We start from the raw sequence: 57,671 nt of genomic DNA, 5'->3' as shown, positions 1-57,671 counted from the left end.
TGGCCAAGCAGGGCCAGCGGCCGGTGCGACAGCGCGTGGAGGCGCGCCTCGTTGGCCTCGCCCATGGCGATGGGCGGCATGGGTTCGCCGCTGACCTCGGCGCGCAACGCGTTACCCAGCGCCGAGCGGATATCGGCCAGGCAGCGCGCCAGCGCCGCGGGCGCCTGGCGCTCGTCCCATTCGGCCTGCAGCCACACCGCCTGGGCGATGGCGCTGTCCAGCTTGCCGCGCAGGGCGATGCGGGGATGGTTTTTGGGCACCAGGGTGTTGGCGTCCAGATGGGTCAGCGCCTCGGTCTTGCGCGCCACCGGCTGGCGGCATAGCAGGCAGCGGCATTCCTGCCGCTGCGCGCTGTCGCCGGTCAGCGCGTGCACCGCGCGGCGCTCGCCGTCGGCGCCGGCGTCGAAGACGCTGCCCTGCGGGTCCAGGTAACGGACGACGATGGCGCGGCTTTTCAGCAACTCCTCGGCCGACGGCGTCAACCTGGCGTCGCGCGGCAGATGGATTTCGGTATGCCGAGCCAGCGAGTAGCGGGAGCGCAGCCAGTCTTCGGTGATGAAGTTGCCCATGGCGGCCTCAGCAACTTTGCCAGTTGGCCGGGTAGGCCACGTACAAGAAACGAACCCGGCTCGGGGTGCCGAACTCGATGCTGGAACCCTTGGGAATGAACACCACGTCGCCGGCCTTGGCCACCGTGGTCTGCTCGTCGCGGCGGATGTGAAGTTCGCCTTCCAGCACCAGATCCACCTCGTCGTAATTGAGCGTCCACGGGAAGAAGGCCTGTTCCCACTGCATGAAACCGGCGGCCATCGAACTGCCGTCGGCGGCGGTGATCACATCGGCGATGCCTACCTGTTGTCCGGGGCCGGCGCCGTCGAATATGCCCATGCGCACATCCTGAGCGCGGACGCATTTGATGGCGGGCTCTCGTTCGGTCGCGCCCTGGAGCTCGGCGGCGGCCTTGCGCACCAGTTGTTCCACCAACTCGGGCGCCACCGAGCCCGGCGGCAGCCGCGACAAGACCTGGGCGCGGATTTCGGCCAGCGCCTCGGTCTCGCTGCTTGGCGCTGCCGGAGTTTCGGCGGCGGGCGCGGGGCCTGCGGCCGTCGCGGCGTTGTCGCCCTCGGTCAGGGCCAGGCCCAGGCGTTCCGCCACCACCCGCGCTTCCGGGGTGACGATGTGTTCGCGCGGGCTGACACAAAGCGCGTGTTCTCCGGCGGCATGGGCCGCGCGCACGGTTTCGGCACTGATCAGCTTTTTCATCTTGCTACTCGCCTCATGCTGTTTGCCGCGACGAGGCGGCGGATTCGGAATTCAGCCCCAGCCGGGCCTTGAGTTCGGCCACGCTGTCCGGCCGCAGGCCGCACACGCGCAGGATGTCGCCGCCAAAGCCGCGTTCGCGCAGCATGGCCTCCACCGCGTCGGGCCTGGCGTCGGGCAGGTCGGTCTTGCTGATCACCACCGCCACGCGCTGGTGGCCATGCACGTCCAATAGGCCCGGCGGCAGCCGGCATTCCAGATCGTTGGCGGGGTGAACGTAGATCAGCAGCTCGCACTCGGCGGTGCTGTTGATCAGCGCGTGGAACAGCCGCGGATGGCTGAAAAATTCGCCCGGGGTGTCGATGCAGCCTTGCGCGTCGTATTCCAGCGCCTGGGTTTTGCGCACCGCGCCGCCGCCGCCCAGGGCGTGGAACAGAGTGGATTTGCCGGCCTCGACCGGTCCCAGCAGCGCATATCGGATAGGAACTTGCATGGGGCGGCCCTCAGGAGCGCGTTAGCTGGCACACGGCATAGCCCAGCAGTCGTTGCAGGCCGGCTATGGTTTGGTGCAGCGCTTCCTCCACCGCGCCGCTGCTGCCGGTGATCACCAGCGCGCCGGAAAAGCGGTCCAGGAAGCCGATTTCAATGGCGGCGGCCTTGCAGGCCAGGTCGCCGGCTATCATCGCGGTCTCGCCGGGCGTCAGCGTCATGATGCCGATGGCCTCGGCCTGAGCCACGCCGATCTTGCGCGACAGCTCTTCGGTGGGATGGGAGATCAGATGCGCCAGCGTCACCTGCTTGCCGGGCACGAACTCCTGAATGATGCGTTCCTTTTCCATAACGTCACCATGGTTTTTCGGATTGAGACGATGCTAGTCCAGACTGCTCGGCGGCCTGTATCAAAAATCGGAAAATCTGCTGGAGCGGATCAGGGAAGATTGGATGCGCGTCCGTGTCGCGGCCGGAACTTGTCAAAACCGAAGCGGCGCTGCTATGATCGCGAAACTTTCGAAACGAAACATAAGATGACCAAGCGAAACACTCAGCAACGCCGTCACGCCATCGCCGCCCTGGTGCAGGAGCGCGGCGAGGTCAGCGTGGACGAGCTGACCAAGCGCTTTTCCACCTCCGAAGTGACCATACGCAAGGACTTGGCCCTGCTGGAAACCGGCGGGTTGCTGCTGCGCCGCTACGGCGGAGCGGTGTCCTTGCCGTCGGAGATGGTGGTCGAGGAAGACGCGGAACAGGTTTCAAAACGAAAGATCGCCATCGCCCGCGCCGCCGCCGAACGCCTCCGCGACCACAACCGCGTGATCATAGACAGCGGCACCACCACCAGCGCGATGATTCCGCTGCTGGGCAATAAGCGCGGCCTGGTGGTGATGACCAATTCCCTTAACGTGGCCGGCGCGCTGCGCGAGCTGGAGAACGAGCCCACGCTGCTGATGACCGGCGGTACCTGGGACCCGCATTCCGAATCCTTCCAGGGCCAGGTGGCGGAACAGGTGCTGCGTTCCTATGATTTTGATCAGCTGTTCATCGGCGCCGACGGCATCGATCTCGAGCGGGGCACCACCACCTTCAACGAACTGGTGGGACTGTCGCGCGTGATGGCCGAAGTGGCGCGCGAAGTCATTGTGATGGTGGAGTCGGAAAAGATAGGCCGGCGCATCCCCAATCTGGAATTGCCGTGGGAGCGCATTCATACCCTGGTGACCGACGACGCCTTGTCGATGGAGGCCAGAACCCAAATTCAGGCGAAGGGCATTGCGCTGATCTGCGCGTCCTCGCCCGTTGATAGTCCAAGGAGAAAGTAATGTGCGGCATTGTCGGCGCCATCGCGGCGCGTAATGTGGTTCCGGTGTTGGTGGAGGGCCTGAAGCGGCTGGAATATCGCGGCTACGACTCCGCCGGCGTGGCGGTCTTGGCCGGCGACGTTATCCGTCGCGTGCGCCGCGTCGGCCGCGTTGCGGAGATGGAAAACGCCGCCGCGGAAGAAAGCCTGCAAGGCTTGCTCGGCATCGGCCACACCCGCTGGGCCACCCACGGCGGCGTCACCGAACCCAACGCCCACCCGCACGTATCCTTCGGCAAGATCGCCGTGGTGCACAACGGCATTATCGAAAACCACGAAGAGCAGCGCGAACGCCTGAAAGGCCTGGGCTACGCCTTCGAATCGCAGACCGACACCGAAGTCATCGCCCACCTGGTGCATCACTACTACCAGGCCGGCGACAGCCTGTTCGATGCCGTCAAGCGCGCCAGCCGCGAGCTGACCGGCGCTTACGCCATCGGCGTGATCGCGGTGGACCGCCCGGATGAACTGGTGTGCGCGCGCATGGGCTGCCCGCTGCTGGTGGGCCTGGGCGACGGCGAGAACTTCATTGCCTCCGACGTTTCCGCCATCGTGTCCGCCACCCGCCGCGTGATCTTCCTGGAAGAGGGCGACATCGGCCGGCTGACCCGCGACGGCGTGGAGCTGCTGGACAAAGACGACCAGCCGGCGCAACGCCCGGTGCATGTGTCCGACGTGTCGCTGGCCTCTCTGGAGCTGGGTCCGTACAGCCACTTCATGCAGAAGGAAATCCACGAGCAGCCCAAGGCGCTGTCCGACACCATAGACGCGGTGCAGGACTACGGCTTCAATCCCGAGCTGTTCGGCGAGCGCGCCGGCGAAGTGCTGCCGCAACTGGAAGGTGTCAAGATCCTGGCCTGCGGCACCAGCTATTACGCCGGCCTGACCGCCAAATACTGGATCGAGACCATAGCCGGCGTGCAGTGCGACGTGGAAATCGCCAGTGAATACCGCTACCGCAGCGCCTGGGCCAACCCCAACTACCTGGTGACCACCATCTCCCAATCCGGCGAGACGCTGGACACCATGGAAGCGCTGAAATACGCCAAGGAACTGGGCCACCGCTACGCGCTGTCGATCTGCAATGTGCGCGAATCCGCGATCCCGCGCGCCAGCGAACTGGTGTTCTTCACCCGCGCCGGCGCGGAGATTGGCGTGGCCTCCACCAAGGCCTTCACCACCCAATTGGTAGGCCTGTTCGCCTTGGCCGTGACCCTGGGCAAGATGCGCGGCAAAGTCAGCGCGGCTGACGAGGCGCGCTACCTGGACGAACTGCGCCACCTGCCGGGCAGCGTGCAGCACGCGCTGAACCTGGAGCCGCAGATCAAGGCCTGGTCGGACAAGTTCGCCGCCAAGGACAACGCGCTGTTCCTGGGCCGCGGCCTGCATTTCCCCATCGCGCTGGAAGGCGCGCTCAAGCTGAAGGAAATCTCCTACATCCACGCCGAAGCCTACCCGGCCGGCGAGCTCAAGCACGGTCCGCTGGCGCTGGTGGACGAAGACATGCCGGTGGTGGTGATCGCCCCCAACGACGCGCTGCTGGAAAAGGTGAAATCCAATATGCAGGAAGTGCGCGCGCGCGGCGGCGAGCTGTTTGTGTTCGCGGACCTGGACAGCCATTTCAGCGAATCCGACGGCGTGCACGTGATCCGCACCCCGCGCCATGTCGGCGTGCTCAGCCCGGTGGTGCATGCCATCCCGGTGCAGATGCTGGCCTACCACGTGGCGCTGGCGCGCGGTACCGATGTCGACAAGCCGCGTAATCTGGCCAAGAGCGTGACGGTGGAGTGAGGCGGGGTTTGGCCTACGGACGACATCGAATAAAGTCCGTTGGAGTCTGACAAGAGAGAAGGGGCCGTTGGCCCCTTCTTTGTTGTTATGTCATATCAACTCTTTAAATGCCTGCATTTCGGCTAAAGCCGACCCGCGTTGTTCAGAAAAACGAGGGCTGCTTCCGCCTTGAAAGCAGCCATTGACGTATCTAACAAACAAGGGGCGGGAGGCCGCGAGCTAGCAGGGTGATGCGTGTATTACGGCCATCCAATAAATAAAACCTGCCTTGAGGCAGGTTTTATTTTTAAAATATAAAAAGCCCCATTAAGGGGCTTTGTCATTTAGACGCTGTAATGCTTAGAGCGGCTGAATCGCGGACGCTGCCGGACCTTTTTGGCCCATTGCGCGGGTGAAGCTTACTTTTTGACCTTCACGCAGGGACTTGAAGCCATCTGCGCGAATTTCGGAGAAGTGAGCGAACAGGTCGTCGCCGCCATTGTCCGGGGTGATAAAGCCAAAGCCTTTTGCGTCATTGAAAAATTTAACGGTACCGGTTTCCATAATGCACTCCATGTGTCAGTTAAGGACAATAAAATTATCGTATGGCATGATAATCAAGGAATAAATAAGGAAACAATGAAGACCCACTTTGATGGGCAACGAGGTATCGATAGTATGACGCTTGAAGATCGTGCCCGGACTTTGTACAGGAAAGTCGCTTGGAGGTCAACGGTAATTTTTAAAATTCCCCGCAAGACAGCCGAAAAAACACCAAGAAGAGCGGCTCACACAACACTTCGTGAAGAACCTGAGCCGAGGCGCGCCGACGCAGGCGGTAGCAGTAGTACGGCGAGGAGGCGCAACGCAGGGCCTGGGGTTCTAAATTGGCGGTGTCTGATTGTGGAGACTGTGCAGGTTGGCACCTGTTCAAAGTCTGTTTCGTGTTAGCGGGATGGATAGGAAGGGGCGTTAGAAGCCAGCTAAAAAAGCGCATGTACCTCTCGTAGATCCCACTTTTTCGCTAGTTTTCGCCTTGTCTCGCTCTTTCCCGAAGGAATAAAGCCCGTCACGACGAAGACATGATGGTTTGTCACTAGCAGCGTTAAACAAAGAGGCCCGGTAGGGCCTCTTTTCGTTTGAGATTGCTTGGTTTGATGATGTGCAAGGGAAGGATCGTAGGGGTTGAATCGCTCCTCCTTTCCTACGCAAAACGGCCACCGCTATAAGAGGTGGCCGTTGTTCTTGAGGCAAGGTTTGGTGCCGTGCTCAGACTCCAGCGCCAGAAGCCCCCGCTTTAGCGCGCAAGGCCTCGTACAGTTGCGCTGGCCCCAGCAAGGTATCCTTCAGCCCATCGCGCACCCGTTCTGAATCTAGCGCCTGGGTGCTCATCAATGTATGCGCTTCCAGCGCGTCCATGATGGCGTTGAGCAGCGCCTGGGACAGGTCTGGGGAGTTGGCGAATTGTTCCTTGCTGTTGTTGACCGCCTGCTGGACGAGGATGTCGTTCTCCAGCAGCTTGCCCTTGAGCACGCCGTTGACGTAGACCAGTTGGTCGTCGTCGGTCAGCTCGCCCTCGAACAGGCCGTTCACTTTCCGGATGATTTCTTCCAGCAGCGCCTTTTGTTTGTCCTGCACCGCGCCGCTACCCGCGCCATCCATCGGCGGTAGCTTGGGCGCCTCGCCGTGATTCAGGTTCAGCGCTTGCCGGCCGAGGTTTCTCAGCGTGTGGTGGGTCAATACCACTTTGGACAGGTCCACCGTATCGCGCTCGCGGCCAAAGTCGAGCAGTGGTATCAGCCGCTTGTAGAACAGGAAGCGCTTCTCGATGTCAGTGTTGCCGTAGTCGAAAATTTGCGACAGGAAGGCATACAGGCGGTTGAACGCGCCCATGTCGTTCTTGAACAGTACCAACGCGGCCATCGTGTCCTTGGCCGCCTGGATGGCTTGCTCATCCTTTTGGCTCTCTGCCAGCGCCTTGTCGGTCTGGGCGGCTTTGTAGCGCTTCAACAGCCGGTCGGCAACCGGCGCGATGGCCGCGTTGAGCTGCGCTTGGGTGCCTGCCGGCTCCATCTCCACCTTGGCGACGCGCTCCACCTCGAAGTCGTCATAATGGCCGGCGGCATCCAGCTTGGCGCGCAAGTCGTAGACGATGTGAGGGTCGGTGGTGGCTTCCAACTCGGCGGTTTCGTAATAGGTCTTGAACGCGGCCAGGATGTCGGGGGCATCGTTGACGAAATCGAGGACATAGGTGGTGTCCTTGCCGGGATGGGCCCGGTTCAGGCGCGACAGCGTCTGCACCGCCTGGATGCCGCCCAGCATCTTGTCCACGTACATTCCGCACAGCAGGGGCTGGTCGAAACCGGTCTGGAACTTGTTGGCGACCAAGAGCAGGTGATAGTTAGTTTCGGTGAACGCTTCGCGGATGTCGCGGCCTTTCAGGCCGGGGTTGAGGTCCTGGCTGGTCTCGCTGACCGGGGCCGGGAAGGACTCCGGATCATCTATCTCGCCGGAGAACGCCACCAGCACCCCGAGCGGATAATTCTGCTTCTCGATATAGGCGCGGATGGCCTTTTGCCAGCGCACCGCTTCCTTGCGGCTGGCCACCACCACCATGGCCTTGGCCTTGCCTTCCAGCAAGGGCTGCACATTCTCTCGGTAGTGCTCGACCACCACCTTGACCTTCTGGGAGATGTTGTAAGGGTGCAGGCGTACCCACTGCATGATGCCCTTCATCGCCTCGCTCTTTTCCACCTGCTGTTCGTCGTACTCCTGGCCATTGTTGGCCAGCCGGAACGCCAGCTTGTACGGGGTGTAATTCTTCAGCACGTCGAGGATGAAGCCTTCCTCAATGGCTTGGCGCATCGAGTAGACATGGAAGGCCTGCGGCTTGCCGTCGCCGCCGGAGCGGCCGAACAGCTCCAGGGTCTTTTGCTTGGGCGTGGCGGTGAACGCGACATAGGTCAGGCCGTCGCTGCCGGCGCGCGCGGCCATTTGCACCGCCAGCAGGTCTTCGGTGCCGATTTCGCCGCCGTCCTGCAACTCGGCCAGTTCCTCCGCCGACAGCAGCTGCTTGAGCTTGGCGGCGGCTTCGCCGGTCTGCGAGCTGTGCGCCTCATCGGCAATCACCGCGAAGCGCTTGCCCTCAGTGGCGGACAACTCCTGCACCGCCTTCAGCGCGAAGGGGAAGGTCTGGATGGTGCAGACGATAATCTTCTTGCCGTTGTTCAAGGCCTGCGACAGCTGCGCGCTCTTGCTGCCGTTCTCGTTGGTAATGCTCTCCACCACCCCGGTGGTGCGCTCGAAGTCGAAGATCGCTTCTTGCAGTTGAGCGTCCAGCACCGTGCGGTCGGACACTACCAGCACGCTGTCGAACAGCTTGGTGTGGCTGGCGTCGTGCAGGTCGGCCAAAAAGTGCGCGGTCCAGGCAATCGAGTTGGTCTTGCCCGAGCCGGCAGAGTGCTGAATCAGGTAACGCTGGCCGGCGCCGTTGGCCAACACGTCGGCCACCAGTTGGCGGGTGGCGTCAAGCTGGTGATAGCGCGGGAAGATGACGCTGGCGAGCCGCTTCTTGTCGTCGCGCTTGCCAATCAGGTAGCGGCCCAGGATCTCCAGCCAGCTATCGCGCGCCAATACTTCTTCCCACAGATAGGCCGTGGCGTAGCCGTCCGGATTAACCGGGTTGCCGGCCGCGCCGTGGTTGCCGCGGTTGAACGGCAGGAAGCGGGTGGCGGTGCCGGCCAGCCGGGTGGTCATCATCACTTCGGATTGGCTCGCCGCGAAATGCACCAGCGCGCCACCGGGGAAGGCCAGCAGCGGCTCGACTTGGCCGCCCTTGGGGGCCGGGTCGCGATCGAAGCGGTACTGGTCCACCGCATCGCCGACGCTCTGGGTGAAGTCGGATTTCAGCTCCAGCGTCGCCACCGCGATGCCATTGACGAACAGCACCAGGTCGATGGCCTCATGAGCGTTGTTGAGCGAGTGATGCACCTGGCGCACCACGCGCAGCCGGTTGGCGGCGTAATGCTGCTGAATCACCGGGTTGATGGCCAGCGCCGGCTTGAACTGTACCAGGGTTAACGGCTTGCTCAGGCCCAGCATCTCCACGCCGCGGCGCAGCACCTCCAGCGTGCCGCGCTCGTTCAGGCTCTTGCGCACCCGCTCGGCCAACCGTTTGCCCAGCTCAGCGCCGTGGGTTTTGGCGAGGCGCTGGTAGCTGTCGGGCTGGGTTTCCTCGACCCAGGCCAATAGGTCGGGCAGGTACAGGGCGTTGTGCCTGTCATAGTGGGCGGCATCGCCATCGGCGTACAGCCAGCCATGGGCGGCCAAGTGTTCGCAGATGGCGGTTTCGAAGTGAACTTCTCGATGCAGTTCCATACTAGACCTCTGAACAGCCAGTCACTGGCAGGCTTCCGGGCAGATTGTCCTGCCAGGCCGCGTAGGTAATCGAAGTGCCCTTGAGGCGCCAGGTATTCCGGCCATTGTCTGTGCGGCCGAGCACCGTGGCAGAGGCCGCGCTGGGACTCTTGAAGTTGGTGTCCTTGGCGAAGATGAAATGCGAGCCATCCTCAGACAGTTTCAGCGCGCCTGTGCTGCACAGTTCTTCGCGCAGTTGCTGATAAGTGTGTGGTTGCCCCGTCCATGCGAGCTTTGCTTGAGAGTTGGCGAGAACGGTGAATGAGTCGCCGTTTTCCTCGGCCATGGCAGCAAGGCCATGTCGAGCACTTTCCAGCTCGAACATCGCAGTATTACCAACGACTCCCAGCTCGGCCAACATGGCTTCCGCAAGGTCGGCCTTGCTCTTACGGTCTTGCAAGCGCCAATGCGTTTCGAGCGTCTTCAGCATCGTTTCCTGCCGCTCCTGCATTATCTCGACTGTCCAATCCAAGTGTTGGAGTACCTGGGTGGTGAGAGCAAAACTGCTGGTGCCGCCCTTGGTAAAGTAGCTCGACTTCTTCCACGCAAAGTCGCGGTTGCTGGCCGAACTGTTCTTCTTACGGCTCAACAGAGCCAAGTTGCCGAGGCGATGGACCCAATGCTGGTGAGCTGCCGTATCCGGTACCCATGTTAACCACTGACTGTTAGGCGCCGGTTGCTGTGGCATCACATGCTCGACAGTGACCACCTCATGCTGGTAGCTGGCGCTGCCGTCGGACATCAGATGGTCTAGCCGGAGCAACAGTAAGGCGAGCGCGCGAGACGAGTGCGTCTCGTACAGCGGGCCGCTCAGGGCCGCATAGGTCTGGTGCTGCTCTTCTGGGGAGAGTTGCAGTGGCGACGAGGAGGCAGACAGGTCGCTGCCTGCTTCGATCGCCCTGGTCAGCGCGGAGAAGCGCTCAATGCGCTCATTGACGCCGGCCTTGCGTGCCAATATCGAATAGCCCAACCGCTCTAGGTCTCGGAAGAAGCTTAGTACCGCCTCGGGCTGCTGCCGGAAACGCACAAAGAAGGTCAAGGCGGGCGGCACCCAGTCCTTGAATTCCAGTCGGTTCAGCCAGCGCAAATGCTCATTGACCTGCTCCGCGTGCCGCTGGCTGGCGTAGTCCGCATCGCGCAGTTCGCTAAAGGCTTGCGCCATGGGCAGCAGAATTTCGTCGACGAACTGCTGAGGCTTCTGCGCAGGCGTCACATTCTCCTTGAATTCCTTCAGCAGTGTGCCCTGGGGTTTGGCCTTGCGGAAGACCATGCGAATGTGACTGAATAAATCGCCGAACTCATCCCGCCCCAGGTCTTCCTCCTCGTCCTCCCACTTTTGTGTGTACGCATCGCGCAGCGCGGGTTCGATGCCGCCAATGATTTCGGCTTTGAGAATGTCGGTTGCGCTCAGGTCCAGACCGCGGCTATTGAGCACGCCGAAGATGCGATAGGCTGAATCAAGGTCCGGCGTCGCTACCGTCACCAGATAGCAGCGGGTGATGACGAATTGCACCAGCCGCACCAGCTCGGCCTGTGGCAGCTTGGCCAACCTGTCTATGAACACCTGCGCGTTGGAACGCAGGCGTGCCTGCGCATCTGGCAGCGACGTAATGAGCTGGACCAGAGTCTGCAGGCCATCCTCGTGCTGCACGTTCTGGCGGAAAAATTCACGGTCGCGGTCTCGCAGCGAAAGGCGGTAGCGCGCTTGCGTCCCTTTTACAACACTGCCCTTTTCGTAGATGCAGCTGGTAATGTCCTTCTGCACTTCGACATCACCGACCGTGGTTCGAATAGCCGACAGCAACAGAGTCAGCGTTGTGAGGCGCTGCTGGCCATCCACCACCGTTGCTTCCGGCGAGGCCTCGCCCTTGATGAGCACGATGCTGCCGAGGAAATAGGGGGCCGCCTCGCTGAGTTGGGCAGGTGCGGCGGCCAGCGCGCCCAGCAGGTCATCCAGCAGCTCCTGAGCCTGTTCGCGCCCCCAAGCATAGGGGCGCTGATAGCCGGGAATCGTGAAGACGTAGTCGTCGCTGAAGATTTTGGCGAGCGACTGTTCCTTTGCGGTGAGGGTGTGGCTCATCTGTTTTTCCTGGTTGTCTTGTTTTTTATGCCTGACGGACGTCGATTTGGCCTGTGACGGCGGCGGAAATCAGCGCACTGCGGCGTTCCTTCAACAGTTCGATGGTGCGGTTAGCTTCAGCGGTCAGTGCGTCGAGTTTGGCGGTTTCGCGGTCGAGGAAGTTGGAGATTGACAACTGTTCTTTGAAAGGAGGCTCTGCTAGCAGGTAATTCCTAATTGTTCCCACATTTACGTGTGGTGATGTGGCCCCAACGGTATCTATTTGCCCTTGACGATAAGTGCTGACAGAGTTGAGTTGCCACATTAGATAACTCGAGCATGTCGTCGAAGCAGCTCGAAACTGCATCATTCTTTGGCCAAGGCAAAAAATATTATCATCTGGTACTAATGCAGCAAAACCCCAGCGTTCTCCCTCCCGCCCATAAATTATGTCGTTCTTACAAAGAGCTTGCCGGCGTATGCGGTTTATGTACTCTACCTCGTCTACGTGGTATGTCTTGCTTGAATCAAGCAGGCCGAGGCTAATATCTGCGGTGCGAATTACCTTATATGCTCCATCATCGCTATATGCGGGGGTCTCATGTGGGCAATCTACAATTAGACTGGTCGCATATTTCAATCGGGTTGTTTTCCAATGGGCCGGCACCTTCCCTAGCCACTCCACCCCGGAATCCTTCATCGGCACATCCGGATTCAATCCCTTGGTCACGGCGTGCGAGATGGTGGCCTGGCGCTTTTCGGTCAGTAGGGCAAGTAGTTTTTCCTGCTCGGCAATCAGCGTGTCAATCTTGCCGGTTTCGTGGTCTAGGAAAGAGGTAATAGCATTCTGTTCTTCTCGGGGCGGGAGTACAAGAATAGCAGACCCAATTAGTTCTTGATTCAGCAGCTTTGCGCCGTAAATATTATCTGTAGCGTTCTTAACCAAGAATAAGGGGAAGGCATAGTAAGCGTAAGAGACGGAGAGCTCTTTAGAGTTTCTGAATGTTGCGATGGCCTCATTCGTGTACATATCGCTTCCGGCAAATGAGACTTGCCCGATTGAGAGTTTAAAACTGAACAGCAAACTCCCTTTAGGAGAAAGTGGGATGCCTGCCTTTTTAACGGCTTCATCACTTATTCTTTTGGCTGTGTCTACAAGAAATCTCTCGCCCAAATCCGAGATGTTGGCCCAGAGATTGTCACCTTCATATGCGGATGAGTCTCCTGTCGGCGGGGTCCAGCCGGTCGAGAATGAGCAAATATGCTTTGTCTTGGTAAATTTCCAATGTGCCGGCACTGTATCCAGCCACTTCACCCCACTGTCCTTGTACTCCGAATACGCTGGCAAGGTCATTCGGCCAACTCCCCCAGCATGGCCATGATGTTGGCCGACACCGCTTTCAGCTCTTCGTCGATGTCGTGCAGGCTGCGCGGCGGTTCGAACACGTAGAAGTGGCGGTTGAACGGAATTTCGTAGCCAACCTTGCTCTTGTCGTGGTCTATCCACGCATCCGGCGCATGCGGCTGCACTTCGCGCTCGAAGTAGGCCTGGATGTCTTCGCTCAGCGGCACGTTTTCGGTATCGCGCAGCGCACTATCGGGCTGGGGCTTGCCTTTCTGCTTGCCCTTCTGGCCCAGCACCACATTGCCGGCCTCGTCGCGCAGCGGGCGCTCGACGGTAATCGTGGTGTAGCCGAATTCCTCGTTGCGGAACACGCGCGAAATCGGCACCCGCTTGACCTTGCCGCCTTCCGGCGCGGCGGGGGCTTGTTCGCCGCACAGCAGCACTGCCTGCTCTAGTTCTTTGCCGTCGGTGTCCAGCACCGTGGCCAGCTCGGCCTCGGCAAAGTCGCCAAACAGGCGGGTGACGGTGGCGATGTGTTCGTCGCTCATTTCCTTGCGCTTGCTGCCCAGGCTCTTGCGCATCTTCTGCCAGAAGCTGGAGGCGTCGATGAGCTGCACCCAGCCTTTGCGGTCTTCGGTTTTCTTATTGGACAGAATCCACACATAGGTGCTGATGCCGGTGTTGTAGAACATATCGGTCGGCAGGCCGATGATGGCCTCCACCAGGTCGTTCTCCAGCACGTAGCGGCGGATTTCGCTCTCGCCCGAGCCGGCGCCGCCGGTGAACAGCGGCGAGCCGTTCAAGACGATGCCGAAGCGGCTGCCGCCGTCGACGGCCGGGCGCATCTTGCTGATGAGATGGAGCAGGAACAGCATCGAACCGTCCGACACGCGCGGCAGGCCAGGGCCGAAGCGGCCGTCGAAGCCTTTGTCGGCGGCTTCCTTGCGCACTTCCTTCTCGACCTTCTTCCATTCCACGCCAAACGGCGGGTTGGACAGCATGTAGTCGAACTTGCAGCCGCCGTGGCCGTCGTCGGACAGGGTGTTGCCGGCGACGATGTTGGCCACGTCCTGGCCCTTGATGAGCATGTCGGCTTTACAGATGGCGTAGGACTCGTCGTTCAACTCCTGGCCGAACAGGGTCAGACGGGCCGCTGGGTTGTGCTCCAGCAAGTATTCGCCCGCGACTGACAGCATGCCGCCGGTGCCGGCGGTTGGGTCGTAGAGGGTGCGCACCACCGCGTTGCCGGGGCTGAGCACGTCGTCGTCCTCGATGAACAGCAGGTTCACCATCAGCCGAATCACTTCGCGCGGGGTGAAGTGTTCCCCGGCGGTTTCGTTGGAGATTTCCGCGAACTTGCGAATCAGCTCCTCGAACACCAGGCCCATCTGGGCGTTGTCCACCGTGGCCGGGTGCAGGTCGATGTGGGCGAACTTCTCGGCAACCAGGTACAACAGGCCCGCCTTGGCCAGCCGTTCAATCTGGGTGTAGAAGTCGAAGCGCTCGAAGATGTCGCGCGCCGCCGGCGAGAACGCCTGGATGTAGGCATACAGGTTCTGGCGGATATGGTCCTGGTCGCCCAAGAGCTTCACCAAGTCGAGCGGCGAGGTGTTGTAGAAGCTCTGGCCGGCCTTGCGGGTCAAGAACGGGTCTGGGTTGAGGCCCTGCTGGCTCTTGGCGTCTAACTCGGCGAGCACGGCGGGCTTGGTCGTTTCCAGCACACAGTCGAGGCGGCGCAGCACGGTAAACGGCAGGATGACCTTGCCGTACTCGGATTGCTTGTAATCGCCGCGCAGCAAGTCGGCGACGGACCAGATGAAGGATGACAGGGCTTGGTGGTTCATTGTTTTATCTTTTCCGGCGAGGCAAACCTGGCTAACGGACGCATAGGCGTTGGCCGCGAGAGAGGTTTATTGCATATTTCATGCGATTTTACGCGGTAGCACTACGGGCGGGAAGGTTGAGAGGGGAGAGAGGCCAAGTCACCTGGCTTGCCGACGGATAGTGGCGGGTGTGGAGCCGGATGAGATTGATGCCTTCCTGCGCATCCCAAGGTGTGCAATGAGGCGGGGCTGCTCCCCATCGTCCTGTGGTGGTGCCGATCCGGACCACGGCTATAATCCCCCTCCGTGGCGAAACAGATCTGAATGCGGGATAAGCGATGCAAGTATCGGCCTTGGAACGGCAACTGAATTTTCTGAGAGAGATAGACCGCTTGAAGTCGGTGCTGCGGCAATCGCCGTTGCTGGACCAGAGCCGTAGGGAAAACTCGGCCGAGCATTCCTGGCATTTGGCGATGTATGCCTTGCTGCTGGGCGATTACGCCAGCGGCCCGGTCAACACCGAGCGGGTGATCAAGATGCTGCTGTTGCACGATGTGGTGGAGGTGGATGCCGGCGATTTTCCCATACACGGCCAGGCCGTGCCTGGGGCGCAGGCGGAAGCGGAGGCGAGGGCGGCGGAGCGTTTGTTTGGTTTGTTGCCGGCGGAGCAGGGCGCTGAGCTGTTGGCGCTGTGGCGCGAGTTTGAGCGCGCGGAAAGCGCCGATGCCTGTTTCGCCAAGGCGCTGGACCGTTTCCAGCCTTTGCTGATCAATGTCTTTACCGGTGGCGGGACTTGGACGCAGAACGATGTTTCGCTGGAGCAGGTGCTGTCCCGTTACGGCCCGGTGATCCAAAAGGGCGCGCCGCAGCTTTGGTTTGTGTGCGAGCAGTGGGTGCGCCGGCATTTTGCGGGGCAGCCTGTTTAGACCCGCTAACAAAACCCCTGATGCTGTGTTGCGCGTAAAACTGAGTTTTGTTCGCGGCTTGTAACGCTATTCAGATCGGCTTCAGTGCCCAAGCGATGGCTAGCATCCGCCGCGCGCCAGGCGCGCCCATTCCTATCCCTCCGGACCCCGCCGGCTTGACGCTCTCCCGCGCCTCCCCAACAATAGCCCCCGCGCCGCAGCAATCGCGGCGCTCGGGCTTAGTCTCCCGACTTGGACTCCTATCGCGGATGCGCTGTTTCACAGTGCAACCGTTGCCATTGCTTTGCCTATCCGGGCGGGCCGTGGCAAGTGGCGCCCTCGCGGGCGCGCCGGTTTTAGTAGGAGTCCACCGGTAGACTAACTCTTGTCATGTGCCCGCCCTGCCGCCTTGCGGCCGGGCCCTTCTGCTCAGGAGGTTGCAAATGGTAAAGCCAGTCCGTCCGGTGCTAGGCATCGAACTCACTTCGTCCACTACTGAAACCCAAGACGTCCATCAGGACGCCTCTCCACTCCCGCCGCTAGGCCCGCGCTCCCGTTACCGGTTTGCCGGCCCCCACGCCAAAGACCTCAGCCTACCCTTCATCCGCCGCATCAAAGGCCGCACCTATCCGCATTACTGGCAGCCGGCCGAGGTCAAGGATGAATGTGAAGCCCGCGCCTTGGGCCATCAGTACGCGGCCCACTTGGCGCAGATGCTGAAACTCAACCGCCAGCACTCCGCGCGCGGCCTGCTGTTCCGCATCGCCAGCGATATGGATTTCAGCCAACGCGGCCACCGCCGCCGCCTGTGCAAGAGCTTCTTCAACTATCTGGAGTTGTTGTTGAACCTGGGGGTGGAGCAGGTGGACTTGCCGAGGCATGTGGAGGCGGTGAACCGCCTCCATCTCAGCCTGGATGAGTTGGAAGCCTTGCCGCGCAAGTTGGGGCGGAAGAAGAAGAGGAGCTAAGCCGAGGGGGAGGAGACAGCCGGCCTCGTGTGCGGGGCTGGCTGTTGTACGGCCTGCTGTGTTTTGTGAGACGCGGCACGGTCAGCGCCACTTCGACGTGCTCATATCCCACTACTACATTTCACTTTCTCCACGGTTTTCGCCTTGTCTCGCCCTTGCTCGCGAGACTTTGAGCAGGCTCTCAGCTTCCAGACCACCGTATTTTGAGAGTGCTCTTATAGCGTTTGACCGGTGGCTTTTCGATAATGACAGGCCAGATACAGCTGTTGACTGTATTTACAGCTTTTATTTTCCGAATTGTCATTGAAAGCGAAATTATGAATAAAGTCGTGCTGCCTGCTTTGCTGGCTGCGGTATTCAGCGTCGGGGCCCAAGCCGACGGTATTCCCACCCCCGGTTCTACCCGCACTTCCGCTGAATGGAATGTTACTGCCGACAAGGATAGCTCGCACGCTATTGAGATCACGGCTAAAAATCCGAATGTGCATTTCTTGTACAGCCCGATTTCCAAAACCATTGAATCCAAGGATCTGGATTTTGATATCCGCATGCTGAATTCGGATGAATACAATATCAGCGGTTATAAGGTAAAAGCCTCCTCGGTACAGCATCAACTGAGCCATACCGCTTCCATCGGTGAAATGGATTTTGATCTGAGCGTGACGGATCATGCCGGCAAGCAGGTGAAACTGAAGGCCGAGCCGCAGGACCTGGATGGTTTGGCCGGGTTTGGCGAATTTGTGAAAGTGGCGGCTATTGCCGGCGAGAGTAAGGGCACTTCGCAGTTGAAAGCGGAATTTGTCAGCGGCAAGGACGCCAATGGCGCCATTGTGACCGACGCTTCCAAGCTGAGCGATGGCCAGTATGTGGGCAAATTCGACTTGATTCTGGACGCCTCCTGGGAGAAAACGCTAAAAGCCGAAGGCGAGAATAGTTAAATCGCCACGCGCTGATTTCTAATCGTAGCGCCAAGAAAAGGGAGCCTAGCTCCCTTTTTATTTTGAGGAATTTTATTGATGTCATGGTGGTTGAGATTTCACGTTTTGGCTTGTTTGCTGCTGCCGGCATGGGCTGGGGCGATTCAGGTTTCCGATATGACTTCTGCGATTCCGTCCGACAAGGGGGAGATCGCGATTCATGTCAGAAACACGGAACAGCGGGCGTCCTTGTTGACGGTGAGCGTGACTCAGGTGGATTCGCCCTATGAGGGCGCGCACGAGGTGAATACCGATGGCGCCAGCATTCAATTCACCCCGGCCCGGATTTTGTTGGCGGCGGGGCAGGATCAGCCAGTCCGTTTTATTTACAGCGGCCCCCGAGATGACCGGGAGCGTTATTACAAAGTGACCTGGAAAAACACCTTGCTGGGTTTGGCGGATGACAGCGCCGGCTCGGAGAAAAGCGGAGATGTCGAATTCCTGACCGGGATCAAGACCAATCTGCTGGTTTTTCCCAAGCGCCAGCATTTTTCTTATGCCTATCAGCGTGGCCGTTTGGCAAACCAGGGCAATGTCTCGTTTCAGGCGATTGCTTACGGGCCGTGCAGGGATAAGCAGCTGGGCGAGGTCTGCAAGGAGCGTTATTGGATCGGCCCGGGTTACGCGGTGAATTTCAAGACCATCGATGTCAGCAAGCACCAAGACAAAGTGATGCTGCAACGGGATGGCAAATTCCTGGAAGCGGAAAAAGAGACGTTGGCAGGCGATGCGTGATGGCGGCGATGGATTCAAAGCGGTTGGGTGAGGCGGAATGAAGTTGGCGCGGCATATCGATCTAATAAACGGGATGGCTTTTTTAAGTGCGCTGGCGTTGGCGGAGATGGCGGTCGCCGATGGCGTTCCGGCCACGGCGGCGGACGCGGTGCGCCGGCCCTTGGCGCAGAAAGTGCAGTTAAACAAGCTTGCCTTGTCGCCGGAGATCAAGGACATGTTGCGCGAGGGCGTCTCCATGCCGTTGGTGGCGCGCTCGGCGGCGCAAAGCTCGGACGAGGGCGTGGTCTCGGCGACATTGACGGTGAAGTTGCTGGCGGATGGCTCGATGCGGCTGGAAAGCGTCAAACCGTTGGTGGCCCAGAAGAAAAGCGTGTTGAGCCCGGCGGCGATCCAGGCCTTGCGGCAGGCGGCGGGGCGGGTGTTTTCGCCCAGCGGCGAGTTGAGCATCAGCGCCGACGAGCATTTGCAGCTGGACATGATGGCGATGCGAGTGGATCTGTTTCTGGATCCGGCTGGCTTCGCCATCGATCAGGCCCACCTGCGGGAGTCGGTGTTGCAGGCGCCGTCGTCGGCGGCCTTGTCCAGCGTGCTGAAGTATTCGTTCAACGGCTATAGCTCGCGTAATCAGGGTCGCGGCCATTCCTCGGCCTATCTCACTTTCGACGACACCACGTCCCTGGGGGTCGATCATGTCAATGTGATGGGGTCCGCTTATTTGGACGACGCGGCGTCGGACCAGAGCGTGACGCTGGATCGCCTGATGTATGAGCGGGATATCGACGGCAAGCGGCTGGCGCTGGGCATGGTGGACGGCTGGAATCTGCAAAGCCTGGGCAATGTTTCCACGCTGAACGGCAAGCGGATGTACGGCTTTTCCTACGGCAACGCCAGCCAGACCCTGAAGCTGGACGCCAGCCAGTCATTGAATCCCATCGATGTTTATCTGCCGGCCACCGGCGAGGTGCGCATCAAGCGCGAAGGCCGTTTGTTGAACACGCAACGGTTGGGCATGGGCAATCATCGGCTGGACACTTCGCTATTGCAGGCCGGTGTCTACGATGTGGAGGTTGAAGTCCTGATCGCGGGCCAGGTGCAGAGCCGCCGCGTGTATCGCGTCAACAAGCCGGTGGGCGGCTCCAGCCTGCGCGACGGTTTGAATTGGCAGGTCTGGGGCGGCGCCAGCGAGGCGATGTCCCGCTACGAGGGCAATGGCGCTCAGGTGGACGAGGGCGGCGCTTACCGCTCCTTGTTCGGTCTGTCGGTGGGCGCGCTCTGGCATGGGATGGACTGGAATCTGACGCTGTATCAGAACGACAAGACCACGGTGCAAGAAGGCTTCGCCTCCTGGCAGTTGTCCGACGCGGTGCGCGCCAGCCTGCAAAACCTGTTCGCCAGCGACGGCACCCGGCGGCGAGTGGGTACGCTCAATCTGGCGCTGCCCCGCGGTATCGGCGGGGTGTGGCTGACCAGCGAGCGCGGCGAGCAGGGCCGGCGGCTGAATTTCTACGCCCGGGATTACGACTCCGTGGGCGCCAACTTCAATTTGCGCGGCTGGGGCGTCGACGCCGGCTCGCTCAATCTCAGTCACGACAGGGATTTGAGTACCGGCTATCGATACATGCGCAGCGATTATTCGCGGCAGATGTACAACGGCAAATGGGGCAGCGCCCAACTGCAGCTTGGCGCCAGCCGCAACCTGAACGGCAAGACGAGGGATCAGCAGTACTACGCGATGATGACCTTCAACCTGGCCATCGACGGGAATTTCAGCGTGGGCATGTCGCATCGGGACGGCGGCGACACTCTGGACCTGTCGGCCAGCAAATCGTTTGAAGACAGTGTGATCGACGATGCCGGCGTCAATGCCAGCATCAGCCGGGAGGGGGCCGAAGGCCAATCCTCCAGCTTCGGCGCCTATGTCGGTTTCAACGGCCGTTATGGCCAGGGCAATGTGTCCGTGGACGCCGAGCAGGACAGTCGCAGCGCCAGCGTCAATATGCAGGGCGGCCTGGCCTGGGGCGCGGGCGCCCTCGCCGCCGGCGGCGGGCAGGACGAGGCCGGCATCGTCGTTGATGTGCCGGAGACGCCGGACGGCGCGCTGGAGGCGGTGCTGAACGAGCAGACTTACCGCTTGCTCCAGGGCCGCAACTGGATCGCGCTGCCGGCCTACAACACTTACCACTTCTATGTGCGCGACGCGGAAAGCGGCAAGGCCAGCTACGACGTTTCCGAGACGGACCACGAATACACGCTCTATCCGGGCAATGTGGTGCGGGTGACGCCCAAGGTCAAACAGATGGTGACGGTGTTCGGCCAGCTGGCCGCCGCCGACGGGAGCCCGCTGCGGCATGTCACGGTGCGCAATCATATCGGCCAGGCTCAGACCGACGAGCAGGGCAACTTCGCCATCGACGTGGACCAGCACCATCCGGAAGTCAGCGTGGAGCCCGACGCGGCGGAACGTTTCCGGGTCAGCCTGGACTTGAAGCACGCCGGCGCCACCGCCTGGCTGGGCAAGATTGTCTATGGCCGGGACCCGCAGCGTGTCTACGCGCCCTTGCGCGAAGACGAAGGTTGAACCGGCTTGATCGAGAGACTTTGCACAGGCTTTTACCCCCATTCCAGCAGGATAGACGGATCAAAATGAAACCATGGATTTTCCCCCTGATATTGATGGCCGGCATCGGCGCGGGATTGGCGCAGATGTCGCCGGCCAGCGTGCCGCGGCTTCCGCTCCTGCCGGTGATCGGCATGCGGCCGGCGCCGATTCCGGCGCAGCCGCCGGCGTCCTTGGGCCGGCAGGAATGGCGCAGCCAGCAGGATGTGATCCTGATTGAAGACCGGCTGGCCGGCACGCAGTACCTGAGCACCTTGGGCAGCAGCGGCGGCATCCTGCCCGGCAGCCAGCCTCAGGCTATTTTCGGCGCGCGCGCGCCACGGGGCGGCGCCAAGAAAGTCGCCACCTGGTATACGCACAAGCCGGATGCCCAGGTGCGGGAAATCAGCCAGTTGCAGCCCTTGCCGGCTTTTCGCGGCATGGCGGATTCGCATGGCGCGACCGTCGGCCTGAGCGGGGACGTCTTCCGGCCGGCGCAGGGCCGTCAGGTCAACCCGGTGCTGAGCGAATTGGCCTTCGACACCATCGCGAAGGCGGCGCCCGGCGCGTCGCGCGAGTTGTCTTTCGTGGAAACGCTGGCCGGCGGCGACGAGCGCCGCTTCGTCACGCAGGTGAGCAAGCGCGCCCACCTGATCCTCAATCCCGCGCCGGTCAATAGCTGCCGCAATGAAACGGTGGAGGGCGCCGCCGGCAAGCTGTGCGTGTTGCGGACCATTGCGGGTCAAAGCAATGCCAGCAGCGGCGGCGATCTGATGTTCACCGTGCGCGCCAAGATGGTGGAAACGCCCAAGGCCCGCTTCAGGGTGGGCGGCGAGTGGCGCCATATCAACGACAGCGTGCCCATCGCCGCTTTCGCCCGCGCCAGGACGGTGGAGGTCTTTTTTGTGCCGCCGCCGGCGGAGCAGCGCCAGGCGTTTATCGCGGCGCATCCCAAAATCCGCCTGGACACCTTGGTGGAGGCCGGTTTTTACTCGCGTTCGCGTTTGTTCCACGGGGACCGCTTCAATCTGCAACTGCCGGCGATGGGCGGGGAGCGGCCGTTCGTGCATAAGCGCTATTCGCGGCTGGGCCTGCTGCTGATCGATGATCAGTCCAGCGGCCGCCAGTACGTCACCACCGTCAACGGCAGCCAGGACCAGGCCATTTATGGCGAGCGCCATCCGCAAAACGGCACCCGCGCCGCCGCTTGGTATCTGGAAAGCGGCGCGCGGCCGCCCTTGTTCGCGCTGCAACAACTGGGCCATGCCAGCCCCATCGGCGGCTTCGCCGGTTTTGCCGACGCGCAGGGCCAGATACAGAGCGGGGTCAGCGCCGCGGCGCCTTTTCTCAATCCGGTGTTCAGCGAGAGCGCGTTCGCCGTTTTGCTGCATCAGCCCTTGGGCGGGCAGCGGCGGCTGACGGTGGAAGGCCTGCGCAGCGGCGGGGAGACGGTGGCTTATCAAGTGAATGCGAGCCAGCAGGCCAGGCTGACGTTGGCCGCGCCGGTAGAAACAGCATGCCGGCCGGACTTGGTGGACGGCGTGGCCGGCCAGCGCTGCGTGCTGCGCCGGCTGGAGATGCGGAGCCGGGCGGGCGGCGATATCCGTCTGCTGGTCCGCGCCAAGCGCCCGCTGCCGGGAGGCCGTTTTCGCGCGGGCGGGCCATGGCATAACTTGGGCGAAAGCGTGGCGGTGGCCGAGTTGGCCGGCGCCAGTCGGCTGGAGTTGTTTTTGCCGGCCGCCGACGGCTTGCTGCGCGGGGCGTCGGCGCCCGTCGGGGGGCAGCCTTTGTCCACGCTGGTGGACGCCTATTTCTATTCCAGCGGCCGCCAGCAGCAGGGAGATCGCTTCCCGCTGAGCCTGCCGCAAAGCTATTTGCCGACGCCGGTCGCCGGCGTCGGCTCGCTCAAGCTGCTGACGATAGAGGATCAGCCCAGCCAGCAGCACTACCTCACTACCTTGCAAGCCGAACCCGGACAAAGCCTGTACGGTGCGCGGCGGCCGCGGGCGGGCCAGCGCGCCGCCACCTGGTATGTGGACGCGGGGACGGCCAGCGTGCGCGGCGGCGAGCTGCAAGCCAAACAGGCGCTGCCGCTGGCCTTCATCGCCGGTTTCTCCGATCGCGAGGGGCGGGTCAGCCTTGGCCGCGCGATGCGGCAAGTGGGACAAATCCACCCGGTGTTCAATGAGCGCGCCTTTGCCGAATGGCTGCGCCAGCCCTTGGGCGGCCGGCAGTTGCTGACGCTGGAGGCGGAGCGCGGCGGTCAGCCGGTGACGGTGCGGGCGCAGGCGGAAAAAAGCGCGGCCTTGAGGCTGGGGCCGCCGTTGTCCGGCTGTCGTCCGGAGACGGTGGACGGGATCGAGGGACGGGTCTGCGCGCTGCGCTCGGTGGAGGACGAGTCCCAGGCCAAGAGCGGCGGCGCTGTCCGCTTCAGTATTCGCAGTCGGCAAGCGCTGCCCAAGGCGCGCTTCCGGGTGGGAACGCAGCCTTGGCATCGGCTGGGCGAGAGCGTGGAGGTGGCGCAGTTCGCCGGCGCCAAGGCGGTGGAGCTGTTTTTGCCGCCGGCCGGCCGCGGCCGCCGAGCAGAGGCGATGGAGGCGGTGTTCTACTCCGGGGAGCGCGACGATGTGCTGACGCTGCCGCTGGAGGCGCCCCAGCCGACGCAGCGGGGCGGCGAGGTGGGTTTCGTTTTTGGCACCCGCCACGAGGGGGTGATGAAGACGGTGCCGGCGTCGATTACGCTGGTGTTGAATGAGCAGGTGGTGGCGGGCGGTCCGGACGAGATCCGCTTTGGCGACGTCAGCGACTCGGTGTTGGAGAAAAAAGCGCATGTGCGGTTTTCGCCGGCGATTCTAGGCGAAAAAGACATCAATCTGCTTGAGCCTTTGATGCTGCCGGTGGGCACCCAGGCGCTGACCTTCGAGTTCAAGCATGCCTGCTTTGGCAAGCCAGGCTGCACCATCGATCAAAACGCCAACACCAAGAGTGTCGATGTGAGCTTCAACGGTCAAAAACCACCGGACTGGTTCCGCTGGTTTGAGAAGAATGAAGCGAGGATCACGAATGTCAGCGTCAACCCGGATATGGTGAGCACGGCTTTGAAGACCGAGGTCGAGTTTGCTATCGATATCATCGATGGGCCTGGCGCAGGGATGAATGACCACAAGTTGGAGTGTGATCTGCACCTTACCGACCAGCTGTTTGGCGATCCCGACGCCGTCGAGCTTAGGGATAATAATGGCCAATATATTGGCATGCTGCCCTTGAAGGGACGCCAAACCTTGCACATTCTTCCCGCCCAGCATCCGTTCCCGGTGAGATTCAAGCTCCGAACCCAGACCGGGGGCAATCCAGGCCTTAAAACCGTTTCCTGCGAATACAACTATTCCGGCTGGTCTTATGCCGCGGTGAATGCCGTCACGGAGGAGCTGAAGCTGGTCTCCATCGATGGCCCGGAAGAAGGCCGGGTTGGGGACGATTTGAAATACAAAATTTTCACCAAAGGGGTGTCCCTCGGCGGCCACGATCTGACTGTCACCGTGGCGGGCAAGGGCGTGCCCTGGGGGCTGGAGACGCCCAGGCTGCAGAGCGATGACGGCGAGATCAAGCCCCAGTGCGACAAGGATTGCGTGTTCACTTTGCGGCCCGCCAAGGGCGACCGGGTGTCGCTGGCGCTGGACATCAAGGCCAAGTCGGTGAGCGGCAGCCGCGATGATTACCATATCTCGGTCAATCTCGAGGGGGACAAGAGCCTGGAGAAGGATTTCTCGATTGTGCCTAAGTGGCGGGTGGCGTCGCTGGAGTCCAGTGGCGATGTGGTGGTCAACACGCCGCTGCGCTACCGGCTGCGTTTGAACACGCCGACGGCCGAGGGGCTGACTTTGTGGTTGCGGACCCGGCCGCAGGATGGCGAAGCCGCGGACGATGGTTACCAAGGCGGCAGGGTGACGGTGAAGGATGGGGACAAGGTGCTGACTTCCACGCTGAATACCGGCGACTGGGGCGCGGTGATCCTGCCGCAGGGCAGCGATACCCTGGTGGTGGAGGTGCCGACTCAGGGCTTTGACGATAGCCGGCGCAATACGCGCGGGCTGGAGCTGGGCGCGGTATTGAGCGAAAGCAAGCCGGGCGCGGAGCCGCCCGCCGAGGCCAGGTTCGCCGTGGGTCGGATCTATCAGCCCAAGCCCAGCGTTTCGGTGCTGCCGGCCCGCGAGGGTTCGAATCATGGCGGCGGCTGGGTGGGCGAGCCCAATGGCCGGATCCGGCTGGATTATCTGGTGAGTGCGCAAATGGCCAATTTGCCGCCGTCGGGCACATTGGAACGCGGCGCGGCGCGGCGCTATTTGAGCCAACGCAGCCTGGGCGCGGTCAAGGCGGTGCTGTCGCTGGACAACCAGCACGGCGCCAGCCAGCGGGAAGGGATGTGCCGCTTCGCCTTGAAGGACGATGAGCGGCAGGGCGTGCTGTTCCCGGCCTGGGTCGCGTTCGACGCCGCCGCCGGCGGCGGCCGGCTCGAAGCGGACAATTGCGCCGGCACGGTGCAACACGATCTGAGCGCGGGCGCCTGGCTGGACGACGGCAGCGATCCCGCCCAGGGGTTGGAGAAGCGCAAGCTGCCGTTCAGCGTCTTGTTCCCGTTGGACGACCCGGTGTCGTTGCAGACGATGCAGGGCGCGCCGTGGTACGGCCGAGCGCTCGGCGCGGGCGCGGTGCGGGTGGAGATGGGCCTGGAACTGGCCAAATAAGCCGGCGGATGCGCGCGGCCGTCATGGTCCGGCGCATCGGCGGAAGGAAACAAAGATGGTTATGAGTATACGAAAGGCCTTGCTGGCGTGGCTGTGCGCTTTGCCGGCCATGTCGGCTTGGTCCTTGCAGATGGCGCCGGTGATCGAACTGGATGCGGACAACAATGAAATGAGCGTTGAGTTGAAGAACGATTCCCGCCAACCGCACCGCTACCGTATTGGCTTGCGACCGCTGGCCAGCCTGGAGGGCGCCGCCGCAGAGGCGGAAGACGCCTCCACCGTGGCGCTGACCGTGGCGCCGGCGAGGCTGACGCTGCGGGCCGGGGCCAGCGGCGCGATCAAGCTGCGCTATCGCGGCGCGGCGATGGAGACGCGGGAACGCTATTACCGCTTGCTCGTGGAGGAGGAGGCGACGGCCGCCGCCGCGCGGAACGTGCGCGGAACCGGGGCATGGACGGATTACCCGGTCTCGTTGGGAAGCGTGTTGATTGTCCGGCCGCGCGCGGCCTATCTGGATTTCCATTTGGAAGGCGGCGTTCTGCGCAATACCGGCAACGCGGCTTTCTGGCTGTTGCAGGACGAGGCCTGCGGCGGCAAAGCCGGCAGCACCAAGATACAGGCGCCGGGTAGCGCGGCGCGGTTGGCGCCGCTGACGGGACGCTCGCTGGTGCGGGTGGGCCTGGGGGATGAGATTCGGGTGGTGTTGGATCAGTGCGCAGGCCGGCAGGGCTAAGAGCCTGTTTACGATCTTTTCAGACCGAGGATGTCGCTCAAGGCAAGGCATTGAATCCGCTGCGCGGATGATGATTTTGATTGCCGGGGCTGCCCGGCGGGCAGGAAGGGGAATTTGCTCGGTCAAATTCCCCTTCACCCCAAAGGCCGCCCTGCAAGCCTGGCCTGCGGCTTCCCGCCGGGTCCCGTCAGGCCCGAGGCGCGGCTGAACTCGCGATTTGCTAGCGTCAAATCGCTCGAACAGGCAGCCGCTTAAGACCTCGGACCTGCCACCCGACGGCAGGCTTGAAGGGACCCGGGGCGCGTCGGATACGCGGCTTCCTGCGCACCAAACCGTGTTTCAAAGCACAGACAAAAGATCGTGAACTGGTTCTAATAACCTGTTTACGATCCGCTGCGCGTCGGCGATACGGTGTTGAAAACCGCTTCTAGACGCTGCGTTCCGGCTTAGTCGCCTCGGGCGGAGGCGTCCCGGCTTTGCCATTGCGCCAGCGCCTGCTCGAATTCACGATGCCAGGCCAGCAATACCTCCTCGCTAGGAGGTTCGCCTTCCGCTTGCAGCGTTTGTTCCATCCGGGCGGCCAGCCGCGTCAAAGGCTCCGCGCCCACCGTCAACGCGCCGCCCTTGAGCCGGTGCACGTGGTGGAGCATGATTTCTGGCAGTTGGTCGGCGACGGCTTGCCGGAACTGGAGCAAATCCCGTTGCGCGCTCTGACTGTACAGCCGGGCAAGGTCCAGCGCCGAAGCGGGCAAGGGCAGCGGTGTCGGCGCGATGTCTTCCGTCATGAACCACAGACGTAAAATGTCCTCAAGATCCTGCAAGCTGAGCGGCTTGGACAGCATGCCGTCCATGCCGCTGGCGATGCAGCGGTTCTTGTGCGCCAGGTCGCTGATCGCGGAGACGGCGATGATGGGGGTGAAGGGCAGGTCCCGTTCCGACTCCAACTGCCGGATCCGTCTGGCGGTTTCGTAGCCGTCGATGCCGGGCAGATTGCAGTCCATCAGGATCATCGCGAAGGTTTCGCCTTGTCGCAGCCGCTGCAAGGCGGTTTGGCCGTCTTCCGCGATGATGGCGACACAGCCCAGTTGCGCGAGCTGCCGACGGATGGCCTGCTGATTCATCTCCATGTCCTCCACCACCAGCAGCCGATGAGACGGCAAGGCGTCGGGCGTGGAACGGGAGGGGAGCGCCGTCGCGTCGGCGGCGTCGGGCTCCGCAATATCGACGTGCAGGACAAAGCTGATGGCGGTGCCCTTGCCCTCGGCGCTTTCCAGCAGAATGCTGCCGCCCATCAGTTCGATCAGCTGTTTGCAGATGCTCAGGCCCAGGCCGCTGCCGCCGTAGCGGCGGCTGGTGGAGCGTTCCGCCTGGCTATAGGCGTGGAAGAGTTTTTCCTGTTGAGCCTTGGCGATGCCGACTCCGGTATCGCGCACGGTGACCAGGAGCTTCCCGGATTTCGCGCTTTGCAGATTGAATTGCATCAAGAGCGCCACTTCGCCGCGATCGGTGAATTTGATGGCGTTGGAGAGCAGATTGGTCATGATCTGACGCATGCGCATCGGATCCAGAATCAACAGGCGGTTTTCCAGTCCGTCCGCCGCCAGGGTCAGTGCCAGCCCTTTGCGGCTGGCGCTCAGGCGTTGGCTGTCGCTGATTCCTCTGGCCAGTTCCAGCAGATCGGTGGGCAGTTTTTCCAGCGCCAAGTGCCGCGCTTCCAGCTTGGCGGTGTCCAGCACATCGTCCAGCAGTTCCAGCAGGTTGAGGGCGGAGGAGCCGGCCAGCGCGGCGAGCTCTTGTTGCTGCCTGCTTTGCCGGGTTTGTTGCAAGAGCTCGATAGCGGCGAGAATCGCATTCATCGGCGTCCTGATTTCGTGGCTCATCATGGCGATGAATTTCGATTTCGCCTCTTCGCTGGCCACGGCCCGGCGCTTGGCCCAACGTGCCTGCGTGAACAGGAAGAGCATGACCGACAGCACGCAGAGCACCAGCAGGATTTCCGGCAGGTAGTAGCGGCTGATCTGATGCATGGAGGGTTTGCCGAAGTCGATGTCGGCTACCCAATCGTCAAAAATCTCGTCGGTTTCGGATGGGCTGAGTTGCAATAGGGCTTTATCGATGATGGAGCGCAGCTCCGGGTATTGCTGCGCCACTTTGATGTTCAGGCCGGTGAACATTTCCGGCATGGTGCCGGAGATTTGCAGCGTTTTGGGGAAGCGCCCTTGCAGTACCGGGCGAAAGACGATCTCCGCGCCGATGGCGGCGAACACCTTGTCGTCTGCGACGGCTTTCAAAGCCGCCACTGGGTCGTTGATCAGCACCAACTTCAAATACGGGTAGTGCGCGCGCAGATACTGCTCGTAGCCGCCCCCTCCCTTGACCGCTACGGCTTTGTGCTCCAATTGGGACGGATTGAACAAACCCTCGGCGCCGGCTTTGGTGATGATGATGGTGGCGGTGGAGGCATAGGGCTGGCTATTCAGCAGCGGGATGCCGTATTCCTTGGGAATCAGCTGCGTCGCGCCCATAGTGGCCAGATAGATCTGGCCGCTTTTCAATTTGCCTATCATGTCCTGAGTGTTTTTCGTCGAGACTAATTGAAATCGCAGGCCGCTCTTCTTGGCAATGGCTTTCAGGTAGGCGCAACTCAGTCCCTTGTGACTGCCGTTTTCAATGTATTCCAATGGCCAGTAAGGATCGATGGAATAGTATATGGTGGGGTGTTGTTTGATCCAGGCGGCTTCTTCCGCGGTATAGGGAGGTGATTTCGCCTGGCTGGTCGCGCTGGAAGCGTACAAACAGAAAATAAGCAGCGCCGGCCCCGTGATGGCATAGAGCGTAGTATTAATGACATGGCGCAGAATCGTGGCGATAAAGGGTAGATTAAATCGTTTAGCTGTATTTTTTGCCATGCGACCGCCATATTGAATGTGTTTGCTTGGACATTATAGTCGGTCTGGCCGTTTTGGCGATGCGGCGCTCTCGAAAACAATGGATTACAATGTGGCTAGTCTACCTGGTAAATAGGCGTTAAGAGCGTGTTTGTGATCACGCGAGATAGGGCAAAACGGCTGAGAAAGCGGAGTGTCATTGCGGCGCATGGAGATTTAGATGCGGTTTTTAACGCGGTATTGTCGATGCGTAGCAGATTGCCAGCAGGTTTTAGCGAACGCCATAGACGTGAGAGTGATCTTGTTGGCGAGAATTTGTCGAGGCATTTAGTTTTTTGAGAAACAGATGTGCAAGCGGGTATGGATTTGTCTTTTTTGTTTTTTGAAAAATACCCATTTTGCCTGATTGTTATTTTTCATGACGTTTGTTGCCAAGAGTCCATCGTTTTGCCATGTTTTGCCATTTATAAAGGGTGGTGTTTGAAATGTTGTGGCGAGTTTTGAAGGAATGGAGATCGACGTAGCCGCGGCGCGAAGATTGCGCATGCTGTGTTTGAGTGTATTTTTAAAAGGGCGGACGTTTTAATTGATACAGAAATGATTTTTATTGCCATGGAGGGGGAATGAAGAAAAGAAAAATCAAAGTGATGTTGTTGGATGATCATGAGGTGGTCAGGCAGGGCTTGGGCTTTAGATTGTCGCAGGAGAGCGATATCGTCTTGGCGGGCTGTTTTGGCGACAGCCGCTCTTTTCTGGCGGCGTTGAACCATGACAGGCCGGATGTGCTGGTACTGGATTATGCCTTGCAGCCTCAGGACATGGATGGTTTGAACCTCATCCGCGCCATCCGCGCGCGTTTTCCGGAGGTGGCGATCTTGATCATGTCCTCTTATTACAACACCGCCACGGTGTCCTTGGCCTTGAGGGCCGGCGCGCGCGGTTTTGTCGGCAAGCAGCAGGACCTGGACGAACTGGTGAGGGCGATCCGGGTGGCGGTCACCGGGCGCGTCTATCTGACGGCGGAAATGGCCTTGGAACTGGCGCAGGCCCAGCAGGCGGACAGCGTGCCGGCCGACAGTTCCACGCATGCGCCGGACGCGATGGACCGGGTGGTCCGCCTGTCCGCTTTGTCGCCGCGGGAGATGGAGGTGCTGCGTTGCTTTTTGGACGGGATGACGGTCAGCGAAATCGCCGATAAATTTTCGAAAAGCATCAAGACCATCAGCGGGCAAAAGCAGGCCGCAATCAAGAAGCTGGGTTTGAAATCGGACCACGAGCTGTATTTCATCAAAGACGAAATCAAATAGAAGGGCGGGTCGCCCTTCGTCGCGGCCCGCCCGCGTTCAATCCCGCCCGGCCGCGCCGTAGCGCGCGTCCAGTTCGTCGTAGAGCGGCTTGTTGACCAGGCGCTGACGTTCGGCGAACGGGGTCACCAGTTGCGGATCTTCCTGCAGGATGCCGTTGCGGGCCAGCGCGCCCAGCGCTCGCTGCATGCCCAGCACCGCGCCTTGCAACGCGGCGTTGGCGTAAAGCACCAGGCCGTAGCCCAGTTCCTTCAGGTCGGCGGCGCTCAGCGCCGGGGTTTTGCCGCCGATGACGATATTCATCAGCAGGGGGCGGTCGAACAGCGCCGGCAGGCGGCGGATATCGTCCAGTTCGCGAACCGCTTCGATGAACAGCACGTCGGCGCCGGCCTCGGCGTAGCGGCCGGCGCGTTCGATGGCGGCGTCTATGCCGTCCACCGCGCAGGCGTCGGTGCGGGCGATGATCAGCAGGTTTTCATCCTGGCGCGCGTCCGCGGCCGCCTGCAGCTTGCCGCACATCTCGGCGGCGCTGATCAGGTTCTGTCCGGCGAAATGGCCGCATTTCTTGGGAAGTACCTGATCCTCCAACTGGATGGCGTCGGCGCCGGCGCGTTCGAGCACGCGCACGGCGCGGCGCACATTGAGCGCGTTGCCGAAGCCGGTGTCGGCGTCGACGATGACGGGGATGGACACCGCGTCGCGGATGGCGGCGGTCTGGTCCGCTACTTCTTTCAGGCCGACGAAGCCCAGGTCGGGCAGGCCCAGCTGCATATTGGTCAGGCCGGCGCCGGTCAGGTAAAGCGCGCCGAAGCCGAGGTCTTCGACGATGCGAGCGCTCAATGCGTTGTAGGCGCCGGGCACCAGCAGGCCGGAGCGGCTTGCGATCAGACTGCGCAGGACGTGTTTGCTGTTTTGCGTCATGTTTGCGGTTCCAGAGTGGCTAGGGGATGGGTTTGATGGTACTGGCCGCGCCGTCGATCAGCGGCGTGCCGTGGTGTGCCTACGTGAACGGTGCGCGCTTGCGCTCGTTTTCGCCTTGTCTCGTCCGTGTTCGAGAGCCATTGAACAGGCTCTAGTCCCGAGGCGGCGGCGACCCCGGTGGCGAAGCTGCCCAGGATTTGGCGCAGGGCCTGCGGGTCCTGGCTCATCAGACGGCGATGGCGTAGCCGAAGTCGATTTCGCTGGCGGCCTGGCCGCCGCGCATGCCCCAGTTGTCCGCGGCTTCCTCGCGCAGCAGGATCAGCACCGAGGCGGGCGCGATGTCCAGCAGCGCTGCCAGATCGGCGGCCAGCTTGGCGTAGAGCTTTTTCTTGGTCTCCGGTTTGCGGCCGGCGAAGACGGTGATCTCGATGTGCAGGTAGTCCGGGTCGCCGCCCGGCGGCAGCAGATCTTCCGGCGCGAAGCGTTGATAGCGCGCCTGCAGCTCTTCGTCGCTGACGCCGAACACGGCGCGCAGCGCGTCGTAGACGCAGTGGATGATGGCTTGGCGCTGGGCCGGCGTGCGAGCGGCGGCGTCTTCGATTCTGACTATTGGCATAGCGGGCTCATTTCGATGGCGGCGGCGGCGGCGAAGGAGGCGGATTGCATTTCGGCGAGCCGGCTCAGCGTGCGGTGGGTGTCCGCCGACAGCGTGGCTTCGCGCAGCATGGTTTCGATAGGGCGTTCTGAAATCAGCAATAGACGCTGGCGGCGGTCGTAGAGCACGTCCACCAGCCAGATGAAGCGGCGCAGGCCGTCCGCCTTGTTCAACTGGGCCTGGGCAATGTCGGAGACGACGACAGTGTGCCAGCGTTCCGACATTTCCAGGTAATCCAGATGCGAGCGCGGGCCCAGGCAGAGGGCTTCGAAGTCGAACCAGACGCAGTCCGGGCTTTGCGCCCGCGCGGACAGCGGCCGGCCGGACAGCGAGACGGCGGCGGCGGGGCCGACGGTCCTGCCCTGCTCTTGCAACCGGCGGCGCAGGCGTTGTTCGGCGTCCGAGCCGCAAGGGTGCAGATAGTGTTCGCCGGCGGCGGCTTCGCGGTAGCGGTAGTCGCGGTCGCCGTCCAGGTGCAGCACCTGCATGTGGCGCTGGATCAGCGCGATGACCCGCAGCGCGTAGCGGTGCAGTTGCGGGTCAGGCAGCAGTTGCTCCGGCGCGTAATTGGAGGTCAGGATCACCAGTACCCGTTCTTCCAGCAGCACGGTCAGGAAGCGCTCCATCAGGATGGCGTCGGCGATGTCGTGCAGATGGAATTCGTCCAGGCAGAACAAGCGGCTTTGGGCGGCCACGCGCCGCGCCAGCGCGGGCAGGTAGTTGGCTTGCTCGCCGCCGGCCTGGGCCAGGCCGCGGTGCAGGTCGCGCAGGAACTGGTGGTAATGGATGCGTTGCGCCGGCGCGGTGGACAAGGCGAACAGTCCGTCCATCAGCATGGTCTTGCCGCGGCCGGGTTCGCCCCATAGATAGGCGCCGGTTTGCGGCGACGGCCGGCGCAGCGGCCAGGCGGGGGCGGTCCGCGTTTGGAGGCGCAGCGCGCCCAGCGCGTCGGCGGCGCGGCGCTGGCCGGGGTCAAGCGCGATGCCTTGATCGATGAAGCGCCGGGCCAGCTCGGAGGGTTCAGCCATGCGCGGGCTCCGCGGTTTCGGCAAATCGCAGCAGCTCCTCCAAGAGCGCGCGCTCTCCGGCTTCGTCGCGACGCAGCAGATGATCCAGCGCCGCTTGCTGATCCTCCGGTTTCTTGTCTTGCGAGAGTTTGAAGCGGCCTTCCTCGCGCAGCACATGAACACGCAGACCGAGGATGTGCGACGCGTTGGCGATGACTCGGGGATCTGCGGCCTCGTACTGGAACGGCGCCTGGGGCGGCTGCAGCCGCTCGCAGGTGTCGCGCAGCGCGCGGCGGGCCGATTCGAGGTCGTCGAGGATTTCGATCTCGGCGTCCATGTGCACCGCAATGTAATTCCAGGTGGGCAGCAAGCGGCTGCGGTAGGCCTCCGGCGGGATATAGCTTTGCGGCCCCATGAACACCAAGCGCGCGGGAAAGCGGCCGCGGCCCTGGAATTGGGGGTTGCGACGGTCTACGTGGCCGAACAGGCTGCGGTCGGCGACGCGGAACAGCGGGATGTGGCTGGCGTGCGGCCGGCCCTGGTGTTCGCTGCTGATCAGCGCCAGCGGGTAGCGGGCGATCATCCGGTCGATCAGCTCGGGGCGGCTACAGCAGTATTCCTGGTAATGGAAAGCGCATGAACTCACGGGGTAGCTTCCTTTGGCGAGCGAGGTTCGGCCGGCGTGAGCCGGGCGCGCCGGCGCCGGTCGTGGGCGATGAGCGCTTCGGCCATCCACTTTAGCAGCGCGCGGCCGCGCAGCGGACGCGGATTGAATGGCAATAGGGCCGGGCCGGCGCCTATCAGTTGGCGCGCCAGGGTTCGGCCCAGCATGAAGGAGAGCGCCAGACCGCGGCCGTTGCAGCCGGTCCAGGCCAGGACGCCGTCGCCGACGCGCCGCAGGCTGGGCAGGCCGGACGGGGTGAGGCCGACTTGTCCGGCCCATAGCCGCGGGGCGGCGTCGAGTTCCAGGCCGAAGACGGCGCGGACGCGCTGGCGCAAGGCGGCGGCGTACTGCTCCGCTTCGGCGTCTGGCCGCAGCGCGAACAGGCCGGTCAGCAATTGGCCTTCCGGCATTTTGCGGAAAAACCACATGTCGCGTCGATTGTCGGAGAAGGGGATGTCGGCGGGCAGCACCCGCGCCTGTTGTTCCGCGCTTAGTTCGAACTGCCCGAGCGCCAACGTCAGCGGCACGCTGTGGCGGGCGACGGCGGCGACGCCGTCGCGGCTGTAGGCGTTGCCGGCCATGAGCACGCGGCCGGCGCGCAGGCTGCCGCGCAGGGTGCGGATCACGTGCATGCCGTCGCGGCTTTCCCGTTCCACCAGCTTGGCCGGACAGCGTTCCAGCAGGATCACGCCGCGTTGGCGGCAGCGCTCGGCCAGGCCGCGCGCCAGCGCCAGCGGGTCGATCTGGCCGCCGTCCTCGAACAGCAGGCCGCCGTGGTAGCCGGCGGCGGCGGTCAGGGCTTGCGCCTGTTCGGCGTCCAGCGCGCGGGCGCGCACGCCCAGCCGTCGCCAGGCCAGGGCGGAGGCCTGCGCGGAGCCGGGGGCGGCGAACAATTGCATCCAGCCTTTGCGGACCGGGCTGGCTTCCGGCAGCGCCAGCAGTTCGGCTGCGGCTTCGCTTAGGCCGGCCAGATAGCTCTCGGCCTGCGGGCCCAGCCAGGCGCGCAGCTCCGACGGGCCGCAGCGCGCCGGCACCGGCACCACGAAGCCGGAGTTGCGGCCGGTGGCGCCGCCGCCGACGGTGTCGGCTTCCAGCACCACCACCGAGCAGCCGGCCTCGGCGGCGGCTAGCGCCGCCGACAGCCCGGTGAGGCCGGCGCCTATCACCGCCAGTTCGCAACTGACCGGCAGCGCGTCGGCTTTGGCCGCCAGCAGCCGCGGCGCGCGCGTCTGCCAGCCGGTGGCGGCGCTCAGCAGAGCGTCAAGCGCGGACGCCGTCATGTCGCGATCCTTGTTCCAGCCGCTCCGTCAGCGATTGCACGATGGCTTGCGAGCGCAGCGCCAGCAGGCTGAAGGAGCCGGCGTCGCCCATGCCGTGAGAGGATTCGCACAGGCCGTTCAGGTACAGCGGCGCGCCGCGGTCGGCCGCGCCTTGCAGCCGCACGCGGTAGTCCAGCGCGATGTCCACGGTGTCGCGCTCGGCGTGCAGCTGCGACGACAGGGTTTCCAGCACGCGCGGCCAGGGTTCGCGCTTGGGGCCGGCGCCCAGGTCGAGGAAGCCGGTGGCCAGCACCACCAGGTCCACGGTTTCGCTAACCGCGTCGCCGCCCAGGAAGTGGCGCAGCCGCAGCGTGACGCCATCGGCGCCCGGCTCGCAGGCCTCGGTCTCCATGCAGGTGAGCAGGGCCAGGCTGTCCTTGTCCTGCAACCGGTTGGCGTATTGTTTGACGTAGAGCTGGTTGAGCACGTCGATGTCGGCGGCCGAATAATTGGTGAACACCAGTTCCTGGCGCAGCCTGGTCTTGTGTTCCGGGCTGGCGGCGAAGAAGGCGTCGACGAAGGCGGGGAAATACACCTCGTCGGAGAAGGGGCTGGTGTCTTTCTGACGGTAGCCGAAGTTGCGGGTGACGCCGACCACGCGCGTCAGCGCCGGCTCGGCGCTGGCGTGCAGCAGGATTTCCACCGCGCTTTGGCTGCCGCCTATCACCGCCACCCGGCCGCCGCCCTTGGCCTTCAATTGTTCCAGCGCCGGCAGGTAGTGGTTGAGGTGAACCACGCGCGGGTCCGGCGCGCGCTGGAACGGTTCCGGGATGTTGGGGGTGCGGCCCGGCGCCAGCACCACGCTGAGCGCCAGGTATTCGCGGCCGTCGGCACACAGCACGCGGTAATGGCTGAGCTCGCCGGCATTGTCGTTGACCGGCAGGATGTCGATGACTTCGCGCTGGTATTCCACCAAGTGCTGGAAGCAGCCGGCGACCCAACTGACGTATTGCGCGTACTCCAGCCGCAGCGGGTAGTGCAGCGGCAGGTTCAGGTGCTGATACAGCCGGTTGTGTTCGTGCAGGAAGTTGGTGAAGGTGTAGCGGCTGCGGGGGTTGCGCGGGGTGACCAGGTCGCGTAGCGGGTGGTTCTGGATGTCCGAGCCCTCCAGCAGCATGCCCGGCTGCCAGACGGCGGAGGGACGCCGTTCCAGGAAGCGCACGGACAGCTGCGGCGCCAGTTCTTCCAGCGCGATGGCCAGCGCGATGTTGGCGGGGCCGAAGCCGATGCCGATGATGTCGTGTACGGTGTGCGTCATGCTGTCGCTCCAGGTTCAGAAGGCCATGGCGGCCGGTGCGTGCGCGGCGGCCGGGGCGGCGGGCCACAGGCTGGTCAGCGCGGTTTCAAAACGGCGGACGATTTCTTCCGCGTCGTCGGCGCTGATGATCAGCGGCGGCAGCAGCCGCATCACCGCGCCGTGACGGCCGCCGCTCTCCAGGATCAGGCCGTGTTCCAGGCAGGCGCGCTTGAGCGCCTTGGCCAGCAAGCCGTTGGCCGGCGGGTGGCCCAGCGCGTCCGGCGCGCCGTTGGGGTCTATCAGCTCCACGCCCAGCATCAGGCCGCGGCCGCGCACTTCGCCGATGCAGGAGAAGCGCGTTTGCAGCGCTTGCAGCCTCTGGCGCAGCAGTTGGCCCACCTCCCGCACTTGCTCCAGCACGCCGGGCCGGCGCAGGTATTCCAGCGTGGCCGCGCCGCTGACCAGGGCGATCTGATTGCCGCGGAAGGTGCCGGCGTGGGCGCCTGGGGCCCAGCGGTCGTATTTTTGGTGGTAGGCCACGAGGGCCAGCGGGTAGCCGCCGCCCACCGCCTTGGACAGGATGACGGCGTCCGGCACGATGCAGGCCCATTCATGGGCGAACATGTCGCCGCTGCGGCCGAAGCCGGTTTGCACTTCGTCCATCACCAGCGGCACGTCGTGGCGCGCGGTGATTTCGCGCAGGCCGCGCAGCCATTCCGCGCTGGCCGGGATGCAGCCGCCTTCGCCCTGGATGGGCTCCACCAGCAGCATGGCCGGTTTGCCGACGCCGCTTTCCGGGTCGGACAGCAGGTTTTCCAAATAGGCCAGCGACAGGCGCTCGGTCTCGGCGGCGTCGGCGCCGAAGGGGCTGCGGTAAGCGTAGGGAAACGGCAGGAACTGGATTTCCGCCGGGTAGCCGCTGACCGCCTGTTTCGGCCCGAGGTTGCCCATCATGCCCAGCGCGCCCATGGTCATGCCGTGGTAGGCGCCCTGAAAGGCCAGCACCGGGCGTCGGCCGGTGGCGGTCTTGAACAGTTTGAGCGCGGCTTCCACCGCGTCGGAGCCGGACGGGCCGCAGAACTGCACCTTGGCGTGTTCTGCGAAGCCGGCGGGCAGCGCCTGATACAGCTGTTCGACGAAGGCGAGCTTGGCCGGGGTGGCGATGTCCAGCGCCTGCTGCAGCTGGCCGGATTGCAGAAAAGCAGCCACCCGCTGTTGGACGAAGGGGTGGTTGTGGCCCAGCGGCAGCGCGCCGGCGCAGGCCAGGCAGTCCAGGTATTCGCGGCCTTCGCTGTCGTAGACTCGGGCCAACTCGCCGCGGCTGATCACGCGATCTATGCCGCGAGCGTAGGTGCGGGCGTTGGATTCGCGCTCGGCCAGCTGGAGGCGGCGGGGTTCAAAGGCGTCCATTGCTTGCTCCCTGTCAGTTCAGCAAGGCCGCGGCGCGCGGCTCGGCGTGGTTTGGCGCGTCGGCGCGCAGGCCCAGTTCCTTGATCCAGCGCCGGTATTCGATGCCCAGCCGGTCGCTGCGAACGTGCATTTCCTGCTGGATGTCCAGCGGCAGCCGCGCCGGGCGTTGCGATTCCACGATCAGCCGGTCCTGCTCGAACACCATGTCCTGGCGGTAGAGGATTTTTTCCTCGCTCAAGTCGGCGCCGAAGTTGATGGCGACGATCAGCCAGATCACGCACTCGGCCTCGTCCACCGGGGTGGCGTTGAGGAAAGTGCAGAAACGCTCGGTGTCGCCGGTTTTCTTGACGAAGTAGGCGGTGGTGGGGTTGAACACCGAGTAGGTGTAGCGCGCGGTGACCGGGATGCCGCGGTGGTCGCCGTAGGGCTGGAACACCGAGATTTCCGAGGTGCGCAGCCCGTGTTCGTCCTTGAACACCTGGTAGTCCGGCAGCGGTTCCGGCGCGTCCGGGTCGCCGTTGAGATTGGCGTGGACGAAGGGGAAGTGCGAGGCGTCGAGAAAGTTTTCCACCGAGCGCAAGGCGTTGCCCATATAGCGGTAGGGGCCGGCGAAGACTTTGCGGAAACTGTCGTCCTCCCATTCCGGGAACACCGGCAGCGGCCGCCGCGGCGCGTCCAGGCTGGCCCAGATCAGGCCGTAGCGTTCTGCCGCGTGGTGACGGAAGATCAGCCGCGCCGACGAGGGCGTGGCCTGGTCCGGGTGGGCCGGCACCCGCGTGCACTGGCCGCCGGCGTCAAAGCGCCAGCCGTGGTAGGGGCATTCGATCTCGCCCTTTTTGACGCAGCCCAGCGACAGCTTGGCGCCGCGGTGGCCGCAATAGTCCTTCCAGGCGTGGATCTGGCCGGCGCCGTCGCGCCACAGCACCAGTTCCTCGCCCAGCAGCCGCACCGCCTTGGGGCGTTCGGCGCTGACTTCGTCGGCGCGCGCCACCACGTGCCATTGGTTCTTCAAGGCCTGGTAGTCCAGACCGGCGCGGTCCCATTTGCCTGCGTACAGCATGCTTGCCTCCTTTCCGGTCCGGTTCACGCGCGGTCGCGGCAAACGCCGTCGAACTGCCAGCCCGGACGCGCCCAGCCGTCCGGCGTGTAGTCGGCCATGCAGTCGTCCACCAGCGCGCGGCATTGCTCCAGCACGCCGCTGCCCTCGCAGTGGCGCAGCATGTCCAGCCGCACCTGCTCGTTGTTGCCGGCGTAGTTGTGCTCGTACAGCTCGTGGCGGCCGCCGAACTCGCTGCCCAGCGCGTCCCACAGCAGCTTGATCAGTTTGAGCCGGTCCACCGCCTCTTGATCGGTGCCCTGGAAGTAGCAGCCGATCAGGTCCTTGAGTTCCGGGTTGGCCAGGTCCAGCCAGCTGGACACCTGCATGATGGGCGAGCCGCCGAGTATGGTGTTGAACACGGGTTTGAGCTGGGACATCATCTGGGTGCCGAAATAGCGCACCGTGGCGGCGGCTTCCAGCCGCGGCACCACCGAGCCGTCGCGGCGCGGTTCCGGGTTGTGGCACAGCGATTCGGTCAGCGACCACATCAGGTTGCGCAGCGCCACGATATCCGCCAACCGGGCGCGCACGCCGCGGAAGCCGTCGCTGCCGTTGGACTCCAGCACCTTGGCCAGCAGGCCGCAGATGAAGTCCATCTTCACCGCCAGCCGGGTGCCGGATTGCAGCGGGTAGCGGTTGAGGAAGCCGGAGGCGGAATAGAAGCTGCGCGCGCGCTCGATGTCGCGGTAGATCAGCACGTTTTCCCAGGGCACGAACACGCCGTCGAAGATCAGCACCGAGTCGTTTTCGTCGAAGCGGCTGGACAGCGGGTTGTCGAAGGGGCTGAGCGCCGCGGCTTCGTAGGAGCGGCGGCAGATAATCTTGAGGTTGGGCGCGTTCATCGGCAGGATGAAGCAGAGCGCGAAGTCCTCCTCGCCGCCCGGCTGGTATTGGGCGGCGCTGTTCTGGGCGACGAAGGTGGCGTTGGAGATGGCGGCGCTGGTGGCCACCATCTTGGCGCCGCGCACGATGATGCCGGCGTCGGTTTCCTTTTCCACGTGCAGGTAAAGATCGCGCATCTCCGAGGCGGCGCGGGCGCGGCCCGCCGGCGGGTTCACCAGCACATGGTTGAGGAACAGCACCTTGCGCGCGCTCTGGCGATACCAGCTCAGCGCGTTGTCGTGGAAGGGCGCGTATAGATGGGGGTCGGATTTCAGCGTGGCGGTGAAGCCGGCCTTGTAGTCCGGGGTGCGGCCCATGAAGCCGTAAGTCAGCCGCGACCAGTGGGCGATGGCGTCGCGGGCTTTGAGCAGGTCCTCACAGGAGCGGCTGGGCATGAAATAGCGATGGGTGCGGTAGCCTTCCGGGTCAATGTCGGTCATCAGCTCCTGGCTGTCCGGGTGGTGCAGCGCCTCGTACAGCCGCGACATCGAGTAGGCGCTGTTGCGGAAAGCCGGGTGCCGGCTGACGTCCGCCACCTTCCGGCCGTAGATGTAGACCTCGCGGCCGTCGTTGAGACTGGCCAGGTACTCCGCCGGCGTCATCATTTCGTTCAATGCAGCATGATTCACTTGGCACTCCTCATCATCGTTGTAAGAGCAGCAAATACATTCCCGGACTGCGGGCGACAGGGAGCCCTCCCGTCAGGGATGAGAGAATCGACGCCATGGGCGTGGTCGCGCGCGGTCGCGGCCGGCGGATGGCTACGGCGGGTATTGCGTAGTGGAGTCCGCTCAGTGGCTGAAGTAACGGCCTAACAGAACAACGCCGGAAAACAGGACGACGGTATTGATCACCCGGATGAATTGTTCGCGGGTCAGTCGCAGGGTGATATGGCGGCCGGCGAACACCCCGCACAACATGGCCGGTGCCAGAATCAGCGCCAGCAGCAGCAGGGAGGCGTCCATATAGACGCCGGCCAGGGTGAACAGCACCACCCGGGTCAGGGTGCTCAGGCCGATCAGCGTGGTCTGGGTGATGCGCAGGTGTTCTTTTTGTTCGATGCGGCCGGATAGATAAATGGCGTAGATGAAGCCGCCGCTGCCGAACAGCGCGCTGAACACGCCGCCCACCAGGCCGAAGGGGACCGCCGCGCGGGGCTGGAACTGCCGCTTGGGGCTGAGGCCGCTGAGCGAATACAGCGAATAGGCCACCACAAACACGCCCAAGGCCAGCAGCAGCGCGTCCGGTCGCGTTTTCAGCAGGATGGCGGCGCCGATCAGGCTGCCGGCCACCATCAGCGGGATCAGCCGCTTCAGTTCGCTCAGGTCCGCCTTGCGGCCATCGCGCAGGATGTTGCTGAAGGCGGCGAACATGTCCATCAGCGCCAGCAACGGCACGATCTTGGATACCGGAATGAAAATGGCCAGCACGGGGCTGGCGACCAGGGCGGTGCCGAAACCGGCCACGCCGAAAATCACGTAAGCAATGGTGACCGCCGCAAAGATGGCGCTCAGGTCCTGCCATGGCAAATCCAGCAACATAGGGGGTTCTCCTGGCCTGCGGGCCACGCTTGAAATATATTCACGGGCGTTGGCCTGACGGCTCCTGCTATTTCTCCGACGGCTATTTTGTATCGACTCAGCCGTTCTCAAGTGTTTGCATCCTACTGATTTGTCATTATGTATGTCAAATGGGAAAGTTTGTCCTTGTAGTATTTGAATTGCATTTAATGATTAATATATTTGTAGAAAAAGTTTTACGCGAGACAACGGCGCTAGTCGGCGAGCCGGGCTCGCCGCGACGGGGCGAGTCCGTTATCATCCGCGGCGGATTAAAGGCGAGGAAGCAAGATGAGCGATGAACTGCAAATCACCGATCTGGTGGAGGGCACGGGCAAGGAGGTGGTCAAGGGCGCCTTGATCACCACGCAGTACACCGGCTGGCTGGAGGACGGCACCGAGTTCGATTCGTCCTACGCGAAGGGGCGGCCGTTCCAGTGCGTGATCGGCACCGGCCGCGTGATCAAAGGCTGGGATCAGGGCTTGATGGGCATGAAGGCGGGCGGCAAGCGCCGGCTGTACGTACCGGCGCGCCTGGCTTACGGCGAGCGCCAGATCGGCGCTCTGATCAAGCCTCATTCCAATCTCTTGTTCGAGATCGAGCTGCTGGAAGTGCTGACCCGCGATGATTGAGGCGGCGCGGCGGACAACAGACCGGCGCTGGGACCGGGTGTTGTTCGCCATGGTTCTTAGAACCTGTTTACGATCTGCTGCGCGTCGGCGATACGGCGTTGAAAACGAACTCAAAATGCTCATGCACCACTTGTACATTCCGCTTTTTCGCTCGTTTCCGCCTTGTCTCGCTCTTGCTCGCGAGATCGTAAACACGTTCTTAGTCCAGCAGCTTCCAGGCCACGCTCTCGCCGGCGCGCAGCGGCACCAGCGCGTCGCCGTCGTAGGGCAGCGTGTCCGGCACGGTCCACGCCTGCTTGGCCAGGGTCACGCGCTCCTTGTTGACCGGCAGGCGGTAGAAGGCCGGGCCGTTGAGGCTGGCGAAGGCTTCCAGCTTGTCCAGCGCGCCGGCCGCTTCGAAGGCCTCGGCGTACAGCTCGATGGCGGCGTTGGCGGTGTACATGCCGGCGCAGCCGCAACTGCTCTCCTTGGCGTGGCGCGCGTGCGGCGCGCTGTCGGTGCCGAGGAAGAACTTGGCGGAGCCGCTGGCGGCGGCCTTGAGCAGCGCCTGGCGGTGCAGCTCGCGTTTGAGCACCGGCAGGCAATAATGATGTGGGCGGATGCCGCCGACGAACAGCGCGTTGCGGTTCATCAGCAGGTGGTGGGCGGTGATGGTGGCGGCGACGTTGTCCGGCGCGGCGGCCACGTATTCGGCGGCGTCGCGGGTGGTGATGTGCTCGAACACCACGCGCAGCGCGGGCAGCTTGGCCAGCAGGGGTTGGAACACCTGTTCGATGAAGGCCGCCTCGCGGTCGAACACGTCGATGGCCGGATCGGTGACTTCGCCGTGAACCAGCAGTGGCAGGCCGGCTTCGGCCATGGCCTCCAGCGCCGGCATGGCCTTGTTGACGTCGGATACGCCGAAGTCGGAATTCGTGGTGGCGCCGGCCGGGTAGAGCTTGACCGCGTGGACGAAGCCGCTGGCCTTGGCCTTGCGGATTTCCGCCGGCGAGGTGTTGTCGGTCAGGTAGAGCGTCATCAGCGGCTCGAAGCGGCTGCCGGCCGGGCGCGCGGCCAGGATGCGTTCGCGGTAAGCGGCGGCGGCTTCCACGGTGGTCACCGGAGGCTTGAGGTTGGGCATGATGATGGCGCGGCCCATCTGACGACAGGTGTCGGGCAATACGGCGGCCAGCGCCGCGCCGTCGCGCAGGTGCAGATGCCAGTCATCGGGGCGGATCAGGGTCAGGGTTTGCGTCATGGTCTTGCCTGCGGGTAGCGATGAAAAGGGCGGCGGCCAACAAAGAACCTGTTTACAAGCTGCTGCGCGTCGTGAGAAGCGACACGGCGCGTACGTCTTCAGAATCCTCATGTACTCTATGTACATTCCGCTTCTTCAGCCGCTTTCGCCTTGTCTCGCCTTTGCTCGCGAGGTTGTAAACTGGCTCTGAGCCATCGGGGTTATTTCCGTTTCAGCACCATGCGGAATTTGCCTTCCGCCGTGGTGTCCGAGGTCAACAGCGCGTTGCCGGTTTGGCGGCAGAAGGCTTCGAAGTCCTTGGGCGCGCCGGGATCGGTGGCGATCACCTCCAGCACCGCGCCGCTGTCCATTTCCGCCAGCGCCTTCTTGGCGCGCAGGATGGGCAGCGGGCAGTTGAGGCCGGAGAGGTCTATGGTCTTGTCGAAATTCATGGTCCGGCTTCCTCAGCCTTATCAGTTACAATGGAGAGAAGCCCGGCCGCTTGGAACCCGTTCAAGGCCGCGTCGCCGATGCGCGGCGGACATTGAGCGGAATACAGGCCTGGTCGGAACTGTCCGCGGCTGCTCCCTAAACCCTAAGTTTACGCGAGTCGCCAAGCCATCCTCAAATCGGTCTTCATCATGTGCGTGATCGCTTTTGCCTACAAGACCCCCGGACTGGGCCAACTGGTGTTGCTGGCCAACCGGGACGAATACTATGCGCGTCCGACCGAACCGCTGGATTGGTGGCCGCAATATCAGAATACGCTGGGCGGCCGCGACGCCGAGTCCGGCGGCGGTTGGCTGATGGTGGACGGCCGCGGCCGCATCGCCGCGGTGACGAATATCCGCGACGGCCATCCGGTCAAGGCGGAACGCTCGCGCGGGGAGCTGGTGGAGCGCTTCGTCGCCGGCGACGAGGATCCGTTCGCCTTCGCCGATTGGCTGCGCGCCGAGCAAGGCCGCTACGCGCCGTTTAACCTGCTGTTCGGCTATGCCTCGGACCTGTTTCATTTCCACAGCCGCGGCGGCCAGATCGCCCGGGTGACGCCGGGCATCCACACCTTGTCCAACGCCACGCTGGACACGCCGTGGTTCAAGAGCGAGCGGCTGGCGGAATATTTGCGCGAGTTTCAGCGCGTGCCCACCGAGGATCAGGCTTTCATCGCCCTGTCCGACGGCACGCCGGCGCCGCTGGGGCGGCTGCCCAATACCCGCATCGGCTCCGCGCTGGAACGGGTGTTGTCGCCCATCTTCATAAAAGGCCGCGACTACGGCACCCGCGCGTCCATGCTGCTGACGGTGTCGGCGCGCGGCGACATGCAGTTTTCGGAATTAAGCTGGGGCCTGGCCGGCAGGGAAACCGGCCGCCGCCGTTTCACCTTGCGTCCGGGCCAGCCAAGCGCGGCTCCGGCGCGCTGAACGAGGAGTAGTGATTTGAAGACCTTTGCCGCCATCATCGTGCTGGCCCTGTGCGCCGCGCAGCCGGCGTTGGCCGACAACAAGATCAAGAAGAACATCGATTTCGCGCCCGATGTGCCATGGCAGGAGGGCGACTACCAGTTGCCGCCGTATCCGGCGCAGCCGGATTGGATCGCGGTGAGCACTGATAATCTGCAGACCAACCAGTATTTCGTCGACGCCAAGACTCTGAGCGCGGGCGAGGACGGGGTGGTGCGGATGATCGTGCGGGTGAAGAGCCCGGCCGGCGCGGAAAACCTGAGCTTCGAGGGCCTGCTGTGCAATGAGGGCAGCTATCGCGCCTACGCCTTCGGCAACAGCATCGATAAAAACTGGATCCGCTCCAACAAGGCGGTGTGGCGCAAGATTGATCATGACGACAAGCTGCGCCGTTCGCTGCGCGATCTGGCCTGCCCGGACAAGCGCGCGCCGCGCGACGCCGAGGAGGCGATCAAGCGTTTGCGTCAGGGCTGAGGCCGCTGCAAACAGAAAGGCCCGCGGCGGACATCCGGCGCGGGCTTTTTCGCGTCAGGCGCGCAGCGCGCGCCGCCTTTCCCGCCAGGCCGCGTGGCGTTGCGCCAGCGCGTCGAAATACAGATAGAGCACTGGGGTGATGTAGAGCGTGACCACCTGGGAGAACACCAGGCCGCCCACCACCGCCAGGCCCAAGGGCTGGCGCAACTCGGCGCCGGCGCCCAGGCCCAGCGCAATGGGTAGCGCGCCCATCAAGGCCGCCAAGGTGGTCATCATGATGGGCCGGAAACGCAGCAGACAGGCGGCGTGGATGGCCTGCTCCGGCGACATGCCCTGCTTGCGCTGCGCTTCCAGCGCGAAGTCGATCATCATGATGGCGTTCTTTTTGACGATGCCGATCAACATCAGGATGCCGATGCTGGCGATCACGGTCAGTTCCTGGCCAAACAGCATCAGCGTGCCCAGCGCGCCGATGGCGGCGGAGGGCAGGCCGGACAGAATGGTCAGCGGGTGGATATAGCTTTCGTACAGCACCCCCAGCAGCACGTAGATCACCGCCACCGCGATGCCCAGCAGCAGGATTTGGCTGCCCTGGGTTTCTTCGAAGGCGGCGGCGTCGCCGCTGTAACTGGTGGCGATGGAGGCGGGCAGGGCGATGCGCTCTTTGAGCTGGCGCAGGTGCTGGTCCGCCTGGCTCAGCGGGATGCCGGGCGCCAGGTTGAAGGACAGCGTCACCGCCTGCAACTGGCCTTGATGGTTGACCGAGATCGGGCCGACGGTGCGCTCCACCGAGGCGATGCTGGACAGCGGCACCAGTTGGCCGTCGGCGGCGCGCACGCGCAGACGCGAGAAGTCGAACTCGTTGACCTTGAACGGGTCGTCCGCCTGCAGGATCACCTGATAGTTGTCGCTGGCGGTGTAGATGGTGGAAATCTGCCGCTCGCCGAAGGCGCTGTACAGCGCGCTGCGTATGCTCTGGATATCCACGCCCAGCAGGTTGGCCTTGTCGCGGTCTATGTTCAGCTTGGCTTGCAGGCCCTTGAGCTGGGAGTCGCTGGTGACGTCGCGGAAGATGGGATCGGCCTGCATCCGCTGCAAGAGTTTGTCGGACCAGGTGTTCAGGCTTTCCGCCTGTATGCCTTGGAGAGTGTATTGATAGCGGCTTTTGCTCTGGCGGCCGCCCAGGCGCAGGTTCTGCGTCGGGTTCAGATAGACGCTGAGCCCCGGCACCGCTCGCAGGTCGCGGCGCAGGCTTTCCATGGTCGGGTCCAGTTTGGCGCGCTCGCCGCGCGGTTTGAGCTGGATGAACATGCGGCCGGTGTTGCCGCCGGACAGCGAGGAGGTGGCGAAGGCGACGTTGGGGTTGGCCTGGGTGATGGCGGCGGCGCGTTGCAGCAGTTTGAGCATGGCGTCGTAGGAGATGTCCTGCGCCGCCTCGGTGCTGGCCATGATCTGGCCGGTGTCCTCGGTGGGGAAGAAGCCCTTGGGAATGCCGTTGAACATCAATGCGGTCAGGACGAAGGTGGACAGCGCGCCGGCCAGGGTCAGGCGGCGATGCTTGAGCGCCAGGTCCAGCGTGCGGCGATAGCCGGCCAGCACCGCGTCGAAGCCGTTCTCCAGCGCTGCGGCCAGCCGGCCGCGCTGGGCTTGGTGTCCAATCGAGTCGGCGCTGAGAAAGCGCGAGGACAGCAAGGGGATCAGGGTTAGCGACACCGCCGCCGACACCAGCACCGCCAGCGACACCACCACGGCGAATTCGTGGAACAGCAGGCCGATCACGCCCTGCATGAAGAAGATGGGGATGAAGATGGCCACCAGCGACAGCGAGATCGACACGATGGTGAAGGCGATTTCACGCGAGCCCCTCAGCGCCGCCTCCATCGGGGACAAGCCCTCTTCGATATAACGGACGATGTTTTCCAACATCACGATGGCGTCGTCCACCACCAGGCCCACCGCCAGCGTGATGCCCAGCAACGAGATATTGTCCAGGCTGTAGCCCAGCCAGTACATCAGCCCTATGGTGCCGATCAGCGAGATCGGCAGCGACAGCGCAGGAATCAGCGTGGCCGCCATGCGCTGCAGGAACATGAAGATCACCATGATCACCAGCGCGATGGTGAGCAACAGGGTCAGCTTGACGTCGTGGATGGCTTCGCGGATGGACTGCGAGCGGTCGTTGAGCAGGTTCAGCCGCACCGAGCCGGGCAATTGCGCCTGCAGTTGCGGCAGCTCCTTGCGGATGGCGTCCACCACCGCCACGGTGTTGGCGTCGCTCTGACGCATCACCGCCAGCACGATGGAGCGCTCGCCGTTGACCCAACTGCCGGTCTTGAGGTTTTCCACGCTGTCTTCCACCGCGGCCACGTCGGACAGCCTCACCGGCAGGCCGTTGCGGCTGGCGATCACCAGCTTGGCGAACTGGGCGGCGTTTTGCAGCTGGCGGTTGGCTTCCACCGTCATCAGTTGCGATTTGCCCTCCAGCGTGCCCACCGGGGTGTTGACGTTGGCGGCGCGGATGCTGGCGGCCACGTCGTCCAGCGTCAAATTGCGCGAGGCCAGCTTGCCCGGGTCGGCCTTGATCCGCACCGCGTAGCGCTTCTGGCCGAAGATGTTGACCTGGGCCACGCCCTTGAGGGTGGCGATATTGGGCGAGATCCAGTTCTCGGCGTAGTCGTTGAGGTCGGACAGCGACATGGACGGCGAATTGAGCGCCAGCAACAGCACCGGCGAATCCGCCGGGTTGACCTTGCGGTAGGACGGGGTCGAGGTCATTTCCGTCGGCAGCGAACGCTGTGCGCGCAGCAGCGCCGCCTGCACGTCCACCGCCGCCAGGTCGATATTGCGGTCGTTGTCGAATTCCAGCGTGATGGAGGTGCTGCCCAGGGAACTGGACGAGCTGATCACCGAGATGCCGGGAATGGTGGAAAACTGCTTTTCCAGAGGCGCGGCCACCGAGGAGGCCATGCTGTCCGGGCTGGCGCCGGGCAGGCTGGCGGAGACGTTGATGGTGGGCGTATCGAAGCTGGGCAGCGCGGCGATGGGCAGCTTCTGATAGGCGATCAGGCCGGCCACCACCAGGGACAGGCACAGCAGCACCGTCATCACCGGACGGCGGATGCAGAGCTCGGAGATTTGCATCATTGGCCTCCGCTGGCCGGGCCGGCCGAGGCCGCGCGCACCTTGTCGCCGGGGCGCAGATTGAGGCCGCCGTTGGACACCACGGCATCGCCGACGCGCAGGCCTTTGACGACGGCTTTTTCCTTATGAATGGCCAGCAGTTCCACCGGCGCGCGCTTGACGCTGCCGTCGGCCTGCACCGCGTAGCTGAATTTGCCTTCCGGCCCGGTGAGCAGCGCCGCCACCGGGATGGTGGCCGCCTGCTGGTAGCGGCCTGCGTTGAGCGAGACGGTGACGAACTGGCCCGGCCACAGCCTGCCGTCCTGATTGGAAAACTCGGCTTTCAGCGTGAGCGTGCCGTTGGCGCTGTCCACCGCGCTGTCGATGAAGACCAGCTTGCCGTCCACGCTGTCGCCGCTGTCCGGCAGCGTGGCGCGCACCAGCAGCTTGCCGGCGGCCTGGGCCGCGCGCACCGCGCCCAGCTCGCGCTCCGGCAGGGTAAAGGTGGCGTTGATCGGATGAATACGAGTGATGGTCAGCATCGGCGCGGCCATGCCCGGCTGCGCCAAGGTGCCCGGATAGACGCTGATGACGCCGATGCGCCCGCCTATGGATGCCCGCAGCGTTTTATAGTCCAGCGCCGCCCGCGCCGCTTCCACTTGGGCGCGGTCGGCGGCGACGGTGGCGCTGAGCGCGTCTGCCTTGGATTGATTGGCGTCTACCACGCTTTGCGAGACGAAGTTTTTCGCCAGAAGGTCGCGGCTGCGCGCCAGGTCGCGTTCGGCGTTTTTCAGTTGGGCCTGATCGCTGAGCGTCTGCGCCTGGGCTTTTTTCAACTGGGCGGTTTCCGCCGCCGCGTCCAGCGTGAACAGCAATTGGCCCGGAGCCACGTTTTGGCCTTCCTTGACGTGGACCTTGGCCACCATGCCGGAGACCTGAGGCTTGACCTCCACCTTTTCAATGGCGGTGACATTGCCGGTGGCGTTCAGCTCGATCGGCAGATCCTCCGCCGCCACTTTGGCGATGCCAACGGCAATCGGCGGGCGCGCCGCGGTTTTTGCAGCGGCCGCGGTTGTTCTGGAGCCATACCAGCCGGCCAGGCCGGCCGCAGCCAGAGCAAGCGCGGCTGCGCTTGCAACGACTCGTTTCTTCATCTTTTATTCTCGCTCTTGGGGCGGGCGCCTAGCCCGCCGTGTGGATGCCAGGCGTCGTCCCATCGATACCTGTCGGCGCATGCCGGCGTCGCCGCTTGCCGCGGACATTTAGTCCGGCGACGGGCCGCGTTCCAGGGCGTCTCTCCGCCGCCGGTCGCGTGGCTCGGAAGACCGGGCCGGACTCCGTCCGCTATTTGGAATGATAGGGCTGAATAAGCCTTGCGGATCAGGAAGATGCGTTGGCGGCGCGGACTGGGCGCCTGGGGCTGCGGCCGGGAAGCCGGCGCGGCGCGCGGCATGCGTCGGGTCGAGCTTACTCAAGCCCCTCCGTTTTCGCCAAGCGCAAAAGCGTTAATGATTTTGGAAAAAGCCGCCAAAAAGAAAATTAGATTACTCTGATATGTCTTTGGATTAATTGTATAGGCTTATTTTGTCTATCCATGAGCAATGGGTATGTGAGCCAATAATTTTTAGAATGCCAAGACGTATAAAGTGAAAAACTGCCGCGAAATCAGAAGGCTGTGGCAGCTAATGTGGGCAAGGATAGTCAATTTGCGACTAAAACGTTAAATCGCTCGCCGCGGCGTCGTGCTTAGCACTTGAAGTATTCAAAATCCTCAGCGCATAATGGCCGCCAACCACTCTGGATACAATCGAGTGAAGATTCTGATCGTCCCGCGATATCGACGGGATCGACAATACTTAGGAGAGTAGGCGAGATGGCTGATAAAAAATCGCTACAGACAATCGCGGCCGCCGTGGCGCTGGCCCTGACTTCCGGCGCGGCCCTGGCCGCCATCGTGCCGCCGGGCACCAAGTTGGCCGCCAAGCAGGAACTGGTGCGCTCCAACGGCTCCGAACCGGAATCGCTGGACCCGATGGTAGTGGAGGGCGTGCCCGCCAACATCATCACTCATGACCTGTTCGAAGGCCTGACCGCCACCGACAACGAAGGCAAGCTGCAGCCCGGCGTGGCCGAATCCTGGAAACAGACCGCGCCCACTACCTGGGTGTTCAAGCTGCGCAAGAACGCCAAATGGTCCGACGGCAGCGGCGTGACCGCCGACGATTTCGTCTACGGCATCCGCCGCCTGGTGGATCCCAAGCTGGCCGCTCCCTACGCCGGCACCTTCGGCATCTTCTTCCTGAACGGCGAGGCCATCGTGGCCGGCAAGAAGCCGGTGACCGCCATCGGCGTCAAGGCCCTGGACAAATACACCGTACAAGTGGATACCGCCTTCCCGGTGTCCTACCTGCCGGAACTGATGTCCAACGCCCAACTGGGCCCCGCGCCCAAGGCGGTGATCGACAAGTTCGGCAAAGACTGGGTCAAGCCGGGCAAGATGGTCAGCAACGGCCCCTTCGTGCTGAAAGACTGGCAAGTCAACAGCAAGGTGGTGATTGAGAAGAACGCGCAGTACTGGAACGCCAAGAATGTGCAGCTGACCCGCGTCAGCTTCCTGCCCATCGAAGACCAGAACGCGGATCAGAAGCTGTACCAGTCCGGTCAGAGCGACATGACCTACGAGATCCCGCCGGGCAGCTTCGACAAGCTCAAGAGCGCCATGCCCAAGGATCTGAAAACCTCCACCATCCTGGGTTTGCGCTATTACAGCCTGAACAACAAGGACCCGCTGCTGAAGGACGTGCGCGTGCGCAAGGCGCTGTCCATGGTGGTGGACCGCGACCTGATGGCCAAGAAAATCACCGGCGACGGCCAGCTGCCGTCCTATAGCGTGATGGTCAAGGGCGTGCACGGCGGCCTGCCCACCAGCTACGACTGGGCGCAATGGCCGATGGCCAAGCGCGTGGACGAGGCCAAGAAGCTGCTGGCCCAGGCCGGCGTGAAGCCGGGCACCACGCTCAAGCTGTCTTACAACACCAGCGACTACCACAAGAAGATGGCCATCTTCGTGGCCTCCGAGTGGAAGAGCAAGCTGGGCTTCAACACCTCCATGGAAAACATGGAGTTCAAAGTCTTCCTGAAGAAACGCCACGACGGCGACTATCAGGTGGCGCGCAACGGCTGGCTGGCCGACTATAACGACGCCACTACCTTCCTAGCGCTGGTTCAGTGCGGCAATACCCAGAACGACAACTTCAACTGCAACAAGAAAGCGGAAGAGTTGATCAAGCAGGGCAATGAAAGCACCGATCAAGCCAAGCGCACCCAACTGCTGACGCAGGCCACCAAACTGGTGATGGACGACTACCCGATGATCCCGGTGTTGCAGTACACGCTGCCGCGCCTGGTGAAACCGTATGTGGGCGGCTACTCGCTGAAGAACCCGGTGGATCGCTACCGCAGCAAGGATCTCTACATCATCCAGCATTGATCGCCGGCCTCGCGCCGACCCCTGAACGCCTCCAGTCCCTAGCGGGACCGGAGGCGCGCGGGCGGACGCGCGTTAGCCTTGATCTGAAAACGGGGGCAACCCCGGTGTGTTGAGCGGGCCGCCGTCGCAAACGGCGCCCGCCCGTGACTGATCGGTGTCAATCGCCGTTGGTCCGTCCGCAGCCCGCGCATCGCGCCGGCGCGCGTCGGGCGCGGCGAGTCGGAGTAATTTGCAATGTGGTCCTACACCTTACGACGCGTGCTGTTGACGATCCCCACCGTGTTGGCCGTCATCACCGTCTGTTATCTGCTGCTGCACATGACCCCTGGCGGCCCCTTCGACGGGGAGCGCAAAGTTTCCGAGGCGGTATTGGCCAATCTGCAGGCCAAATACCATCTCGACCTGCCCTTGTGGCAGCAATACCTGTATTACCTGAAGAGCCTGCTGCAAGGCGATCTGGGCGCCTCCTTCCGCTATTCGGACTGGAGCGTCAACGATCTGGTGGCCAAGGCGCTGCCGGTGTCGGCGACCATAGGCGGCAGCGCCATCCTGATTTCGCTGGTGATAGGCGTGGCGCTGGGCATCGTCGCCGCCTTGCGTCAGAACAGCGCGGTGGATTACCTGGTGATGCTGATCAGCAATATGGGCAGCGCTTTCCCGTCCTTCATCATCGGCCCGGTGCTGGTGCTGATCTTCGCCGTCACCCTGCAATGGCTGCCGTCCGGCGGCTGGAACGATTTCGATCCGCGCTTCATGATCCTGCCGGTGGCGCTGCTGACCTTCATCAACGTGGCCACCATCGGCCGGGTGATGCGCGGCAGCCTGATCGAGGTGCTGGGCAGCAACTTCATCCGCACCGCGCGCGCCAAGGGCCTGCCGATGCGCACCATCATCGTCCGCCACGCGTTGAAGCCGGCCTTGATGCCGGTGGTGACGCTGCTGGGGCCGCTGACCATTTCCTCGATCACCTCCGCCGTGGTCACCGAGTCCATCTTCTCTCTGCCCGGCCTGGGCAAGCTCATCGTCAACGGCGCGTCCAATCGCGACTACACGCTGGTGCTGGGCCTGGTGGTGCTGGTGACGGTGATTGCCGTGCTGCTCAATCTGCTGGTCGACCTGGCTTACGCCTTCCTCGATCCCAAGATTCGCTATTGACGCGCGTGACCGCGAAGGATTCCCCATGTTGAGAAGCAAACAGAAGCAAGCGGCGATCGCGCTGGAGACCCGTCTGGACGACGCCGCCGTTGAAGGCCGCAGCCCGTGGCGCGACGCGCGCATCCGCTTTTTCCGCAACCGCGCGGCCGTGGTCAGCCTGATCATCCTGTCGCTGATCGTGCTGGCCTGTATTTTCGGGCCGATGTTCCTGCCCCATACCTATGACGACACCGACTGGGACGCCATCAGCCTGGCGCCCACCTGGCAGGGCATGCACTGGTTCGGCACCGACGACTTGGGCCGCGACCTGCTGGTGCGCACCCTGATAGGCGGCCGCATCTCGCTGATGGTGGGCGCGTTGGCCACCGTCGCCGCGGTGATCATAGGCGTGCTGTGGGGCGCCAGCGCCGGCTTCCTCGGCGGCAAGATAGACAACCTGATGATGCGCATCGTGGACATGATGTACGCGGTGCCCTATCTGCTGATCGCCATCCTGATGGTGACCCTGTTGGGCCGCGAGTTCTATCTGGTGGTGCTGACCATCACCATTCTGGGCTGGATGGACATGGCGCGCGTGGTGCGCGGCCAGACGCTGTCGATCAAGTCCAAGGAATACGTGGAAGCCGCCCGCGCCATCGGCGTGTCCACCGCCACCATCATCGCCCGCCACATCGTGCCCAATCTGCTGGGCATCGTGGTGATCTACACTACGGTAACGGTGCCGGGGGTGATTCTGACCGAATCGGTGCTGTCCTTCCTGGGCCTGGGCGTGCAAGAGCCGATGACCAGCTGGGGCGTCTTGATCGGCGACGGCACCAAGACCATGGAAAGCCAGCCCTGGCAGCTGTTGTTCCCCGCCGGCATGTTGTCGCTGACCTTGTACTGCGCCAACTATATCGGCGACGGCCTGCGCGACGCGCTGGACCCGAAAGATCGATGAGCCCGAGGTAGAACCACTATGAGCATTTTGAAAGTCAGCAATCTCGGGGTCCAGTTCCAGACCAACGACGGCATGGTCAACGCCGTCAACGGCGTCAGTTTCGAACTGGACAAAGGTCAGACCCTGGGCATCGTCGGCGAGTCCGGCTCCGGCAAAAGCCAGAGCGTGTTGTCCATCATGGGCCTGTTGGCCCGCAACGGTTCCACCAGCGGCGAAGTGCTGTTTCACGGCAAAGACCTGCTGACCATGGGCGCCCCGGAACTGAACGCCATCCGCGGCGACCGCGTGTCCATGATCTTCCAGGACCCGATGACCTCGCTCAACCCCTACCTGACGGTGGAGCGGCAGATGACCGAGGTGTTGGAACTGCACAAGGGCATGAGCCGGCGCTCGGCCAAGAAGCGCGCGATCGAGCTTTTGGAAGCGGTGCGCATTCCGGAAGCGGCGCGCCGCGTGGACATGTATCCGCATGAGTTCTCCGGCGGCATGCGCCAACGGGTGATGATAGCGATGGCGCTGCTGTGCGAGCCGGAAGTGCTGATCGCCGACGAACCCACCACCGCGCTGGACGTGACGGTGCAGGCGCAAATCCTGACGCTGCTGAAGGATCTGCAGCGCGATTTCGGCACCTCCATCATCATGATCACCCACGATTTGGGCGTGGTGGCGGGCCTGTGCGAAAAAGTGATGGTGATGTACGGCGGCCGGGTGATGGAATACGGCGACGCCGACAGCATCTTCTACCATCCCAGCCACCCTTACACCATCGGCCTGCTGGGCGCGCTGCCGCGGCTGGACCACGACGGCAGCGAGCTGATCAGCATCCCCGGCAACCCGCCCAATATGGCGCACATGCCCAAGGGCTGCCCGTTCTCCGAACGTTGCCAGCACAGCACCGAGCGCTGTGCCGACGAGCTGCCGCTGCTGCAGGCCAGCAGCCACAATCCGCAGGTGATACGCGCCTGTCACAAGCCGGCCGTCGAGCTGGCGCAAGCAGCCCAGGAGGTGGCCCATGTCTGAACAAGCCAAACAAGCCATTCTCTCGGTGCGCGACGTTAAAGTGCACTTCCAGGTCAAGGGGAACGACAGCTGGCCGTGGAGCGCCAAGAAAACCCTGAAGGCGGTGGACGGCGTCAGCTTCGACCTCTACGCCGGGGAAACGCTGGGCGTGGTGGGCGAATCCGGCTGCGGCAAATCCACGCTCAGCCGCGCCATCCTGAACCTGATTCCCGCCACCGACGGCGAAATCGTCTGGATGGGCAAGGACTTGCGCAAAGGCAGCGACAAGGATTGGCTGGCGGTGCGCAAGGACATCCAGATGATCTTCCAGGATCCGCTGGCTTCGCTCAATCCGCGGATGACGGTGGCCCACATCATCGGCGAGCCGCTGCGCGTGCACAAGCCGGAGCTGGGGCCGGAGGAAGTGATGCGCCGGGTCAAGGCGATGATGGCCAAGGTGGGCCTGCGCGAGCAGATGATCAACCGCTATCCGCACGAGTTCTCCGGCGGCCAGTGTCAGCGCATCGGCATCGCCCGCGCGCTGATCCTGGAGCCCAAGCTCATCATCTGCGACGAGCCGGTATCGGCGCTGGACGTGTCCATCCAGGCGCAGATCATCAATTTGCTCAAGGAGTTGCAGCGCGAAATGGGCCTGGCGCTGATTTTCATCGCCCATGATCTGGCCGTGGTCAAACACATCTCCGACCGCATCCTGGTGATGTATCTGGGCCGCGAGATGGAACTGGCGGAAAAGGCCGCGCTGTACGACGCGCCGTCCCACCCCTACACCCGCGCCTTGCTGTCGGCGATTCCCATCCCGGATCCGAAGCTGGAAAAGACCAAGGTGATCCAGATCCTGCAAGGCGACTTGCCTAGCCCGATCAACCCGCCGTCCGGCTGCGTGTTCCGCACCCGTTGCCCTCAGGCGGAGGCGCGCTGCGCTCAGCAGGCCACGCCGTTGCGCCGGGTCAGCGAGCAGAGCCAGTCCTCTTGCCTGCTGGCTTGAGCCGGCTTCGCCCCGCGACCAACCGCCCTTAGGGGCGGTTTTTTCATGTCCGGGCCCGGCCTTCGCTATAGTGGCGGAGTGGCATCAAGTAAAAATCCAAACATGAAAACCACGCTCAAAATCGCCACCGGCCTGCTGGCCGCGTTGGCCTTGGGGTATTCGGCGCTGCTGTGGGCCGATTCCGACGCCTTGTGGAACATCGTCAACCGGCAGTGCCAGCCCAATCAGCAAGCCACCGGTCAGCCAGCGCCCTGCGCCGAAGTGAACTTGAGCGGCGGCGAGGCCGGCGGGTACGCGGTGCTGAAAGACCGCAACGGCTGGCTGCAATATTTGCTGATCCCCACCGCCCGCCTCAGCGGCATCGAAAGCCCGGAACTGTTGATCGAGCGAGCGCCGGATTACTGGGGGGCGGCCTGGCGCGCGCGCGGCTTTTTGGAGCAGCGCTACGGCCGGCCGATTCCGCGCGAACTGCTGTCGCTGACGATCAACTCCCAGTACGGGCGCACGCAAAACCAGCTGCACATCCATATCTCCTGCACCAACGCCACCGTGCGTCAACAACTGGAAGACCTGAAAGACAGCTTGAACGAAGAGTGGCGGGAACTGCCGGTGGAGCTGCAAGGCCATGTCTACTGGGCGCGGGCTCTGGCGGCCAAGGCCGACGGCGGGCCCGAAGTGGATCCATTCAAGGCGCTGGCGGCCGGGCTGCCGGAAGCCGGCCTGGAAATGGGCCGCTACGGCCTGGCCTTGGTGGCGACGCGGCTGACAGACGGACGCGACGGTTTCATACTGCTGAGCAGCCGCGCCAGCCTGATCGGCGCCAACCGCGCCTCGGTCGAGGAGTTGCAGGACCACCCGTGTCCGGCGCTGCGCGCCGGCGAGCGAGGCGCGTCCGTTAATGGTTCTTATGCGTTGCGTCTCCGCGACAACCATTCACACTCCGCTTCTCCACCGGCCTAGCGTGGTTTCGAAAAAACCTTTGCGCTGGCAAGGGCTTGCCGATTTAAGCGCCTAGGAGGCCGTGAATCGGGAATGGCGGGTAGTTATGCCAATCGCTTTTCAAGCGGAGGCAAAGCGGATAGCATCCGTCTGCTTTATTTGTAAATTGAATTTGTAAATTAAATGAGACTGACAACATGAAAAAATTCGCTCTGACAGTTCTGGCTGCTGCTTGCTTCTCCGCTCCGGCGCACGCTTTCGATCTGGGCTCCATGATCAGCGCCGGTTCCGACCTGGTGAAATCCGCCACGCTCAGCGACGCCGACGTCAAAGCCATGGCGGCCGAATCCAGCGTGGTGATGGACAAGAAGAACAAAGTGGCTCCGGCCTCCAACGCCTATTCCAAGCGCCTGGCCAAGATGGTCAAAGGCCTGGACAGCGAAGACGGCACCAAGCTGAACTTCAAGGTTTATCTGACCAAGGAAGTCAACGCCTTCGCCATGGCCGACGGCACCGTGCGCGTGTACAGCGGCCTGATGGACAAGATGAACGACGATGAAGTGCGCTTCGTCATCGGCCATGAAATCGGCCACGTGAAACTGGGCCACACCAAGAAAGCCATGCAACTGGCCTACGCCACTTCCGCTGCGCGCAAGGGCGCGGCCGGCAGCGGCAACAGCGTCGCCAGCAGCTTGTCCGAATCCGAGCTCGGCGGCTTCGCCGAAGCTGTGGTGAACGCGCAGTTCTCCCAATCTCAGGAAAGCGACGCCGACGGCTACTCGGTGGGCTTCCTCAAGCGCCACAACTACAACGTTCAAGGCGGTCCGGCCGCCTTGCGCAAGCTGGCGGACCTGTACGGCAACGACAGTAGCCTGCTGTCCAGCCACCCGGCGCCGGGCGACCGCGCGGTGAAACTGGAAAAGCAGATCCAGAGCATGTAAGCGGCATTCGCTCGCAAGCGAAAAGCACCGCCGGGGCGGTAATGCCGTTCACTTAGCGGATCGAACTTGTTTGATCGGGTAACGGGACGGCTGCTTTTTCACAACGCGAGGGCATTCACGCCCTCGCCGTTGTTTCGAAAGTAGCAATTCACCCAAGCGCTCGCGC

The 57,671-nt window shown here is 63.1% G+C and carries 44 protein-coding genes (1 of these 44 running past the window's edge); 20 read left to right on the top strand and 24 right to left on the bottom strand.

Annotation, left to right across the window (positions count from 1 at the left end; genetic code table 11):
• The 4 genes in view from eutT to eutS are tightly spaced (at most 13 nt apart) and all read right to left on the bottom strand, a layout consistent with a single transcriptional unit that may run on beyond the window.
• On the bottom strand, positions 1 to 569 hold the 5' portion of the coding sequence (gene eutT, locus HA052_RS00220; protein WP_166450341.1) for an ethanolamine utilization cob(I)yrinic acid a,c-diamide adenosyltransferase EutT. It extends 244 nt beyond the left edge of the window; the window shows 569 of its 813 coding nt (coding positions 1–569); its start codon is at positions 567 to 569; its stop codon lies off the left edge, out of view.
• Between the two features lie 7 nt (positions 570 to 576).
• A complete protein-coding gene (gene eutQ / locus HA052_RS00215) occupies positions 577 to 1,263 on the bottom strand; it encodes an ethanolamine utilization acetate kinase EutQ (RefSeq protein ID WP_166450340.1) in 687 nt (228 codons plus the stop codon).
• A 13-nt stretch (positions 1,264 to 1,276) separates the two neighbouring features.
• Entirely contained in the window at positions 1,277 to 1,753 is a 477-nt protein-coding gene (locus HA052_RS00210; protein WP_081544857.1) for a EutP/PduV family microcompartment system protein, read from the bottom strand.
• A 10-nt stretch (positions 1,754 to 1,763) separates the two neighbouring features.
• Entirely contained in the window at positions 1,764 to 2,099 is a 336-nt protein-coding gene (gene eutS, locus HA052_RS00205) for an ethanolamine utilization microcompartment protein EutS (RefSeq protein ID WP_081544856.1), read from the bottom strand.
• 186 nt (positions 2,100 to 2,285) lie between these two features.
• On the opposite strand from eutS, the gene HA052_RS00200 reads away from it, so the two are divergent.
• Positions 2,286 to 3,077, top strand: a complete 792-nt coding sequence (locus HA052_RS00200; protein WP_166450339.1) for a DeoR/GlpR family DNA-binding transcription regulator — start codon at positions 2,286 to 2,288, stop codon at positions 3,075 to 3,077.
• On the top strand, positions 3,077 to 4,906 hold the full coding sequence (glmS, locus tag HA052_RS00195) for a glutamine--fructose-6-phosphate transaminase (isomerizing) (protein WP_166450338.1): 1,830 nt from the start codon (positions 3,077 to 3,079) through the stop codon (positions 4,904 to 4,906). The genes HA052_RS00200 and glmS overlap by 1 nt, the downstream gene beginning before the upstream one ends.
• Before the next feature lie 339 nt (positions 4,907 to 5,245).
• On the opposite strand, the gene HA052_RS00190 is transcribed toward glmS, so the two are convergent.
• From HA052_RS00190 to HA052_RS00170, 5 genes are all read right to left on the bottom strand, one after another.
• Entirely contained in the window at positions 5,246 to 5,449 is a 204-nt protein-coding gene (locus HA052_RS00190) for a cold-shock protein (protein ID WP_081544851.1), read from the bottom strand.
• A 705-nt stretch (positions 5,450 to 6,154) separates the two neighbouring features.
• Positions 6,155 to 9,262 (bottom strand): type I restriction endonuclease subunit R, encoded by a 3,108-nt coding sequence (locus HA052_RS00185; RefSeq protein ID WP_166450337.1) that lies wholly within the window; start codon positions 9,260 to 9,262, stop codon positions 6,155 to 6,157.
• A gap of 1 nt (position 9,263) precedes the next feature.
• Positions 9,264 to 11,381, bottom strand: coding sequence for a DUF4357 domain-containing protein (locus HA052_RS00180; RefSeq protein ID WP_166450336.1), 2,118 nt, complete (start codon positions 11,379 to 11,381; stop codon positions 9,264 to 9,266).
• Positions 11,382 to 11,406: 25 nt separating this feature from the next.
• Positions 11,407 to 12,714: a restriction endonuclease subunit S gene (locus HA052_RS00175; protein ID WP_166450335.1), complete on the bottom strand. Its 1,308-nt coding sequence runs from the start codon at positions 12,712 to 12,714 to the stop codon at positions 11,407 to 11,409.
• Positions 12,711 to 14,549 (bottom strand): type I restriction-modification system subunit M, encoded by a 1,839-nt coding sequence (locus HA052_RS00170; RefSeq protein ID WP_166450334.1) that lies wholly within the window; start codon positions 14,547 to 14,549, stop codon positions 12,711 to 12,713. The genes HA052_RS00175 and HA052_RS00170 overlap by 4 nt, the downstream gene beginning before the upstream one ends.
• A 317-nt stretch (positions 14,550 to 14,866) precedes the next feature.
• Between HA052_RS00170 and HA052_RS00165 the strand changes: the two genes are divergently transcribed.
• From HA052_RS00165 to HA052_RS00135, 7 genes are all read left to right on the top strand, one after another.
• Positions 14,867 to 15,454, top strand: coding sequence for an HD domain-containing protein (locus HA052_RS00165; RefSeq protein ID WP_166450333.1), 588 nt, complete (start codon positions 14,867 to 14,869; stop codon positions 15,452 to 15,454).
• Positions 15,455 to 15,876: 422 nt separating this feature from the next.
• A complete protein-coding gene (locus HA052_RS00160) occupies positions 15,877 to 16,401 on the top strand; it encodes a hypothetical protein (RefSeq protein WP_166450332.1) in 525 nt (174 codons plus the stop codon).
• A gap of 317 nt (positions 16,402 to 16,718) precedes the next feature.
• Positions 16,719 to 17,339 (top strand): common pilus major fimbrillin subunit EcpA, encoded by a 621-nt coding sequence (locus tag HA052_RS00155; RefSeq protein ID WP_166450331.1) that lies wholly within the window; start codon positions 16,719 to 16,721, stop codon positions 17,337 to 17,339.
• 78 nt (positions 17,340 to 17,417) lie between these two features.
• On the top strand, positions 17,418 to 18,113 hold the full coding sequence (locus tag HA052_RS00150; protein ID WP_166450330.1) for an EcpB family pilus assembly chaperone: 696 nt from the start codon (positions 17,418 to 17,420) through the stop codon (positions 18,111 to 18,113).
• Positions 18,114 to 18,186: 73 nt separating this feature from the next.
• Positions 18,187 to 20,691, top strand: a complete 2,505-nt coding sequence (locus tag HA052_RS00145; RefSeq protein ID WP_166450329.1) for a CS1-pili formation C-terminal domain-containing protein — start codon at positions 18,187 to 18,189, stop codon at positions 20,689 to 20,691.
• 65 nt (positions 20,692 to 20,756) lie between these two features.
• Complete coding sequence (locus tag HA052_RS00140) at positions 20,757 to 25,454, top strand: fimbrial adhesin EcpD family protein (protein ID WP_166450328.1); 4,698 nt, start codon at positions 20,757 to 20,759, stop codon at positions 25,452 to 25,454.
• A 61-nt stretch (positions 25,455 to 25,515) separates the two neighbouring features.
• A complete protein-coding gene (locus HA052_RS00135; RefSeq protein ID WP_166450327.1) occupies positions 25,516 to 26,187 on the top strand; it encodes a fimbrial biogenesis chaperone in 672 nt (223 codons plus the stop codon).
• A 446-nt stretch (positions 26,188 to 26,633) separates the two neighbouring features.
• On the opposite strand, the gene HA052_RS00130 is transcribed toward HA052_RS00135, so the two are convergent.
• Positions 26,634 to 29,096, bottom strand: coding sequence for an ATP-binding protein (locus HA052_RS00130; RefSeq protein ID WP_166450326.1), 2,463 nt, complete (start codon positions 29,094 to 29,096; stop codon positions 26,634 to 26,636).
• A gap of 602 nt (positions 29,097 to 29,698) precedes the next feature.
• On the opposite strand from HA052_RS00130, the gene HA052_RS00125 reads away from it, so the two are divergent.
• Entirely contained in the window at positions 29,699 to 30,382 is a 684-nt protein-coding gene (locus HA052_RS00125; RefSeq protein WP_166450325.1) for a response regulator, read from the top strand.
• A gap of 36 nt (positions 30,383 to 30,418) precedes the next feature.
• Here the strand turns inward: HA052_RS00125 and HA052_RS00120 are convergent, their stop codons facing one another.
• From HA052_RS00120 to HA052_RS00075, 10 genes are all read right to left on the bottom strand, one after another.
• The gene (locus tag HA052_RS00120; protein ID WP_166450324.1) at positions 30,419 to 31,300 is read right to left on the bottom strand and encodes an isocitrate lyase/PEP mutase family protein; all 882 of its coding nucleotides are present in this window, start codon (positions 31,298 to 31,300) and stop codon (positions 30,419 to 30,421) included.
• 226 nt (positions 31,301 to 31,526) lie between these two features.
• The gene (locus HA052_RS00115) at positions 31,527 to 31,916 is read right to left on the bottom strand and encodes a tautomerase family protein (RefSeq protein ID WP_166450323.1); all 390 of its coding nucleotides are present in this window, start codon (positions 31,914 to 31,916) and stop codon (positions 31,527 to 31,529) included.
• Positions 31,907 to 32,983, bottom strand: coding sequence for a cell division protein ZapE (gene zapE / locus HA052_RS00110; RefSeq protein WP_166450322.1), 1,077 nt, complete (start codon positions 32,981 to 32,983; stop codon positions 31,907 to 31,909). Before zapE ends, HA052_RS00115 begins: the two co-directional genes overlap by 10 nt.
• Complete coding sequence (locus HA052_RS00105; RefSeq protein ID WP_166450321.1) at positions 32,976 to 33,608, bottom strand: FMN-binding negative transcriptional regulator; 633 nt, start codon at positions 33,606 to 33,608, stop codon at positions 32,976 to 32,978. The genes zapE and HA052_RS00105 overlap by 8 nt, the downstream gene beginning before the upstream one ends.
• Positions 33,605 to 34,906: an NAD(P)/FAD-dependent oxidoreductase gene (locus tag HA052_RS00100; RefSeq protein ID WP_166450320.1), complete on the bottom strand. Its 1,302-nt coding sequence runs from the start codon at positions 34,904 to 34,906 to the stop codon at positions 33,605 to 33,607. Before HA052_RS00100 ends, HA052_RS00105 begins: the two co-directional genes overlap by 4 nt.
• Positions 34,887 to 36,203 carry a lysine N(6)-hydroxylase/L-ornithine N(5)-oxygenase family protein gene (locus HA052_RS00095; protein ID WP_166450319.1) on the bottom strand — a complete coding sequence of 439 codons (1,317 nt, stop codon included), beginning with the start codon at positions 36,201 to 36,203 and terminating at the stop codon, positions 34,887 to 34,889. Before HA052_RS00095 ends, HA052_RS00100 begins: the two co-directional genes overlap by 20 nt.
• A gap of 15 nt (positions 36,204 to 36,218) precedes the next feature.
• Positions 36,219 to 37,592 (bottom strand): diaminobutyrate--2-oxoglutarate transaminase family protein, encoded by a 1,374-nt coding sequence (locus HA052_RS00090; RefSeq protein WP_166450318.1) that lies wholly within the window; start codon positions 37,590 to 37,592, stop codon positions 36,219 to 36,221.
• 13 nt (positions 37,593 to 37,605) lie between these two features.
• On the bottom strand, positions 37,606 to 38,652 hold the full coding sequence (locus tag HA052_RS00085; protein WP_166450317.1) for an aromatic ring-hydroxylating dioxygenase subunit alpha: 1,047 nt from the start codon (positions 38,650 to 38,652) through the stop codon (positions 37,606 to 37,608).
• 23 nt (positions 38,653 to 38,675) lie between these two features.
• Positions 38,676 to 40,202 carry a 4-hydroxyphenylacetate 3-hydroxylase N-terminal domain-containing protein gene (locus HA052_RS00080; RefSeq protein ID WP_206118726.1) on the bottom strand — a complete coding sequence of 509 codons (1,527 nt, stop codon included), beginning with the start codon at positions 40,200 to 40,202 and terminating at the stop codon, positions 38,676 to 38,678.
• A gap of 162 nt (positions 40,203 to 40,364) precedes the next feature.
• Positions 40,365 to 41,114: a sulfite exporter TauE/SafE family protein gene (locus tag HA052_RS00075; RefSeq protein ID WP_166450316.1), complete on the bottom strand. Its 750-nt coding sequence runs from the start codon at positions 41,112 to 41,114 to the stop codon at positions 40,365 to 40,367.
• 309 nt (positions 41,115 to 41,423) lie between these two features.
• Between HA052_RS00075 and HA052_RS00070 the strand changes: the two genes are divergently transcribed.
• Entirely contained in the window at positions 41,424 to 41,765 is a 342-nt protein-coding gene (locus tag HA052_RS00070; protein ID WP_081544831.1) for an FKBP-type peptidyl-prolyl cis-trans isomerase, read from the top strand.
• Positions 41,766 to 41,964: 199 nt separating this feature from the next.
• On the opposite strand, the gene pyrC is transcribed toward HA052_RS00070, so the two are convergent.
• On the bottom strand, positions 41,965 to 43,002 hold the full coding sequence (gene pyrC, locus HA052_RS00065; RefSeq protein WP_166450315.1) for a dihydroorotase: 1,038 nt from the start codon (positions 43,000 to 43,002) through the stop codon (positions 41,965 to 41,967).
• A 200-nt stretch (positions 43,003 to 43,202) separates the two neighbouring features.
• Positions 43,203 to 43,433 carry a sulfurtransferase TusA family protein gene (locus tag HA052_RS00060; protein ID WP_043589636.1) on the bottom strand — a complete coding sequence of 77 codons (231 nt, stop codon included), beginning with the start codon at positions 43,431 to 43,433 and terminating at the stop codon, positions 43,203 to 43,205.
• A gap of 189 nt (positions 43,434 to 43,622) precedes the next feature.
• On the opposite strand from HA052_RS00060, the gene HA052_RS00055 reads away from it, so the two are divergent.
• Positions 43,623 to 44,402: an NRDE family protein gene (locus tag HA052_RS00055; protein ID WP_166450314.1), complete on the top strand. Its 780-nt coding sequence runs from the start codon at positions 43,623 to 43,625 to the stop codon at positions 44,400 to 44,402.
• A gap of 15 nt (positions 44,403 to 44,417) precedes the next feature.
• Entirely contained in the window at positions 44,418 to 44,915 is a 498-nt protein-coding gene (locus HA052_RS00050; protein ID WP_166450313.1) for a CNP1-like family protein, read from the top strand.
• Between the two features lie 54 nt (positions 44,916 to 44,969).
• On the opposite strand, the gene HA052_RS00045 is transcribed toward HA052_RS00050, so the two are convergent.
• Both HA052_RS00045 and HA052_RS00040 read right to left on the bottom strand, forming a co-directional pair.
• Entirely contained in the window at positions 44,970 to 48,056 is a 3,087-nt protein-coding gene (locus tag HA052_RS00045) for an efflux RND transporter permease subunit (RefSeq protein WP_166450312.1), read from the bottom strand.
• A complete protein-coding gene (locus HA052_RS00040) occupies positions 48,056 to 49,189 on the bottom strand; it encodes an efflux RND transporter periplasmic adaptor subunit (RefSeq protein ID WP_166450311.1) in 1,134 nt (377 codons plus the stop codon). Before HA052_RS00040 ends, HA052_RS00045 begins: the two co-directional genes overlap by 1 nt.
• A gap of 719 nt (positions 49,190 to 49,908) precedes the next feature.
• Here HA052_RS00040 and HA052_RS00035 point away from each other — a divergent pair.
• From HA052_RS00035 to HA052_RS00005, 7 genes are all read left to right on the top strand, one after another.
• Positions 49,909 to 51,525, top strand: a complete 1,617-nt coding sequence (locus HA052_RS00035) for a peptide ABC transporter substrate-binding protein (protein WP_166450310.1) — start codon at positions 49,909 to 49,911, stop codon at positions 51,523 to 51,525.
• A 234-nt stretch (positions 51,526 to 51,759) separates the two neighbouring features.
• A complete protein-coding gene (gene oppB, locus HA052_RS00030) occupies positions 51,760 to 52,680 on the top strand; it encodes an oligopeptide ABC transporter permease OppB (protein WP_166450309.1) in 921 nt (306 codons plus the stop codon).
• A 25-nt stretch (positions 52,681 to 52,705) separates the two neighbouring features.
• On the top strand, positions 52,706 to 53,620 hold the full coding sequence (locus HA052_RS00025; RefSeq protein WP_081544824.1) for an ABC transporter permease subunit: 915 nt from the start codon (positions 52,706 to 52,708) through the stop codon (positions 53,618 to 53,620).
• 18 nt (positions 53,621 to 53,638) lie between these two features.
• Positions 53,639 to 54,640 (top strand): ABC transporter ATP-binding protein, encoded by a 1,002-nt coding sequence (locus tag HA052_RS00020; RefSeq protein WP_166450308.1) that lies wholly within the window; start codon positions 53,639 to 53,641, stop codon positions 54,638 to 54,640.
• Positions 54,633 to 55,625 (top strand): murein tripeptide/oligopeptide ABC transporter ATP binding protein OppF, encoded by a 993-nt coding sequence (oppF, locus tag HA052_RS00015; RefSeq protein ID WP_166450307.1) that lies wholly within the window; start codon positions 54,633 to 54,635, stop codon positions 55,623 to 55,625. The genes HA052_RS00020 and oppF overlap by 8 nt, the downstream gene beginning before the upstream one ends.
• Positions 55,626 to 55,727: 102 nt before the next feature.
• The gene (locus HA052_RS00010; protein WP_166450306.1) at positions 55,728 to 56,585 is read left to right on the top strand and encodes a CDP-diacylglycerol diphosphatase; all 858 of its coding nucleotides are present in this window, start codon (positions 55,728 to 55,730) and stop codon (positions 56,583 to 56,585) included.
• Between the two features lie 176 nt (positions 56,586 to 56,761).
• Positions 56,762 to 57,505, top strand: coding sequence for a M48 family metallopeptidase (locus tag HA052_RS00005; protein WP_081544820.1), 744 nt, complete (start codon positions 56,762 to 56,764; stop codon positions 57,503 to 57,505).
• Positions 57,506 to 57,671 lie beyond the last annotated feature (166 nt).

This window comes from Chromobacterium fluminis, from assembly GCF_011602385.1.
GTDB classification, from domain to species: Bacteria; Pseudomonadota; Gammaproteobacteria; order Burkholderiales; family Chromobacteriaceae; genus Chromobacterium; species Chromobacterium fluminis.
This window is presented reverse-complemented; position numbering and strand designations above follow the sequence as displayed.

Coding starts and splice junctions, on each gene's coding strand:
- HA052_RS00150 (WP_166450330.1), top strand. CDS start 17,418: ATGTCATGGTGGTTGAGATTTCACGTTTTGGCTTGTTTGCTGCTGCCG.
- HA052_RS00130 (WP_166450326.1), bottom strand. CDS start 29,096: ATGGCAAAAAATACAGCTAAACGATTTAATCTACCCTTTATCGCCACG.
- HA052_RS00140 (WP_166450328.1), top strand. CDS start 20,757: ATGAAACCATGGATTTTCCCCCTGATATTGATGGCCGGCATCGGCGCG.
- HA052_RS00120 (WP_166450324.1), bottom strand. CDS start 31,300: ATGACGCAAAACAGCAAACACGTCCTGCGCAGTCTGATCGCAAGCCGC.
- HA052_RS00075 (WP_166450316.1), bottom strand. CDS start 41,114: ATGTTGCTGGATTTGCCATGGCAGGACCTGAGCGCCATCTTTGCGGCG.
- pyrC (WP_166450315.1), bottom strand. CDS start 43,002: ATGACGCAAACCCTGACCCTGATCCGCCCCGATGACTGGCATCTGCAC.
- HA052_RS00070 (WP_081544831.1), top strand. CDS start 41,424: ATGAGCGATGAACTGCAAATCACCGATCTGGTGGAGGGCACGGGCAAG.
- HA052_RS00025 (WP_081544824.1), top strand. CDS start 52,706: ATGTTGAGAAGCAAACAGAAGCAAGCGGCGATCGCGCTGGAGACCCGT.
- zapE (WP_166450322.1), bottom strand. CDS start 32,983: ATGGCTGAACCCTCCGAGCTGGCCCGGCGCTTCATCGATCAAGGCATC.
- HA052_RS00055 (WP_166450314.1), top strand. CDS start 43,623: ATGTGCGTGATCGCTTTTGCCTACAAGACCCCCGGACTGGGCCAACTG.
- HA052_RS00095 (WP_166450319.1), bottom strand. CDS start 36,203: ATGACGCACACCGTACACGACATCATCGGCATCGGCTTCGGCCCCGCC.
- HA052_RS00020 (WP_166450308.1), top strand. CDS start 53,639: ATGAGCATTTTGAAAGTCAGCAATCTCGGGGTCCAGTTCCAGACCAAC.
- HA052_RS00200 (WP_166450339.1), top strand. CDS start 2,286: ATGACCAAGCGAAACACTCAGCAACGCCGTCACGCCATCGCCGCCCTG.
- HA052_RS00155 (WP_166450331.1), top strand. CDS start 16,719: ATGAATAAAGTCGTGCTGCCTGCTTTGCTGGCTGCGGTATTCAGCGTC.
- HA052_RS00180 (WP_166450336.1), bottom strand. CDS start 11,381: ATGAGCCACACCCTCACCGCAAAGGAACAGTCGCTCGCCAAAATCTTC.
- HA052_RS00135 (WP_166450327.1), top strand. CDS start 25,516: ATGAGTATACGAAAGGCCTTGCTGGCGTGGCTGTGCGCTTTGCCGGCC.
- HA052_RS00125 (WP_166450325.1), top strand. CDS start 29,699: ATGAAGAAAAGAAAAATCAAAGTGATGTTGTTGGATGATCATGAGGTG.
- HA052_RS00190 (WP_081544851.1), bottom strand. CDS start 5,449: ATGGAAACCGGTACCGTTAAATTTTTCAATGACGCAAAAGGCTTTGGC.
- HA052_RS00085 (WP_166450317.1), bottom strand. CDS start 38,652: ATGCTGTACGCAGGCAAATGGGACCGCGCCGGTCTGGACTACCAGGCC.
- glmS (WP_166450338.1), top strand. CDS start 3,077: ATGTGCGGCATTGTCGGCGCCATCGCGGCGCGTAATGTGGTTCCGGTG.
- eutS (WP_081544856.1), bottom strand. CDS start 2,099: ATGGAAAAGGAACGCATCATTCAGGAGTTCGTGCCCGGCAAGCAGGTG.
- HA052_RS00160 (WP_166450332.1), top strand. CDS start 15,877: ATGGTAAAGCCAGTCCGTCCGGTGCTAGGCATCGAACTCACTTCGTCC.
- HA052_RS00185 (WP_166450337.1), bottom strand. CDS start 9,262: ATGGAACTGCATCGAGAAGTTCACTTCGAAACCGCCATCTGCGAACAC.
- HA052_RS00165 (WP_166450333.1), top strand. CDS start 14,867: ATGCAAGTATCGGCCTTGGAACGGCAACTGAATTTTCTGAGAGAGATA.
- HA052_RS00115 (WP_166450323.1), bottom strand. CDS start 31,916: ATGCCAATAGTCAGAATCGAAGACGCCGCCGCTCGCACGCCGGCCCAG.
- oppF (WP_166450307.1), top strand. CDS start 54,633: ATGTCTGAACAAGCCAAACAAGCCATTCTCTCGGTGCGCGACGTTAAA.
- HA052_RS00035 (WP_166450310.1), top strand. CDS start 49,909: ATGGCTGATAAAAAATCGCTACAGACAATCGCGGCCGCCGTGGCGCTG.
- HA052_RS00100 (WP_166450320.1), bottom strand. CDS start 34,906: ATGACGGCGTCCGCGCTTGACGCTCTGCTGAGCGCCGCCACCGGCTGG.
- oppB (WP_166450309.1), top strand. CDS start 51,760: ATGTGGTCCTACACCTTACGACGCGTGCTGTTGACGATCCCCACCGTG.
- HA052_RS00175 (WP_166450335.1), bottom strand. CDS start 12,714: ATGACCTTGCCAGCGTATTCGGAGTACAAGGACAGTGGGGTGAAGTGG.
- HA052_RS00010 (WP_166450306.1), top strand. CDS start 55,728: ATGAAAACCACGCTCAAAATCGCCACCGGCCTGCTGGCCGCGTTGGCC.
- HA052_RS00090 (WP_166450318.1), bottom strand. CDS start 37,592: ATGGACGCCTTTGAACCCCGCCGCCTCCAGCTGGCCGAGCGCGAATCC.
- HA052_RS00145 (WP_166450329.1), top strand. CDS start 18,187: ATGGCTTTTTTAAGTGCGCTGGCGTTGGCGGAGATGGCGGTCGCCGAT.
- HA052_RS00040 (WP_166450311.1), bottom strand. CDS start 49,189: ATGAAGAAACGAGTCGTTGCAAGCGCAGCCGCGCTTGCTCTGGCTGCG.
- HA052_RS00170 (WP_166450334.1), bottom strand. CDS start 14,549: ATGAACCACCAAGCCCTGTCATCCTTCATCTGGTCCGTCGCCGACTTG.
- HA052_RS00005 (WP_081544820.1), top strand. CDS start 56,762: ATGAAAAAATTCGCTCTGACAGTTCTGGCTGCTGCTTGCTTCTCCGCT.
- HA052_RS00045 (WP_166450312.1), bottom strand. CDS start 48,056: ATGCAAATCTCCGAGCTCTGCATCCGCCGTCCGGTGATGACGGTGCTG.
- eutQ (WP_166450340.1), bottom strand. CDS start 1,263: ATGAAAAAGCTGATCAGTGCCGAAACCGTGCGCGCGGCCCATGCCGCC.
- HA052_RS00060 (WP_043589636.1), bottom strand. CDS start 43,433: ATGAATTTCGACAAGACCATAGACCTCTCCGGCCTCAACTGCCCGCTG.
- HA052_RS00210 (WP_081544857.1), bottom strand. CDS start 1,753: ATGCAAGTTCCTATCCGATATGCGCTGCTGGGACCGGTCGAGGCCGGC.